Here is a 57,671-nt window from a genome sequence, read left to right on the forward strand (position 1 = left end):
GCCATCACCACCCAGGCGTCCGGCGCGGAATATCCAGTCGTCAAGGAAATCGTCAAGACGCTTTATGATAGTGGCAAGGGCAATCTGGAAGACAAAAAACGCATCGGCTCCGTCTATCACAACCTGGGTATCGTCAATGGCATCCTGAATGTCGAGGCGATCCGCATCGCGCAGGCAAAATTCGGCAAACGCACGCTGACCGGCGACGAAGTGCGCTGGGGCTTCGAACATTTGCAACTGGACCAGAAGCGCGTTGAGGAACTTGGGGCCAAAGACCTGTTTCACTCCATCAATGTCACCTGGGACAATCACGAGGGCAATGGCTATGTGACCTTCCAGCAATGGGACGGCAAGAAATGGAACGTCGTGTCCGATTGGATCGCACCGGATTGGGCATTGCTGCGGCCGATCATTGAAAAGTCCTCCGAGGCTTATGCCAAGGATAAAGGCATCAAGATCCGCACGGCTGCCGATGCGGATGGTGTTACCAATTAACACCAACAGGGACTGAAGATGTCAGTTCCTGTTCCTTTTGCAAATGTTTCAAGCGACTGACGGATTTGAGATATTTGCCTGGGAAATCAGCTCATCGACAACGAGATGGGCTGATTTCGCGGTTTAGCTTGTCAATTGAAATGACGTCGTGACGGGGCAAGTTTTTTGCCAGACCAACGAGGATTCGATCCGATGAAAGACGCCAGATTGTTGCGGGTGGACGGGCTGGAAGCCACCTACAATCATGCCATCACCGCTTTGCATGGCGTCAGTTTTTCGCTTGCGCGGGGCGAAATTCTGGCGCTTTTGGGCGCCAATGGAGCGGGCAAGACGACGGTGCTGAAGGCGGTGTCAAACCTTCTTTCGGCAGAGCGCGGACAGATCAATGCAGGGTCTATCCACTTTGACGGCGTAGATGTCACCAAAACAAGCCCGGCGGCGCTGGTCCGCGCTGGCCTGGTACAGGTATTGGAGGGGCGCCATTGCTTTCATAGCCTGTCCGTCGAGGAAAATTTGACGTGCGGCGGTTTGGGACGCAGCAGTTCGCGCGCGGAAATCGCCAATGATCTCGAGCGTATCTATGGGCTCTTTCCCCGACTGAAGGAAAAGCGCCGGACACTGTCGGGCCTTACCTCCGGTGGCGAGCAACAAATGACAGCAGTTGGCCGGGCACTGATGTCGCGCCCACGTTTGCTTGTTCTCGATGAGCCGTCCATGGGCCTTGCCCCCATCGTGGTGCAGGACATCGTTCGCACCCTGCGCCGATTGAACCGGGAAGAGGGGCTGTCCATTCTCGTCGCCGAACAAAATTCAGCGATTGCGCTCACCTATGCGCATCGCGCCACCATTCTCGAAAATGGCAAGGATGTGCTGACTGGCACCGCTCGCGAGATCCGCGAGCGAGACGATGTCAAATCCTTTTATCTCGGACAGACCAATCAGGTGGTGCATGACCATATAATATGACCGCGCCGGACGGGCATCGTAAACCGAATTCTTCTCAATCAGGATGGGGAATCGAGGCTACGCTCAGCCGGGGCTAAAGGCGCTTGCGCTGTGTCGTCGATGCCCGCTGACACGATTTCCGCGTGTTCGGCGGCGTGTCAGTGGGCATCAATACCATTCTTGTCAGGCGTGAAACGCGCTCACGAACTGTGTAGTCTGAGGACGGTGTCCGTCGAGAACAAAGCCGACCTCAGAACTCTTCCCAACTCTCGCCCTTCAGCGCCACATTGCCCTGTGTGGCATAGGTCTGGCGTGAAGGTGTGGCGGGACGAGTTGCCGGTCTGGCAGGTGCGCGTGCCGTGGGCGCGTGTCCGGCCTGACGGTTATCTCCCGTGCGGAACTGGCCGAGCAATTCGGCAAGCTTGCCGCTTTCCTGGGCCAGGCCAGCGCCGGCGGCGTTCATTTCTTCGACCATGGCCGCGTTCTGCTGTGTTGCCTGGTCCATATGGTTGACAGCGGTATTGACTTCGCCAAGCCCCACGGACTGTTCCTGCGCTGCCGTGGCAATCGCATCCATATGCCGATTGATCGATTGGACGAGGCTGGCGATTGCCGTCAACCCTTCGCCGGTATCGTTGACCAATTTGACACCTTCGCTAACTGCGACTTCCGAATTGGAGACCAGCGATTTGATTTCCTTGGCGGCGTTGGCCGAACGTTGCGCCAGTTCACGGACTTCCTGGGCGACGACGGCAAAGCCCTTGCCTGCCTCACCGGCGCGGGCGGCTTCCACCCCGGCATTCAATGCCAGCAGATTGGTCTGGAAGGCAATCTCATCAATTACGCCGATGATCTGGCCGATCTGGCGGGAGGCGTGTTCAATGCGCTCCATCGCCGTGACAGCATTATTGACGACGACGCCCGATTGCTCCGCACGGCTTTTGGTGTCACGCACCAGATCGCGGGCCTCGCCGGTTCGCTTCGAGGTTGCTCTCACATTGGCGGTGATTTCCTCCAGGGCTGCGGCGGTCTCTTCGAGCGAAGCAGCCTGCTGCTCGGTTCGCTTGGCCAGGTCGTCCGAGGCATGCGAGATTTCGCTGCTGCCACCTGATACGGCCAAGGCCGAGCCGCCGACCGCCAGAAGTGTGGTGCGCAACTGGCTGACGGAGGCGTTAAAGTCCTGGCGCAACTCCTCGAAGCGCGGCGCAAACTCCTCGGAAATCTCGCAGAGCATATCACCGGAGGCAAGTTTCTGCAGACCGCTCGCCAGCGCGCCGGTGGCGCGGGTCAGTCGCTCCTCGGCTTCCGCTTCGATACGGCGCTGCGTCTCGATGCGGTCGCGCTCGGCGATCCTGCGGTTTTCCTCGGCGTTGGCCTCCAGCTCCTTGTTGCGGATGGCTGCAATCTGGAACACTTCCACGGAGCGCGCCATTTCGCCCATTTCGTCCCGGCGTTTGGCGCCGGGCACGACGACCGACAGGTCGCCGTCGGCCAGTGCGCCCATGCAACGTGTCAGCGCGCCGATCGGGCGAATGACCTTATGCACGATGACGGCCAAGCCGATGATGCCGAGCGCCAGCACCAACAGGAAGAGCGCCAGGAACGATAGTGTCTGGGTCAGCGCGGCAGACTTGGCCGTTACGGCATTGGCGTTCAACGTATCCATGGCAAGCGATGCGATATCGGCAACCTTCCCCAGGGCAGCCGTGGTCGGCGCTCTCCATTGATCGATTGTCAGCGGTGACTTTTCGCCGGCGCTCAGTTTGGCAATCACGTCTGCGCGCATTTTGGCGTAGTCGCCGGTAAAATACGCTGTGTCAGCGACCTTGAAACCATCCTGGATGGCCTGGGGCGTATCCCTATGATCGACAAGCACCCGAACAGCTTTCCAGGCATAGGCGACATTGGCGTCCGACACGGCCAATTTGGCCTGGTTCTCAGCCGAAATCTGCTGGCCAGACGTCACCGCGTTATTGAGGATCAGGGCGCTGCCGCCACCAAGGGCACGGGTCGACCATGCATAGGCGCGTATCTGGATCATTGGCATCATCGCTGCATCGAGCGTGCGCATGCGGCCTTCCGCAGCCTCGGACGCCTTTTCAAGATCGGCCAGGAAAGTCCCGCCCAGATCCATTGACGCCTTGGTGATGCTTGCGTCACGAGCCTCGAGCGGCTTTGTCAGCTCGGCATCAATGGTTTTGCGATAGGTCGCGACTTTTTCATACGTGGCTAACACCGTTGCGATCGGCGCCGACAATTCGGTAGCCGTGATCCCTCCAGCGATCGCTTTTGCCTCATTCATACCGGCATCGACAACCGCCCGGTTTTTCTGCACCGATTGGACGGAGCCACCACCATCGGCAATGGAAATCGACAGGGCGGAGGCGCTGTCGCCGCGCTCGCTGCGAAATGCCAAAAGCGCCTTGAACAACGCCTTGTCAAAACCCGTCAGTTCCGAAATTTCGGCATTGACCTGATAGGTGCGGTACGAATTCAGCATTGAATTTCCAACCAACACATTCAGCATAAGGCTGAGCAGGGCGAAAACGCTAATGAGCACATTTCTGATGGAGAGCGTCATGGCAAGTTCCAGTGGTTGCAAACTTCAACGCATTCAAAGCCAATTTGGATAAACTGCGGTTAACGTCATTACGTTTTTTATGACATATTTCAGTATAGAATTACCAATCACGCCATTCTCCAGGGTATAGAGGCATCAAAAGGGCCAGTTCCCGGAGTTTCGCATGCACGTAAGGCGTTTAATCATTTGATCATCGGTTCGATGCGATCGTGGTGATTTCACTCATTATCATTGTGACCCTCACCATCTTCTTGCTAGAAGTTTCCTGGCGATGTCATCGCCCGCCGCTTGCGAACGCGATAATTTTTAATCTCAATTCATCCGGGTGAACCTCTAAATATGTCCCCCAGAAAACAAATCATTCTCAATGCCTTCAATATGAATTGCGTGGGGCATATCAATCACGGGCTATGGGCGCATCCCCGCGACCGTTCGCATGATTATAAATCTCTGCGCTACTGGACCGATCTGGCCCGCACTCTGGAGCGCGGCCTGTTCGATGGGCTGTTTCTCGCCGATATTGTCGGGGTCTACGATATTTACCAGAACTCGGTCGATCTGACATTGCGGGAATCGATCCAGCTACCGGTCAACGATCCGATGTTGCTGGTGTCGGGCATGGCGGCCGTGACCGACAATCTTGGCTTCGGCATTACCGTGAACACCAGTGTCGAGGCGCCCTATACCTTTGCCAGGAAAATCTCGACGCTCGATCATCTCACCTCAGGCCGGATCGGCTGGAACATCGTCACCGGTTATCTCGACAGCGCCGCCAAGGCATTGGGCAAGAGTGGCATGACAGAGCATGATACCCGCTACGACCAGGCCGATGACTATATGGACCTGCTCTATAAGCTTTGGGAGGGGAGTTGGGAGGAGGGGGCCGTACGCCTCGACAAGCAGGCGCGGATCTACGCCGATCCTGCCAGGGTTCACAAGGTTCAGCACCATGGCCCCTATTACCAGTCCGAGGGCTACCATTTGTCTGAGCCCTCTATCCAGCGCACGCCGGTACTCTATCAGGCTGGCACATCGGGTCGGGGCCGAAAATTTGCCGCGCGTCACGCCGAATGCGTGTTTATCGGCGCAACGGACAAGGCGGCAGCGCGTAAAACCTCCCAGGCTCTGCGGGAAGAGGTAGTTGCCGCAGGTCGCCACCCTGACGACATCAAGATCTTTCTCGGTGTTACTGTCGTGACCGACAAAAGCCGGGAAGCCGCCGCCGACAAGCTGGCGGACTACCGCCGCTATGCCAGCCCGGAAGCGGGCCTGGCGCATTTTTCGGCCGGAAGCGGCATCGATCTCTCCCGCTACGATCTTGATGACCCTATCCAGTACGGCCCCACCAACGCTATCCAGTCCGTCACGCAGCTTGCCAAACAGAAGAACTGGACCAAGCGGCAATTGTTGAACGAGCTTTCCATTGGCGGGCGCTATCCGCTGATTACCGGCGCGCCCGGTGAGGTGGCAGAGGAACTGATGTCCTGGATGGATGAGGGCGATATCGATGGTTTCAATCTCACCCGCACCGTGACGCCGGAAAGCTACGAGGATTTTATCGAGTTTGTGGTGCCGGAATTGCAAAGCAGGGGCGCTTACAAGACAGGCTATGGCGACGGTTCCTTGCGACACCGGCTGTTTGGTGAAGGTAACCGGCTTCCCGCCCGCCATGTCGGCAGCCACTATCGCCACTCGGAAAGGTAGCGCCATGACATCGCGGTGAAAACTTTTACGGCGGGCAATGTTTCCTGACTGAAGGCCTTGCACCTGAAAGACTTCTTCAACACTCATTACGAGACCGCCGCGTCGACACCGCGTTTTTCTCAATGGTCCTGCCTGACAGAAAAACATACCTTCATTTAGTGCATAAAAAACATAGATTAACTTCAATAACCGTCAATGTCTGCGATGCTGCCTCGGCATGTTTGCAGCAGAGGACGGCGCCGATGACCAGGACAATTCACTTCAACGCCTTCGATATGAACTGCGTCGGACACCAATCGCCGGGATTGTGGGCGCATCCGGATGACCGATCCTATACCTACAAGGATCTGGATTACTGGCAAAATCTGGCCCGCACCCTGGAGCGCGGAATTTTTGATGGTATCTTCATTGCCGACGTGATCGGCTATTACGATGTCTATAAAGGCTCCAATTTCCATGCCATCCAGCAGGCGGCGCAAATTCCGGTCAACGATCCGTTGCAACTGGCGGCTCCCATTGCATTAGCCACCGAGCATCTGGGCATTGGTATCACCGCGTCAACCTCGTTTGAGCACCCCTATACGTTTGCCCGCAGGCTTGCCACGGCGGACCACCATACGAAAGGTCGGGTGGGGTGGAACATTGTCACGTCCTATCTCGAAAGCGGTGCCAAGAATGTAGGCCAATCCGGGCTTAAACGCCATGATAACCGCTATGAAATCGCCAATGAATATCTGGAGGTGATCTACAAGCTGCTGGAAGGCAGCTGGGAAGAGGGTGCTATAGTCCGTGATCCAAAGGGGCGGGTTTTCACCGATCCGGCCAAGGTTCATGAAATCGGCCACAAGGGCAAACATTTCGATGTTCCCGGTTATGGTTTGACCGAGCCTTCGCCACAGCGCACCCCGGTGCTGTATCAGGCAGGGGCTTCTGGTCCGGGCAAGAAATTTGCGGCTGAACACGCCGAATGCGTGTTTGTGGCTGCGCCCACCAAATCGGTGCTGAAAGCCTATGTTGCGGAGATTCGCCAGCAGGCGGCTGCCGCAGGGCGCGACCCCAAAGCCTTAAAAATCTATACGCTGATCACCATCGTCACCGATGAGACTGAAGTAAAAGCCAAGGCCAAGTTCGAAGATTACCGTCAATATGTCTCTTACGATGGCTCGCTGGTGTTCATGTCCGGCTGGAGCGGCATTGATTTTGGCCAATATGCGCCAACCGATGTGATCCAGAAGGTGGAGACCAACGCCATCCATTCGTTTGTGGAGCATATCGCCGGCGGCGACAAATCCTGGACCATTGAAGAGCTGGCAAAATTCGGCGGCATTGGTGGGCTGGGTCCAGTGTTTGTCGGCGCACCTGATCAGGTGGCCGATATTTTGCAAGAATGGGTGGCGGACACCGATGTCGATGGCTTCAACATTGCCTATGCCGTCACGCCCGGTAGCTTTGAGGATGTGGTCAATTACATTGTGCCGGAACTGCAAAAGCGCGGGGCCTATCCCACCGCCTACAAGCCCGGAACCCTACGCGAAAAGCTGTTCGGCCAAGGCCCATACTTGCCGCAAAATCATCCCGCCGATCAATACCGCGATATTGAGGCGTTCAAGGGCGCAAAGACCGCTCCGCTGGCCAACGCCAGCTAATTCCCTTTCCAATTTCAAGCAACGAGGCACGATTATGGGTACCGTTACTGACACCAAGATCGATTACACCGTTCACCCGCGCGTCAATTCCAACGATCCGGTCGCACCCCGTCCGCGCCCGACCACGCCTGCGCATATTGTTCAATCCGATGCCGAGGCCATTGAGATAGCACAACGTCTTGCCGCGCGTTTCAAGCAGGGTGCCGCGTTGCGTGATCGGGAAGGACTGCTTCCGATTACCGAGCTGGATGAATATTCTCAAAGCGGGTTATGGAGCATCAATGTGCCAAAGGCCTATGGCGGGCCGGAGGTTTCCTATGCCACGCTTGCCAAGGTGATCTCCACGATTGCTGCTGCCGATCCGGCCATTGCGCAAATCACCCAGAACCATTTGGCCATTGTCGCAACCGTTGATCTGGATGGCACGGAAGAACAGAAAAAGCTGTTCTTTGGCTGGACCTTGCAGGGCCTGCGTTACGGCAATGCGTTTTCTGAATTGAAGAGCAAGACGGTCGCCGATTTCGAGACCAAAGTGGTCCATGACGGTGATGATGTTGTCGTCAACGGCGAGAAATTCTACACCACCGGTGCGCTTCTCTCCCATGTCGTGCCGATTGTCAGTGTGGATGAAACCGGCCAGGGCTATCTGGTGTTTGCAGATCGGGAAACGCCGGGCCTGACGGTGACCAACAATTGGTCCAGCTTTGGTCAACGCACCACGGCCTCTGGCTCTGTGAAGCTTGAGAATGTGAGGGTGCCGAAGGTTCGTGCCCTGAAAGTCACATCGTTTGATCATCCCACGGTGGGTGGTCCGGTGTCGCAAATCATCCAGTCCGCCATTGATGCAGGCATCGCCCGTGGGGCAATTGATGACACCATCACCTTCGTCAAAACCCTCAGCCGTCCGTGGATTGACAGCGGCAAGCAAAAGGCCAGCGAAGACCTGTTCACCATCGCCGCCATTGGTGATCTGAAAATCCGCCTGCATGCGGCGGAAGCTCTGCTGGAGATTGCTGGTCGCAGCATTGATGCCGCACGGGCCAATACGACGCTGGACACGGTGTCCGAGGCCACCATCAAGACAGGCGAATCCAAGGTGCTGACCACCGAGATTGCCATTCTCGCCACCAACAAGCTGTTTGAACTGGCTGGTACCCGCTCGACGTTGGCGGAACATGGTCTTGATCGCCACTGGCGTAATGCGCGGGTGCATACATTGCATGATCCAGTACGCTGGAAATTCTTCCACGTTGGCAATTACTACCTGAACGGCGAGCATCCGCCGCGCCATGCATGGAATTGAGTGGGGAACTGACGCAGAGCAATGAGCACCACAGATCGTACACTCCACCGTCAGGCAGCCCTCACGGCTGGCCGTCCAGCGCCCCATATTCCGCCGCGCCGGATCAAGGCGCATGTGATCAAGGATGATGCTGAGGCAATTGCTGTTGCCAAGGAATTGGCCCGTGACTTTGCCGTGGGCGCAGCAGAGCGTGATCGGCAGCGGCGTTTGCCGGTGGCCGAGATTGAGCGTTTCTCCCAAAGTGGGCTTTGGGCCATTTCAGTGCCCAAGGCTTATGGCGGCGCTGGCGTCTCGGCAGTGACGCTGGCGGAGGTAACGGCGATCATCTCAGCAGCCGACTCTTCCATTGGGCAGATTCCGCAAAACCATTTTTATATGGTCGAAGCGCTGCGGTTGTCTGGTTCTGATGAGCAGAAAGCCCATTATTTCCAACGGGTTCTGGATGGAGATCGTCTGGGCAATGCCTTTACCGAAATCGGCACCAAAACCCCGGTGGATTACAAGACCCACTTCACTGATCGCGACGGCAAGCTGCTGCTGAATGGGCAGAAATTCTATGCCACCGGATCGCTGTTTGCCCATATCATTGTGGCCGTTGCCAAGGGGCCGAACGGTCGCGTGCATCTGGTGTTTATCGATCGCGCCACACCCGGCCTTGATCTGGTGGATGACTGGACCTCCTTTGGCCAGCGCTCCACCGGCAGCGGCACGGTGACCTTTGACGATGTCGAGATCACCCCGTTTCAGGTGGTGGATCATGATGAGAATTTCGATAAGCCAACGCCGATGGGGCCGTTTGCTCAGATCATCCATTCGGCGGTGCAAGTAGGCATTGCGCGGGGCGCTTTGGCAGAAACCATTTCCTATGTCCGCGCTCATGCAAGGCCGTTTTTTGAGCTGACCATTGAGCATGGCTATGAAGACCCGCACACCATCCATGCCGTGGGTGATGTTTCAATCCGCGTGCATGCCGCCGATGCGCTTCTGGCGCGGGCGGGACGCATTCTGGATATTGCCACCGCCAATCCAACCGCGCAAACCGTGGCGGAAGCCTCGATTGCCGTGGCCGAAGTGAAGGCATTGGGCACCGAGGTGGCACAACTGGCTTCCACCAAGCTGATCGAGCTTGGCGGTGCGCGCTCCACTTTGGAAGCTTATGGGCTGGATCGCTATTGGCGCAATGCCCGCACCCATTCGCTGCACGATCCCGTGCGCTGGAAATATCACCATATCGGCAATTTCTACCTGAATGATCAGCTACCCCCACGCCACGGAGCCATCTGACGTTCAATTTTTCTATCCGCCGGGTGCACACCTCTGCGCCCGGCCTTTTCTTGACCATAGGAAACCATCGCATGACATACCTGCCCGATCCCAAGCGCTATGATAACGCCCATTTTCGCCGCACAGGCCGAAGTGGCCTGAAACTGCCTGCACTTTCCTTTGGCCTCTGGCATAATTTTGGCGATACCACGCCAGTTGAAACCCAGCGCTCCATCCTGTTCAAGGCGTTTGATCTGGGCATTACCCATTTCGATCTTGCCAACAATTACGGCCCTCCAGCGGGCAGCGCCGAAATCAACTTTGGCCGCATCCTGCGCGAAGATTTTGCAGGTCTGCGCGATGAGTTGATTATTTCCACCAAAGCAGGTTGGGATATGTGGCCCGGTCCTTATGGTCGCGGCGGCGGCTCGAAAAAGGCGCTGCTTTCCAGCCTTGATCAGAGCCTGACGCGGCTGGGTGTGGACTATGTCGATATTTTCTATTCCCACCGCTATGATGCCGAAACACCGTTGGAAGAAACCGCCGATGCGCTGGCGCAGGCCGTGCGGCAAGGCAAGGCGCTCTATGTTGGCATCTCATCCTATTCCGGCACCAAGACCCGCGAGATTGCATCCCTGTTGAAGGAGCGGCAGGTGCCGCTGCTGATCAATCAGCCCGCCTATAACCTGTTCAACCGCTGGATTGAAAAAGACCTGATTGATGCCGCCGATGAGGTTGGTGCTGGCATCATTGCCTTTACGCCACTGGCCCAAGGCCTGCTGACCAATAAATACCTCAACGGCATTCCAGAAGATGCCCGCGTCAACCGTCCCGGCGGCGATTTCCTGCGGCCTGAGCATTTGAAGGAAGAAAACATTGTTCGCGCCCGCGCCTTGAATGAGATTGCCGCACGCCGTGGCCAGTCTCTGGCCCAGTTGGCGATTGCATGGGTCTTGCGCGATCCGCGCGTGACCTCTGCGCTGATTGGTGCCAGCTCTGCCAAGCAAATTCAGGAAAATGCCGATGCTTTGAACAATCTCTCCTTCACAGCCGAAGAGCTGGCCGAGATTGACCGCTACGCCGTAGAAGGTGGTATCAACCTTTGGGAAAAGCCTTCTCACGATCAAGTGGTGTAAGGGGAGATCGGACCAATCGTCATACTCAACGTCACCCTCGGGCCTGTCCCGAGGGTCTGCTCCCTCCGATTATGTCACTGATCTTGATTGCTAAATTGAATGTGGCAGATGCTCGGCACAGGGCCGAGCATGACGTCGAGGATGGATTAGGGCGTCATCAATCCGCACATTTTGTCAGCCGCCATATTCAATAATCTCCAGCCCAGCATTGTAATCGGTGGCGTAGATCAAGCCATTGGCATCCACAAACACATCTGCGGATTGAATGACCTTGGGGCGGCCGGGTCTGCGGTCCGTCATCGTGGTTGGGGCGGCAGGCACCAGCGCGCCGGTTTCAACCGGATGATAGGGATCAGAAATATCAAAAGCGCGAATGCCCGCATTTTGCCAGGTGGCGAAAATCAGCGTCTCGGACACAAATGAGCCGGGACGGTTTTCATGCAGATTATGGGGGCCGAAATGGCCGCCTTTCTGGGTGTAATCGATCTCGTCAGGAATCGGAAAGGTGGAAATGCTGATCGGATTTTCCGGCACGCGAATATCAAACACCCATGTGTGCTTGCGGCCATCTTCCTCATTGTCCAACACCGCCTCATCGGCCACGACAAGCAGATCACGCCCCGGCAGCGGCAAAGGCGAATGGGTGCCGCCGCCATAGGGTGGGGACCAATTGTGGTGCTTGATCAGTTTTGGCGCGGCATGGTCCTTGATGTCGAGAAGTGTCAGCCCACCATCGCGCCAGCACGCATAGGCCGTGTCGCCATGCACCAGTGCGTGGTGCAGCGCATAGCGCTTGCCATCGGCCCATGTGCGGCTTTCGCCGGCTGCCGTGTTCATACCCGGCAACCACCAGCGGCCAACCAGCTCCGGCTTGGTGGGGTCGGCCATATCGATGGTCACGAAAATATAATCGGAAAAGCCATCGAGCAGGGCCGATGCGTAGGCGTAACGCCCGCCAACATACCAGAGCCGATGAAAGCCAACGCCTTCCACATCCAATTGCCCGATCTTGCGCGGGTTGGCTGGCGTGGAAATATCATAGACTGTCATGCCAGCCGTCCACGCCCGTTCGCGCTTGCTGGCAGCTACGGTTTCGCCGACCGATTGGGTGTAATAGGCCTTTTCATCGGTAAAACTTTCTACATCGGCAAAGAGATCAAGCGCATTGATCACCAACAGCAGATCACCATGGGTTTGCAGATGGATGTTCCATGTGTTGGCGGGGGCCTGCACATAGTTGACGGTTTTCGGATGTTTCGGATCCCGCACATCGATAATGGAGAAGCCCTGCGACCACGGATGCGCCACATAGGCATGGCCGTGATGCACCATCAATTGCAGCCCATCGCCACGTCCGCCAATATCACTATGGCCGATCAGTTTCATATTGCGGGCAAAGTCTGGCTTTGGCAGGTCTGTGGTGGTCATCGGGCTTCTCTCACTTTCATTCGGCTTGCGGCACTTATTTGACGGTTGATGGAATCCACGCAGCCGTGGCGGCATCGCTCTTCAAGAAGGCCGGGAATTTCTGCTGCAATTCCTCAATAGAGCCGATCTTGTTGTTGACCAGATCATCACGAGTGATCAGCGTGGGCTTAAGCAACACGGAATGGCCGGGATTTTGTCCGGCAACGGCAAGCGAAACGGCCCGCACAGAAACCTCGCCAACCACGGCGGCATTGGTGGCAGCGGTTGCCACCCAAGCGCTATCTGGCTCAACCATCAACTGAATATCGGCAGTGGAAATATCGACGCCATAGATTTTGACCTTGCTGGACAGGCCAAGCTCATCAATCGCCAATTTCGCGCCCTTGGCGAATTCATCCCATGGGGTGAAAATCACCGAAATATCGGGGTTGGCGCGCAATACAGCCTTAGTCTGGTCGGCCACTGTGGCCGGAACCGTGTCATTGACCACGCCCCAGACGGCCTTTTCCTTTAGGTTATGTTTTGCAACATAGTCTTTCCACACGGCATAGCGGCGATCCAGCGGGGCAAAGCCTGCGACATAGATAGCACCACCGACAAAGCCATCGCCCTTATCCTTGACGGCCTGATCCAGCACCAGCTTGGCCATATCGGCATCGCTCTGCTCGATTTGCGGAATATTGGGGTTGTCGAGGTTCACATCATAGGCCACCACCTTAATGCCTGCATCCAGCGCCTTTTGCGCAACGTCCTGCAACACTTCCGGGCGGCCATTGTTGATGATGATGCCATCGACCTTCAGGTTGATAGCTTGCTCGATCAGGGCGCGTTCCGCGTCATTGTCATTACGGGCTTGCGATACGGTGAGGTTAATGCCCAGCGCATCAGCCTGCCGCTTCACGCCTGCTTCAAAGGCTTGCAGCCAATCACCGCCGCCAAGATAGCTGACAACGGCGATGTTGACGGTTTTCTTGTCAAATGGTGCAGGTGCGCCTGCAAGGCCAGCGGCAGAGGCCTGGGTGGCAAAAATCGATCCGGCCAGAAGAACTGCGCCAAAGGTGCGAAGAGTCTTGATCATTTGGGTTCCATTCAGATGAGAAGGTAGATGTTTATGTCCGGGCGCGGCTGACGCCGTAGGTCAGGGCAAGGGCACCGACCAGCACGAAACCCTTGACGAAATCCTGGGTGTAATAGGGCGCGTTGAGCATGGTGAGGCCATTGAGCAAAATGCCGACAAACACAGCGCCAATGATGGTGCCCAGGACATTGGGACGCCGCAGACCGAGCACGGCAAAGCCAATGAGTGATGCAGCAACGGAATCCATCAGCAGCGACGCGCCGGAAGAGACATCTCCACGGCCAACCCGCGCCGCCACGATAATCCCGCCAAAGGCCGCAAGCGTGCCGGACAGCACATAGGCGAAGGTCTTGATCTTTGCCGTATTGGCCCCGGCCAGACGGGTTGCCACTTCATTGCCGCCGGTGGCAAACAGCAACCGACCAAGCCGGGTGCGCTCTGTCAGAACAAATAGCGTCACAGCCACAATGGCCAAAAGGATGACCGGGAAGGGGATAAGGCCAAAAAGGCTGGAGCGACCGATGGTGAGAAACAGCGGATCATATTTGCCAGTTGCTGTCGTTCCATTGGGCAGAATGAGGCCAACCGAAATGGAGCGCCCTGCGGTCGGGATCAATTGCAGACCCGAGAGCAGAAACATCATGGCCAGCGTGGCCAGAAGATCCGGCACCTTGAGCTTGACGATCAAAAAGGCATTGGCAAAGCCGATCAACGCGCCAAAAGCCAGCACCAGCGGCACGGTTTGATAGGCGTTCAAGCCCAGCACGATCATCGCATAGCTGGATGCCATCACGCTGGAGGCTGCCACCGCGCCCACCGAGAGATCAAAACCGCCAATTGCCAGCGTCACCGTAACGCCTGCCCCAATGATCGCCACCACAGCAACCGCTTGCAGAATGCTCATCAGGTTGTTGATATTGATAAAGGCAGGCTGGGCGAGGCTGAAAACAACAATAAGACCTGCCAGCAGAATGAAGACAGCATCGCGCCGGATGGTCTCCCGCACAAGGCTTGCCGCGCTTTGGCGGTCATGCGTTTGCGCAAGCGCGTCTTTGGGAATGTCATTCACCGTCGTCATCAGGCGATTTCCTTGTGATGGGCTGAGGTCGCCGTGGGCGTCAGTTCAATCAGCGTATGTTGATCAATCAGCAGAATGCGGTCGGCCACTTCCTGTGCTTCCTCAAAATCCGAGGTGGCAATCAGCGTTGCGCGATCCGCGTGGCTGCGAATGGTGGTGATAATGTCTTGTCGTGCTCCGACATCGACGCCCTGAAATGGCTCATCCAGCAACAGCAGGCGGCTTTGCTCCACTTCCCAGCGGGCAATAACTGTCTTTTGCTGATTGCCACCGGACAAAGACCAGACGGAAGCGTCTGGACTCGATGCCTTGATGCCGAGCCGTGAAATGGCAGCCTTTGCCTTCACCCTCTCTGCATCCGAAAGCAGAAAACCCGAGGGATACCAGCGCTTGAGATGGGGCAGGCTGATGGTGGCTGCGACGCTCTCTCCCGGCCAATCGGCAGGCATCAAGGCTGAGCGGTGACGATCTTCCGCCACAAGCGCCACTCCCGTAGCAATGGCCTCCGCCGGACTTTTGGGGGCATAGGGCTTGCCATCCACAACGGCTTCACCTGCCACAAATTGGCCCGCTCCAAACAATGCTGATAGCAGCCTGCTTTTGCCCGCGCCCAGCACGCCTGTTATGGCCACCACTTCACCCTCGCGCACCGTAAGATCAAAGGGTTTGCTGCTGTTCAGCAGTCGAATGCCACGCAAATCCAGCACGGTTTTGCCAAATTCTGTGCGTCGATCCGGGCGCGCGGTGTTCAATGCGCGGCCAATCATGGTCTCCAGCGCTGCATCGAAATCAATCGGACGACGGAGCGCCCCGACATTGCGCCCGCCTCGCAGAATTACCACGCGATCGGCAAGAGCAGCCAGATCGGCGGTGCGATGCGAGATATAGAGAATGGCGATGCCACGGGCTTTCAAACCCAGCAGGATGGCATAGAGGCGTTCCGCTTCCTGCGTTGAGAGGCTGGCGGTTGGCTCATCCAAAATCAACAATTCTGCCTTGTTGGCAAGCGCACGGGCAATGGCCACCATTTGCCGATCAGCCGCCCCAAGATCAGCAAAATCCCGATCCAGAGGCAGATCGAAACCCGCCTGTTGCAAAATTTTGGCTGCCTCACGCCGCACGCTTTTGCTTGAGAGAAAAAACGGCTGACGGCCGTCGACATAGTGATTGAGCAGCAGTGCATCGGCCACGCTCAGGCCGGGAATGCCCACCACATCCGTGGACTGATGAACCGTCACCACACCGAATTTGGCGGCCTCTGCCGGGCTTTGTGGTGCAAAAGGCTGACCTTTCAGCAGAATGGAGCCGGAATCAGCCGATTGCACGCCGGAAAGGATTTTCACCAGAGTGGATTTCCCGGCCCCGTTTGCGCCCATCAGGGCAACGATTTCGCCCGGCTCAATGACCAGCGATGCATCAATCAATGCCCTGGTTGAGCCGAAGGAACGGGAGACGGCATTGACATCAAGAAGGGGCATGTTGGGTTCACCGATTGTGTTGATCAGGTGATAAACCCTTGGCGACCACCAGCAAGAATGGCGGTTTCAAACATCATTTAATATATAGAATAAATTTGCATAACAGATGGACTGAACGATGCCTGTTGTGGTGTGTCGATCACTATACTGTCGCATAGCGCGATCAGAACTGGCATTTATCAACGATTGCTGGAGTGCCGTCATCGCAGTCTCCCCGGATAAAATAACCGGAGAACGCGGTGCAAAGGGCAAAGAAATCTATTCTTGGCCGAAAATTCACATATCAAAAATCTATAAATCTTGTAGATTTTATTGATAATAATCCCTGTGCGGCCCGATTGGTGGCCTTTGTTCAACATGGGGAACCCGATGACATCGATCCTGCGCCTTCTGGCACTCACCGCTCTTTCACCTGTGATTTTCACGCAATCGGCTGGCGCGGCTGGCATTGCCGGCGCACCGGCGCCGTTTGATCAGGGCGGCGTTAAGCTTGCCCTGATCAGCTATATCTCGGCTGGCGACTTCTTCCAGGCCTATCAGGCAGGTGCGCAGGCGCAGGCCAAGGCGCTGGGTGTTGATCTGCGGATTTTTCCTGGTCGCCAGGATGCTGCCGAGCAGCGCGAGCAGATTTTGCAGGCCATTAATCTCGGTGTGAAGGGCATTGTCATTGACCACGGCCTGCCGGAATCGCTTGGTGATGTGGTGCAGCAGGCGCTCGACAAGGGCGTCAAGGTCGTGGCTTTCGATGTGAACCTGAACAATCCGAAAATCCCGCAGGTCGAACAATCCGATCACAAACTGGCGGAACTGACACTGGATCAGGCCATCAAGGACAATGGCAAGAGTTTCAACGCTGGATATGCCTATGTGGCGGGCTTTGCGCCGTTGGATCGTCGCAACGAGATCTGGGACAAGGTCAAAGCAGCCAATAGTGGTATCGTAGAAAAAGCCCGTTTCGGCACGGTGAGTGATACCACAGCCACCTCCACCGCCGATCAGGCCAAAGCGGTTTTTCGTGCCAACCCGGATATTTCCGTGGTGTTTGCGCCCTATGACGAATTCGCCCGTGGCGTCAAACTCGCTGCCGCCGATCTGGGCATCAGCGCCAAGCTGAAAATCTATTCGGCGGATATTTCCACCGCGGATATTCAGGAAATTGTTGAGGATGGCAGCCCGTGGGTTGCAACCGCTGCCACCAATCCGGCAGTGGTGGGTGCCGTTTCCATCCGCGCTGCCGCCTTGCAGATTGCGGGCGAAACGGTGCCGCATCAGATTATCGTTGATCCGGTTCTGGTGACGCAAAAGCAATTGCGGGATGCCAATGTGAAGACCATCGAAGACCTGGCAAAGAAAATTCCGAGTTTCTCGACAAGCTCGGCAGCGACGGCAAGCTGGATTCCGTCTGCGGCATTTTGAGCGATTTCCTCCCAAGCAGGCTCTGCGCAGACAAAAACGGAAGCACCTCGTGGTGCTTCCGTTTTTCAATGTTTGATTAGGCCGCTTTGCTCTTCTGCGTTACTGAAGATGCAGCATCGAGACCACGTTGGATATCGGCAAGAATGTCATCGATATGCTCGATACCAATCGAAAGGCGCACATAGCCCGGCGAAACGCCACTTGCGGCCTGTTCTTCGGCTGTGAGCTGAGAATGGGTTGTGGAAGCCGGGTGAATGGCCAGACTGCGGGCATCACCAATATTGGCAACGTGATACAGCAGTTCGAGACCGTCGATGAACTGGCGGCCAGCGTCCAGCCCGTCTTTCAGCTCAAAGCCGACAAGACCACCATAACCACCCTTCAGATATGTATCGGCCCGCTCACGCCACACGCCGCTCTGCTGGGATGGGTAGATCACCTTGGCAATTTCCGGACGCTTGGCCAGATACTCCGCAACGGCTGCGGCGTTTTTAACGTGGCGCTCAATGCGGAGCGGCAGGGTTTCAATGCCTTGCAAAATCTGGAAGGCGTTGAAGGGTGAGAGTGCAGCCCCAAGGTCACGCAGCAGGGTGACGCGCGCCTTGATGATATAGGCAATCGGTCCAAGCGGCTTGGTGGCTTCCGTCCAGATGGCGCCGTGATAGCTTGGATCAGGTGTGTTCAGCGCAGGCTGGCGCTCTTTGTGGGCTTCCCAATCGAAATTGCCACCATCAATAATCAAACCGCCGATAGATGTGCCGTGGCCGCCGAGATATTTGGTGGAGGAATAGACAACCACTGCTGCGCCATGATCGAAGGGACGTGCCAGCAAGGGGGCTGCGGTATTGTCCACAATCAGTGGAATGCCAAATTCCCGGCCAATGCTTGCCACCTCGGCAATGGGGAAGACCGTCAGTTTTGGATTGGGCAGCGTCTCGGCATAATAGGCACGGGTGCGCTCATCTGTGGCGCGGCGGAAATTTTCCGGGTCGGTCGGATCAACAAAACGAACCTCAATGCCCTGATCTTTCAGCGTGTTGGCAAACAGGTTCCAAGTGCCGCCATAAAGATCGGTGGAGCTGACGATATTGTCGCCAACTTTGGCAAGGTTCTGGATCGCAAAGGCAGACGCTGCCTGACCGGAGGCAAGCGCCAAAGCCGCCACGCCGCCTTCGATGGCGGCAATGCGCTGTTCGAGCACATCCACCGTGGGGTTGCCGATGCGGCTATAGATATTGCCCAGCTCCTTCAGGGCAAACAGATTGGCCGCATGTTCCGTATCCCGGAACTGAAAGGACGTGGTCTGATAGATCGGAACGGCGACAGACCCGGTTGTCGGGTCGGCGCGCCAGCCAGCGTGAAGGGCCAGCGTTTCTGGGTGCAATGGTTTGCTGCTCATCTGTAACTCCCGTCCTGTGTTGAATTTCCGCCAGTCACTGCCCTGGATTTTTGCCATGCCTTCGGCTTCTGTGACGGATGTATGATGTTTTATTTCTATCGATTAAGTAGAGAAATATTCTTCCCTTCTTTCACTGGCGCTTAGAAATTGCGCCTGACTTGAAGGACGGATGTTCAAGCACGCGGTGTCGCCGGACGAAAACCCGTCAGGATGATCGCTGCGACATTTCTCTCCTGATTGGGTCTGTTTTTCCCGCTTGGTTTATCAAGACGCAAAATTCTTTCTGGGCCAAACAGTAATTTATCTTAATCTATAGAAAAAATAGACAAATGGAGAAGGCGCATGTCGGGCGATGAATTCAATAGTGGAATGGGACGGCGTCAGCTCATCAAGCTCTCAGCGTTTGCTGGTGTAGCTGCTGCGGGGGCAAGCCTGCTTGGTGTCAATGCTGCCCATGCAGCAGATGAAGCTCTCAGCCTGAAGGGCAAGCGCATCGGTATCAGCACGGCGGGGACTGACCATTTCTTTGATCTCCAGGCCTATAATGCCCAGATCGCTGAAGTGAAGCGCTTAGGCGGCGAACCGCTTGCCGTCGATGCGGGCCGCAGCGATGGCAAGCTGGTGGCTCAACTCCAAACCTTGATCGCACAAAAGCCGGATGCCATTGTCCAATTGCTCGGCACCTTGACGGTTATCGACCCCTGGCTGAAACGGGCGCGTGACGCAGGCATTCCGGTTTTGACCATCGATGTCGGCTCCAGCCATTCGCTGAACAATTCGACCTCCGACAATTGGGGCATCGGCAAGGATCTGGCCCTGCAACTGGTCTCTGATATTGGCGGCGAAGGCAATGTTGTGGTCTTCAACGGCTTTTATGGCGTGACGCCCTGCGCCATCCGCTATGACCAGCTTGTCAACGTCATCAAATATTTCCCGAAGGTCAAGATTATCCAGCCGGAACTGCGCGACGTCATCCCCAATACCGTGCAGGATGCGTTTGCGCAGGTCACCGCCATTCTCAACAAATATCCGGAAAAAGGCTCGATCAAAGCCATCTGGTCCGCCTGGGATATTCCGCAATTGGGGGCAACCCAGGCGCTGGCGGCAGCCGGGCGCACGGAAATCAAGACCTACGGCGTCGATGGCAGCCCTGAAGTGTTGCAACTGGTGGCGGACCCTGCCTCGCCTGCCGCCGCAGATGTTGCCCAACAGCCTGCCGAACTCGGTCGTCAGGCGATTCAGAATGTGGCGCTGTTGCTGTCCGGCAAGACCTTGCCGCGCGAGAGCTACGTGCCAGCCCTGTTGGCCAACAAGCAGACTGTCAACGATGTCACCAGGAAGCTCGGGATCGGCTGATCGCCAAGACACGGCGATGGAACGCCACAACTTAAGCCAGGGCGCCAAGTGGCTTTGCGAAGGACATTTTCATGCGTGACAAACAGCCTGCGAAGGGCGATGCAATCCGCTTCCATGGCATTTCCAAATGGTTTGGCGGAGCAAGAGCGCTGACCGAGGTGTCCTTTGGCGTCCGGGCCGGGACGATCCATGGGCTGGTCGGCCAGAATGGTGCGGGAAAATCAACCCTGATCAAAATTCTCGCCGGTCTTCATCGGCAGGATGACGGAACAATTGAGATCGACGGGGTCGCAATACCGGATCTAACGCCGCCGCTGGTCGAAAAGCTGGGCATCCATTTCATTCATCAGGATCGTCTTCTGGTTCCGTCCTTCACGGTTGGTGAGGCCTTGTTTCTGGGGCGCGAACCGAAGATTGCCGGGACGCCATTTCTGGATCGGCGGGCCATGAAACGTCAGGCACAGGCGATTTTGCAGGATTATTTCGGCCTCAGCCTGCCGACCGGTGCATTGATCGGCGAGCTGACCACCGCGCAAAAGCAGATCGTGCAGATCACACGCGCGCTGTTGGCCAAGCCCAAGGTGCTGGTGTTCGATGAGCCGACGGCGGCGCTGGTGCGGCGCGAGGCGGATATGCTGTTTTCCCTGATCCGGCGGCTGCGGGATGAGGGGGTGACGATCGTTTATATCTCGCATTACCTGGCCGAAATCGAAGCGCTTTGCGACGACGTAACCGTGCTGCGCAATGGTGAGGTGGTTGCCAGCCGCGCGCTTGCCGGTCTTTCGGCAAAACAGATCGCAACCCTGATGGTGGAGCGCGACATTGCCGAGATGTTTCCAAAACCGGTCGTTGCCAAGGGTGAGCGCCTGCTGGACGTTCGCGGTTTGACCGCCGAAGGCCGGTATGAGGACGTGTCCTTTAGCCTGTACCGGGGCGAAGTGCTCGGCATTACCGGTCTTTTAGGCTCCGGTGCCAAGGAACTGTTGCAGACACTGTTTGGTCTGGAAACGGCAAATGCTGGTGAGTTTCAAACGAGCGAGACGGTGGTGTCATTTGCAAATCCACGCCAAGCCGTGTCGCGCAATCTGGCGCTTGTTCCGGAAGACCGGCGCGGCAACGGCGTGGCCTTGGACCTCACGGTGGCGGAAAATACCACGCTTGCCAGTCTCGACCGGTTTTCGAGGGTGGGTTTTCTGAAGACCGGTCTTGAGAAGAGTGCGGTGGACCGACTGATCGCGCAATTGCAGATCAAGACGGCAGGCCGCGATGCACCGGTCCGAACCCTGTCCGGTGGCAATCAACAGAAGGTGGCGATTGCAAAATGGCTGAGCCGCCAATCGGAACTCTATCTTCTGGATGAGCCGACTGTTGGCGTTGATATCGGCGCGAAAGTCGAAATTTACCAGCTGATCGGCGAACTGGTCGAAAAGGGGGCCGGCGTCATCATCCTGTCGTCCGACTTGCCGGAACTGGTCGGTATAACCGACCGGATTCTGGTGTTTTTCCGGGGTCGGATCACGGCGGAACTCACGTCCAGCCAGACGACGGCGGATGCAGTCTTTGCCGCCACAACAGGCTCGGATGCCGCAATGAGGTCGAAGGAAGGATTGCGCCATGTCGGCTGAGGTCAATTCCGTTTCGATTGGCGTGAGGTCGCCAAAAGCCACCGGAATGCGTCATCACGGCTCGTCCCAGGGAGGTGAGCTTGCCCAGCCCCGCAAAGGTGATGTATGGCGCGCGGCCTGGCTGCTGCGGACCGGGTCCATACTCGGAATCCTCGGCGTCTTCCTGTTCTTTTCGCTGACGGCGCCCTTCTTCTTCAGCCTCGGCAATCTGGGCAATGTACTGGCGCAGTCGGCCATTCTCGGGGTGCTGGCCTTTGGGCTGACGGTGGTGATTATCGCGGGCGGTTCGAATGTCGTGACGGGTGGGATCGATCTGTCGCTGGCCGCCAATATGGGCCTCAGCGCTGCGGTCTATTCCAGCCTTGTGCAGTTGGGATGGAGCGATGGCATTGCTGTTTTGGGGGCGCTGGCCACCGGACTGGTCATCGGTTTCGTCAACGCATTGGCTGTGGTCATTGTCGGTATCGTACCGCTTCTGGCAACGCTTGCGGTGATGAATGTGGTGGCCGGTCTCGAACTGGTGTTGACCCAGAACACCGTCATTCCGGCTTCAACCGACTTTCTCTCACTGCTTTCGGCCACGGGGCCATTCGGTTTGCCGGTGCTGGCCTATATCCTGCTTGGGGCAGCCTTGCTGGTCGGAGCCGTCGTTCAATATACCCCGCTTGGATTGAGGCTTTACGCGGTCGGCGAATTTCCGGAAGCCGCAAGGGCGGCGGGTCTCAGGGTCAAATCCCTGACGGCAGGCGCTTTCATCGCGGCGGGTCTGCTGGGCGGTATCGCCGGTATCCTCAATACGTCCTATCTCAGCGGCAGTTCCACCGGCGCTGGCGATATCTTGCTGCCCGTCGTGGTGACCACCCTGCTGGGCTCGGTGTTTTCACGGCGGCTGGTGCCGACCATTCCCGGTACGCTGGTTTCGGCGATCTTTGTCGGTGTGCTGATCAATGGGTTTCAACTGCTCAATCTGTCGAGCACACTGGTTGCCGGCGTCCAGGGCGCGCTGATCCTTCTGGTCGTCTCGGCCACCACTTTGCTGCGTAGGAGATAGGATCATCATGTCGACAGTTGATGCGAAGACATGGACGGCCGGGGCCTTGGCGACTGGCCGCCGTCGCGGTGTGTATCTGGCGCGTTATGCGCTGATCCTCGCCATCTTCGCGGTGATCGTGATATTTTCAACGGTGGCGCCAAGTTTCCTGACGGGCGCCAACCTGATGAGCGTATTGGTCAATAATGTCGCCTTGCTCGCCATCGTGTCGATTGCGATGACCTTTGCCGTCGCCTCGGGCGGCATCGATCTTTCGGTCGCGACAGCGGTGGATTTTGCCAGTTTCACCTTCGTCTCGCTGGTGCTGGGTGGTGTGCCCGTCGGCCTTGCCGTGCTTGCGGCAATCTTCGCCGGCGGACTGGTCGGTGCCTTGAATGGTCTGTTGATTTCGGCAATCGGCATCTCGCCGTTTCTGGCGACGCTTGGAACGTTGTTCATTGGCCGCAGCGTGCAGCAATTGCTGACCAATGGCGGCAATCCGGTCTATCTGTCCCAAGCCGCCATTCCGCCAGGCTTTTCCTTCATCGGCCATGGAAACTTGTTCGGTGTACCTGTGCCGCTGGTCGTCACGCTCCTGCTGATTGTTGTGACTGCCGTGATATTGGCAATGACCCGTTTCGGGCGGGTTCTAACGGCAATCGGGACGCAGGCCAGCGTGGCGCGCTATTCCGGCCTGTCTGTCGCCTCAATTGTTGCGAGCGCCTATATTCTGGCCGGGGTGATTGCCGCGATAGCCGGCATCCTTTTGACAGCAACGGTCAATGTCTACATTCCGTCATCCGGCAATGCCTTCCTGCTGAATGCCATTGGCGCAACCTTTATCGGCACGACGCTCCATCCGTTGCGCCGACCCAATGTGACTGGCACCGTGCTTGGCGTTCTGCTGCTTGGCCTCGTCTCGAACGGGTTGCTGCTGTCCGGTTTGAACTTCTACTGGCAGCAGGTTGCAACGGGCCTGTTGATTTTTTCGGTGCTGGCCTTGAGCTCCAAGACGGAGCGCCCTTCGTGATCGCAAACACCATGATCGTAAACACAATCCCCAGCCGATGGGCGCGCCTTGTCGAACCGCATATTCCAAAAAACCGGATGGATGCATGACCAGCAAGACTGAATTTCTCTGGTATATCCCCAATGACGTCAAGGCAGGTCATCGCGGTGATATCGCTGGTGAGGACCATAACAGCCTTGATAGCTTGACTGCGCATGCCAAGGCTTTGGAGGATCATGGCTGGGCAGGCGCTTTGATTGGCACCGGTTGGGGACGGCCGGATACGTTTACGGTGGCAACGGCACTGGCCGCGCGCACGACCCGGTTCGAACCGTTGATCGCCATTCGGCCCGGTTATTGGAAACCGGCCAATTTCGCCTCCGCAGCCGCCACGCTCGATCACTTGAGCAATGGTCGTGTCCGCATCAATGTGGTTTCGGGCAAGGACGATCTTGCCGCCTATGGCGATAGCGAAGGCGATTCCGCTCATCGTTATGCCCGCACCGCAGAATTCATGCGGCTGGTGCGCCGGCTATGGACCGAAGAGAATGTCAGTTTCGAAGGCGCGCATTTTCATGTTTCGAATTCCACCGTGGAACCACGGATCAGGCCACGGGAAGGGCGCCCGCATCCGAAGCTCTATTTCGGCGGTGCATCGCAAGCGGCTGAACATGTCGCCGCCACCCAAGCGGATGTGCAGCTTTTCTGGGGAGAGCCGCTTGACGGGGTCCGGGAACGGATCGACCGATTGAAGGCGCTCAGCCAGACATTGGACCGCGATCTTCCGCCGCTGGAATTCGGTCTCAGGATTACCACCCTGGTCCGTGACACAACGGAGCAAGCCTGGGCTGATGCTGAGGCCAAAGTGGCGGAAATGGCGAAAACCAGCGGCGCTGGCTGGCATGACCACAAGCGGGAGGTGGCGATCGGACAAAAGCGGCTTTTCGATCTTCACTCACGAGGCGAGGTGCTGGACGAAAACCTTTATACAGCACCCGGAAAATTCGGCGGTGGTGGGGCTGGAACGACCTGGCTCGTCGGCTCCGCGCAGGATGTCGCCCGCGCGCTCAGTCACTATCGTGATCTCGGGATCAGCCATTTCATTCTGTCCGATACCCCTTATCTTGCGGAAATCGAACGTCAGGGAAAGCAATTGCTGCCCCTGTTGCTGTCGCCTCAAGATTGACAGGATTGGGCTCGTGCCAAGGGGGCGAAACCGGCGAGACATAAAGGAAATTCTACTTTAGTCTTAATCTCCGGTAGACCGATCCTTGATGGCGCTATATGGAAGAACGCCATTGCTCGTGATTGGTGCTGCTCTTCAATACGGTGTCGCCAAAATAAGGAGCCTCGCCATGCTTGCCGCCACCATGACCAAGACAATCTTCGGTTTTGTTCTCTCGATATCCGCCCTCGTCGCAACCCAGGCCTGCGCGGATGCCACGCTTGACCGCATCAAGGGACGTGGCAAGCTGACTGTCGGCGTTATCCTGTCTGGCGCACCTTTTGGCTATATCGACCCGAAAACCCAGGAGCAGAAAGGGTTTAACGTCGACATCGCCAAAGCGCTGGCCGACGATCTCGGCGTCAAGCTGGAAACGGTGACGGTCACGCCACCCAACCGCGTGCAGTTTCTTCAGCAGGGCAAGGTCGATATCCTGATCGCCAATATGCAGTATACCGAGGACCGCGCCAAGGTGCTGGATTTCGTACCGACACCCTATGATCGCAGCGGCGGCGCTGCCGTGGTGCGCAAGGATAGCGGCCTGAAGGATTGGGCCGACCTGAAAGGCAAGCCGGTCTGCGTCTCGCAAGGGTCCAACTATACCCAGCCGCTGATCGAGGAATATGGTGCCATCGTCAAAGCGCTGCCGAGCCAGCCGGAATCGCTGCTGGCGTTGCAGGGCGGCAATTGTGTGGCCGCCGTGCATGTTGGCGCAACCGTTGGGCTGTTGTTGCAGGATCGCCCGGAGGAATGGAAGGATTATGCCATTCCGTTCCCGACCGAACTGGTCCCCTCGGACTCAGTCATCTGGCTGCGCAAGGGTGAGAAGGATACCCAGGCCGCCCTCGACAATGCCGTCAAGAAACTGCATGTTTCGGGCCAGTTGCTCGATTTCGCCAAGTCCAGCCGCCTGCTGAATACCGACTATCTCGAGCAGGAACACAAGGCGCTCGCTGCGACCAAGTAAGTCGAAGGCATCGAATGCTCAGGCATCCTCGCCTTCAATAGATTTCGAATATCTCCAATCATCAAAGGCTTGGGGTGTTTGAAAACGAAATACGGCGCGCCATTTTTTGAAGACTCGTGGCATCAGCGGCGCAATGGTAGAAACACATGCAGGATATCAATCTCACCGATCTGTTCGTCCGTCTGACGGGCAGTATCGGTCTCAATTTTGAGTTCCTGGCAACGGGATATGAGGCGCAGATCTGGCGGGATGGTTTTCTGACCACGCTTTATCTGGTGGCTTTGCTTATTCCCGTCAGTTTGCTGTTTGGTCTGCTGTTTGCGGCCTGCCTGACATCGGGCAGGTCATGGCTTTCCACACCCGTGCGTGCGTTCGTGGAAGTGACCCGCAATACGCCGACGCTGGTGCAGTTGATGTTCAGCTTTCTGGTGTTGAACACGGTGGTGTCCAATCTTGTGGGCGGCGCGCAGAACAATCCGCTGACACCATTTTTCTGGGTGGTTGCGGTGGTGGGCCTGCATGTGGCGGCCTTGCATTCCGAAGCCATCCGCGCCGGGATCGAAGCCGTACCGGCCTCGACCATCGAGGCGGCGCGCGGCATCGGCTTCAGCCAGTTCCAGATCCTGCGTTACGTCGAGGTGCCGCTGGCCTTTCGGGCGTCGCTGCCTGCTATCGTCAACAACCTGATCAATCTCGTCAAACTGACGACGGTCGGGAATGCGATTGCCGTCAGCGAAATCACCTATGCGTCGATCATGGTCTGGACGCAGCGTGACAATGTCATAGAGTTGATGATCGTAATCCTGGCTTTCTTCAGCCTCATCAATCTGGTCGTCGCCCGCGTCGGCCGTTGGGTAGAGCGCAAGCTCGCCATTCCGGGATATGGGCTATGATGTCGCCAATGCTTCAGAACCATGTGGGCCGCAGCCCCGCCCTGCGCAATATCGCCCTCGTCGCCTTGCCGCTGGCACTCCTCGTCTGGGCGCTGGCCGATCTGTCGCTTGGCCGTGAACTCCTTCAATGGCTTCCTTATCTCGGCTCCGGTTTTGCGATGAACATCGTTATCAGCCTGTCGGCGATGACCTTGGGAACCGTGCTGGGGGTCCTGCTTGGCATGCTGCAAATGGTGCCGTTTCGGTTGGTCCGCTACCCGGCGGCGGTCTATGTGCAGGTGTTTCGCAATGCGCCGCATCTGGTGCTGATCTTTGCGACCACCTATATCTTTCCCTTCGAGATCGTCATCTTCGGCAATTATCTGTCCTTTCCCGATTGGGTAAAAGCCATGGTCGGTCTGGCCATACCGGCAAGCGCCTATATCGCCGAAATCACTCGCGGTGCCATCCTGTCCATTCCGACCGCGCAATGGGAGGCGGCACAAGGCCTGGGCTTTTCGCGCTGGCAGGCGCTGCGCTGGATCATCCTGCCGCAATGCCTGCGCCGATCACTGCCGCCATGGATGAATGTGCTTGCCTCAATCACCATGGGGACTTCGCTGGCCTCGTTGGTCGGCGTCCATGAACTTCTCCATGCCGCCACCGATGCCAGCACATCTGTGCGCCGGCTTGATTTTACCGTCATTGCCTATGTCGTGGTAATGGCGGCCTTCTTTGCGCTTTGTTACCCGATCGCCCGCCTGACCCACCGCCTGGAGCGCCGTTTCAAGGCGGCCTGAGGATTTGAGAGAATGACTGCAAATACCGACAATGCCATCGTCCGTTTGGAAGACGTACACCTGTCCTTCGGCCAGACGCAGGTGCTGAAGGGCATCGACCTGACGGTCAACAAGGGCGATGCTGTGTCGATCATCGGTCCGTCCGGCTCGGGCAAATCCACCATCCTGCGCTGCATCAACGCGCTGGTAACGGCCCAAAGCGGCCGGATCACGGTGGCGGGTACCCGCGTTGATCAATTGACCAAGGAAAGCGAACGCATTGCGCTGCGCAAGCGGGTCGGCATCGTCTTCCAGCAATATAATCTCTTTCCGCACCTGACGGTGCTCGACAATATCATGCTTGCCCCGACCCGTATTCTGGGGACGGCAAGACGCGAAGCGGAAAAGGTCGCGCGTGAATTGCTGGACAAGGTGCGGCTTGGCGAAAAGGCCGATGCCTATCCCGGCCAGCTCTCGGGCGGTCAGCAGCAGCGCGTGGCGATTGCCCGGGCGCTGGCGATGAAGCCCGACCTCGTGCTGTTCGACGAGGTCACTTCGGCGCTCGATCCTGAAACCGTCGGCGAGGTCTTGTGGGTGATCCGTGACCTGATCCGCGAGGGTATGACCAGCATTCTCGTCACCCATGAGATGCGCTTTGCCGAAGAGATCAGCGACACCGTGGTGTTTACCGAGAATGGCCGCATCGTTGGCCAAGGCTCGCCGGAGCAGATCTTCCATCAGAGCGACAATCCACGCATTCGCCAGTTCGTCGGCGGGTTGTCTGGCCGTGGAACGGTGCGCGAAGGCGAAGGCATATAGGAGCCGCCATGACGACGACCACAGCCGCGCCGCTGACCGGCGCTTTCGCACGGGCAATTGTGCAGTCTGAGCCTGACCGCGACAATGCGGCGATGGCGGCGGCCCGCACGGCAATCATCGATTTTCTGGCCTGCGCGATTGCTGGTGCAGGAGAGCGGACAACAGGTATCGTCGCAACCGCACTCGGCGGGAGTATTGGCGGCGACGCCATCCTGATCGGCAGCGCGCGCCGCACCGATCCGCTGGTTGCGGCTGTCGTCAACGCCTATGCGGGCCATGTGCTTGACTATGATGATGTCCATTCCAGCGTGCGCGGCCATCCGACGACCGTGATTATTCCGGCATTGCTTGCGCTGGCGGCGGAGCGCGATTTTACCGCCGACGCGATGATTGCATCCTATGTTGTCGGGCTGGAGGCCATGGCCCGGCTGGGCCTGTCGCTCGGTTCCCGGCATTACGAAAACGGCTTTCATGCCACGGCGACCCTTGGCACGGTGGGTGCTGCGGCGGCGATCTGCCATGTGACGAAAGCGCCATTGGAAGAAACAGCCGTGGCGCTTGGCCTTGCGGCCACGCAATCCTCCGGCCTCAGATTGCAGTTTGGTTTCGATGCCAAGCCCTATCATGCCGGCATGGCGGCGCGCTCCGGCCTGCTGGCGGCGCGACTGGCCTCGGCAGGTTTCGGAGGCGCGCCTGATTTCCTGGATAGTCCGGTTGGTTTTCATTCCGCCTATGCCTTCGGGGCAGGGCATCCTGAATCAATCGTTGAGAACTGGGGCGCGCCCTGGCAAATCGTTTCGCCCGGCCTGACGCTGAAAGCCTATCCCTGCTGCACGGCCAGCCATCCGGTTGCCTCCCTCGGCATAGACCTGCATCGCGAGGGTCTTGCCGCTGACGCCATCGATACGATCACCTTCACTTATCCGCCCGGTGCCGATGCTGCACTGGTTGTCACCAAGCCGACGAATGGGATTGAGGCACGCTTCAGCCCGGAATATGTCTTTGCCGCCAGCCTGATCGACGGAGCCCTGCGGCTCGACCATTTCGATGAGCGACCAGTGGAACCGCGGCTGATGGCACTCGCTGCCCGCGCCAGTCGGCGGCATCAGGAGACTGCGCCCCGGATGTCGAGCGATCCGAAGACGCGGTTTGTCATCCTCGATATCGTGCTGAAAGACGGCGGTACCATCCAGCGCCGGTTCGACGGCCTGCCTGGGCTTGCCGATCCAGCCGACAAATTCCGCGAGGCGACTGCGGCGGATACCTCCTTTGCCGAGATCCCTTCGCTCGTCCGGCATATGAGCAGCAGTGCCGATCTGCGCCGCCTGCTTGTCCTCCTCAACCAGGACGCCTTCAATGCCCGTAAATGAAACTAGAGTTTGTCAGGGAAAAGTGGAAACCGGTTTTCCGGAAAAGACAAACGAAAACAAAAGAAACGAGAGTCTGCCTGGTTCAATCGGAACCTGACAGACTCTAGACCCACACGTGACGAAAGACTGTGCCATGACCCGCAAGAGAGAAATCCACCTCGGCCTGTTCCTGCAAGGGGCTGGCCACCATGTCTCCGGCTGGCGGCATCCGAATGCTGAAGCCGGTAGCGAAAATTTCGACCTGCTGCGCCGCGTCTCGCAGCTCGCCGAACAGGCAAAATTCGACATGGTGTTCCTGGCCGATGGCCTGACAAGCGGCGTCGATGCGCATCCCTCGACCATTGCCAGGTTCGAACCGCTGACCCTCTTGGCGGCACTTGCCATGGTGACCGAAAAGATCGGCCTTGCCGCAACGGCCTCGACCACCTATGGCGAACCCTACCATGTTGCCCGTGCCTTCTCCTCCATCGATCACCTGAGCCAGGGGCGCGCCGCCTGGAATATCGTCACCACATCCTATGCCCGGACCGCCAATAATTTTTCCAAATCGCATCCGGGCCATGATGAACGCTACGCCGTCGCCGAAGAATTCGTCGATGTGGTGCGCGGCCTTTGGGATAGCTGGGATGACGATGCCTTCATCAAGGACAAGCAGAGCGGGATCTATGCCGATCCGAACAAGGTGCATCTCCTCGACCATACGGGCAAATATTTCTCGGTCAAAGGTCCGCTGAATATTCCCCGGTCTCCGCAGGGCCATCCGATCCTGATTCAGGCAGGCTCATCCGGGCCGGGGCAGGATCTCGCTGCCCGGACCGCCGATGTGGTGTTCACGGCTCAGCAAAGCCTCGATGAGGCACAGGCTTTCTACAAAAGCCTTAAGGATCGTGTCGCCGGTTTTGGCAGGCATCCAGACGATGTCGCTGTCATGCCCGGCTTCCTGCCGGTCATTGGCCGCACGGCACGGGAGGCTGCTGACAAGCTGGCCGAACTCGACCAATGGACGGAGTTGAAAAGCGCCATGCCGCTGCTTGAAGAGCGGATCGGCCATAGCCTTGCCAATTACGATCCGGACGGTCCGCTGCCGGACCTGCCGATTTCCGACCAGCTGCGCAGCCGCGCCGAATTGCTGACCGCGTTGGCCAGGCGCGAAAATCTCACCATAAGGCAACTGGCCCTGCGGGTTGCCGCCGGTCGGGGACATCACATCGTGCTCGGCACACCTGAAGATATCGCCGACCGTATGCAGCAATGGTTTGAAACACGCGCCGCCGACGGTTTCAACATCATGCCGCCGTTCTTCCCGGAGGGCCTGGAGGATTTCACCCGTCTGGTGGTTCCAATCCTACAAGAACGTGGCCTGTTTCGGACAGATTATAGCGGCGTGACATTGCGCGATCATCTCGGGGTCGCTCGGCCATAACTGAAATTCACGCATGGGGTGGAAGAGGAACAGGCGGTTTTCCGATCACATCTTCAATCGGAAGTGAACCGGGTTTGTTTCCATCCCGTGCGAGTTTGGCGGCGGCTTGCTGGAAAGCCGTATTGATCGGCGCATCGATACCATGAAACCGGGCGAGGCGAGTGATTTCACCGTTCAGATAATCCACTTCGCTCGAACTGCCTCGCATGAAGCTTTGCCAGGTCGATTGCTGACCCGGTTCAATGCCAGCGTCTTCGGCAACATGCCAGCCGGATATATCGATGTTTCTTTCAGAGCGGGACGCAGGATCGTAGCCAGCGGCCCGCAACACCAGGCTTGCTTCGGCAGCGAGCGCTTGCGCTGCGTTTGACCGTGCTTCCGGCGTTCCTGCAAAGAGTTCTACAACGTTGGTGACATTATGCTCGAGCTTTGCTGCTTTCCAGCGCCGGACATCGGCCCACGTTTCGACCAGATAACCAGCGCTCGACAGGTCGGCAGCGATGGCAAGTGCCTTGTCGTCCAGCCCTTGCGGATAGCGTCCGAGCGTGACCACGCCCACCTGAGGTTCGCCTCCCACGACAACCTCTCCGGTCACTGTAAAACGGGCTGGAATGAGAATGCTTGCCGCATAAACTTTGGAAAAGCGCCGCAATGCGATGTCTTCGGCGGCAAGACCATTTTGAAACGTCACCAAGGGCAGTTCTGACGCCAGACCTGTGTTTCCCACGGGCTGAGACGCCCAAAACTGGGTTGCGGCCTCAACATCCTGTGCCTTCACCGTCAGGAGAAGAACATCGTCCGGGTGAAGAGCGGGTGGATGTGTGGTGTCGAGCACGTTGAGGCGGATGACACGACTTTCTTTCGGACGGTGGTAGGTCAGGCCATGGGCCGCGATATGCGCGATCTGCGTTCCGCGCCCGACGAGAAGATAGGGTATGGTCTTGCTGTGAAATTCCGCTGCAAGGCTTGCGCCGACCGCGCCTGCGCCAATGATAATGTATCGTGTCATCAGGCGGTTTTCAGAACGGAGTGTTTTGCGACAGGATTTAGCTGTGCCGTTTCCTGGCGCTGCCAGCGATCAAATGCTGCACGGCCAAGGATCGACAGGGAGGTATCTTCCTGGGGAGCATGAACAAGCACAGCCTGAATGTCACGGAAGTGGCGCTCGAGCCCGATATCGGCGTTGAGGCCGGGATTGCCTATGCCGCGTACGGCGATTTCCACGGCGCTTCGCAGCTGGCGGCCAGCGATAAGCCTTGCACGCATCAAGCGTTCCGCATCGTCTTGACCGTGCAGAAGCGCGTCAAAGATAATCTGGCGGGCGCCGCCGACCAGCAGGTCGATTTCGCCTGATAGCGTTATGAACCGCTCGGTGCGGGCGATGGGATGACCCAGATTGGTCGGAACACGCTCATGGGCGAAATGGTTGAAGGCGGCTTGCGCAGCTTCTGCAACACCAAGATAAATCGCCGTCAGTGCAAGCGTGATTGCCGCGTGGCCGCGATTGTCCTGCTGGGCGATCTCTGTGCCCGTCAGCTCCAGAACATTTTCGAGAGGGATTTCGACATCTGTATAGTCGACATCATGCGAGCCTGTCGCCCGCATGCCGAGGCTGTTCCAGTTTTCGATGATGCGGATGCCCGGCAATCCGTTCGGGACAATAAAGGTCCCGACCCGGGTTGGTGTTTCGTCCGTATGGGCCCAGACCAGAAAATGCGTGAGGCCATGCGCACCGGTTACGAAACGCTTGCGACCGGTGATCGACCAGCCCTTTGACGTGCGGCGGGCAAGTGTTGCCGGCAGGCCGCCGCGGGCTGGCGATCCAAGCTCCGGCTCGACCCGGGCAGCGTTGAGCAGCAAGGGGCGCTGCTTTGCCTCGGCCAGAAGCCGTTGATATAGGTCTTCAGGCCAGTGGTTCCGAGAGGCTTGCCCCAGATGATTGAAGATCGTCATGGCGCTGATCAGGGCAACCGATGGGTCGCCACGGCCAAGAGCCGCCAGAATATGAGCGGCATCGTAGAGCGTTCCACCCTGGCCGCCATATCGCGTCGCAACGGTACTTTCGAGAAGTCCGCTTTGGTGAACGGCACGAATGCCCGCCCAGGGAAACTGGCCGGTGCGATCGGCATCCGGCGCGGCCTCTGCAACGATCCGCACGGTTGCGTCGAGCAGGGTTTGATCATGGGCCATGGTTTTGAAGCCTTTTATATGTCTGTCCATAACGCGCCGGGTGATGCTAGAGCATCGTGCAGAAATCTGAGCCAACACGATGCTCCAAGTTTTGTTGCGCATCGGATTTATCCGAAAACCGGTTTCCACTTTTCGGTCCGATGCTTTAATCAGGCGGCGGCCTTGTTCTTTGCTTCTTCGCGGTCACGGATGCCTTCGCGAACCAGCGGCAGGACATAGCGACCATAGTCCACGGCATCATTGTAATTGTCATAACCACGGATCGAGATCAGATCGGCGCCGAGGTCGATATAATCCAATATGGAATCGGCGATGGTGCGAGCCGAACCGACCAAGGCGGTGGTCGCGCCGCTGGCGTTTGTTGCCGTCACTGTCGGATACCAGAGGGCCCGGTCGTGAACATCGCCACGTTTGGCAATATCCAGAAGACGCTGCGAGCCGACATTGGCTGGAGGCGGTGCGGACAAGGGTGTCCTGCTGAGGCCTTTCTCACGATTTTCGTTCAGCGTGTCGAGAATGCGATGCGCTTTCTGCCAGGCCAGTTCGTCCGTCTCGGCAATGATCGGACGGAATGTGACCCAGATGCGCGGGCGATCCTTACGTCCGGCCTTGGCCGCCTCTGCATAGATGCGGTCGATCTGTTGTTTGGTTTCTGCCAACGGCTCGCCCCAAAGGCCAAAAATATCGCATAAGGAGCCGCCAATCCGATAGGCAGCATCCGACGAGCCACCGAGCGAGATCGGGATCAGGCCGTTGGTCGGGCGTACGGCACTGCGGAACTGCTTGAACTGGTAGTATTTTCCGTTGAAGTCGAAGGGTTCGGTCGAGGTCCAGGCCAGACGCAGAATGCGGATATATTCTTCCTGGCGCTCGTAGCGTTGCTCCTTGTTCAGAAAATCGCCCTCGCGGGCCTGCTCCTCATCACTGCCGCCAGCGATGAAGTGGACGACAACGCGGCCGCCGCTCAACTGATCGAGCGTTGCCAGCGATTTCGCCGCAACGGTCGGGTAGACGGTGTTCGGACGCAGGGCGACAATGATCTTGATCTTCTTCGTATGGGCCAGAATGGTCGCGCCCAGCGTGAAAGGATCAAAGGAAGCGGAAGAATAGGGGATCAAAGTGTAGTTGAAACCGTAATCGTCCAGCGCACGCGCATAGCGTTGCAGAAAATCGGGGTCCACCGGCGCATCGGGGATGGGGCGAAGATCATTCGATCCGTTGGCGAAACTGGCGCTAATGAATTCAGTGGCCATTCTGGGACTTCTCCATTTTGGTTCTGAGCCTTTGATGCAACCTATGATGATGCCTCTGCGAGAGGAAGAAAATCTATTCTTTTTCTATATATTTTATAGAATATTTTGATGCATCTGAAGACGTATCGGGTTCCGCCGTATCTACGGTCCAACCGCAATGAGGGGCAGATCATGGCGCGGGTTGCCATCCAAAGTGCGGGGCTACCGTCTGGGCTAGATCTTCCAAGAGCTTGATATTTTCAGCAAGACCAAAGGCAGGCGGCAGAAACAGGATGAGTTCGTCGGCACTGGCAAGGCCCGGATCGGTGAAGACCGCCTCGGTGACTTGCTCGGGCGTTCCCTGGAAGACAGGTGAGATCTGGCTTCCCGATGGCTGACGGAAAGCCGGTTGTAGTGCGCCCTTGGGCCTTGAGGCTGCGATGCCCTGGGTTCGGCGCTCCAGATCGTAGGCTGCGTATTTCTCTCTCAGTTCGGATGTGGTTCCAACCAGAATGGAGGCTGCGGCTGCGACCGGTGGCGGCTCGGTAGACCAGATCTTGCGCCATGTCGTGCGATAAGCCTCGATAATGCGGGCCTGGTATGCCCCGAAACTTTCGCCCTCAGCCTGGTCATGCTGCACGGTGCCGGTGATCAGTCCGATGCCGAGCTCTGCAGCCTGCACGGCAGAGGCAAGGCTTGCCGCACCCTGTCTGATCCGTGAGCGCAGAGTAGGGCTATGCGGCGTCACCCGAAGTTCGGTACCCTCTGGGGCGCCTTGTCCGGGGCCGTCTACCGTATGCAGGACGTTACCGGCAATTGCTGCCAGAAAGCGGCCTGTCGTCGTTTTGCCTCAGTACGGGCATCGGTGTCACTTGTCCCGAAGACGGCGTCGAATGTGGCATTCGCACCCGTTGAAATGGCCAGTTCCAGCCGTCCACCGACCAGCAGGTCGGTTGTTCCAGCGGCTTCTGCCAGCAGGATAGGGTCCTGGTAGCGCATCGGGATAACTGCCGACCCCAATGTGATGCGTTTGGTGTGTTGACCGGCAGCTGCAAAGAACGGCAGCGGGGAAGACAGGTAATGATCGAAATGCCGCTGGTAGGCCCAGCCCGATTGATAGCCGAGTTGCTCGGCACTCTGATAGAGTTCAATTCCCTCGCGCAATCCGTGCGCGGGTCCGTCGATATCGTTGAAAGACACGCGGGTATTAAAGCCGAGCCGATGCTTTGTGCGGAAGGGCTGCGCAGAGGTCTTGCTTTGCGCGATTGCGGTCATGCGATCTTTTCCTTTTTGAAGGCGGGCTTTTTGAAGGTGGGCTGTTTGAAAACGGGCTCTTTGAAGTCGAGACCGGAATTCAACTGCGTCGGGCGGGCGCCACCCGAAGGGATCGAGGCTAGCAGTGACCGGGTATAGGATTGGCGCGGGTTATCGAAGATGGTTTTGACGGCGCCCTGTTCGACGATGCGCCCGCGATGCATGACCGAGACGGTATGGGCAAGCTGACGGACCAGGGCGAGATCGTGGGAAACGAACACATAGGTCAAACCCAGATTGGCCTGTAGCGTCAACAGCACGTCAACGATATCGGCCTGGACACTGACGTCGAGCGCTGAAGTGGGCTCATCCAACACGATAACATCCGGCTTCAGAACCAGCGATCGGGCAATGGCAACGCGCTGACGCTGGCCACCGGACAGTGCGCCCGGTTTGCGGCCAAGCAAATGCTCGCCCAGTCCGACATTGGACAAAGCCTCCCGCACCCGCTCGCTTCGCTCCCGCGCAGTGCCGATCTTGAACCGGTCCAGCGGCTCACGCACCAGATGTTCGATTTTCCAGGTGGGATCGAGTGAGGTGAAAGGATTCTGGTAGACGAGTTGAAGATGGCGCCAAACGGCCCGTCTGGACTGGGGCTTACTGCTTGAAAACTCCTCACCGGCGACCGAGATCTGGCCTATATCTGGGTTTTCGAGACCGAGCAGCAGCCGGATCGTCGTTGTCTTGCCGGAGCCGGATTCGCCAACCAGCGCGTGTGTGGTGCCTGATGGTACGGAGAACGTCACATTATCGACAGCTGTCAGGGATTTGCCATCGACCGTGAAGGTCTTCGTCACACCTTTGACCTCGATCTTGGCGTCAATCTCAGCAGCATTGTTGAGGTTACGAAACCCGCCATCGCGCAGCTTGGCATAGCGGTCAGGATTGAGGGCGGGAACATCGGCATGCAGCTTTCTGGCATAGGCCGAAGCCGGTGCGGCAAAGACAGCCTGGGTATTTCCTGCCTCCTGCACGACGCCATCCTTTAGCACGACCAGCTTATCTGCCCGCTCGGATGCGATTGCCAGATCGTGGGTAATTAGCAGGAGGCTGATATTCAGATCGTGCTGGAGCCGCGTCAGCAGGTCGAGAATGCGCTTCTGGATCGTTACATCCAGCGCGGAGGTCGGTTCGTCCGCCACCAGAAGGGTCGGGCGCGGCAGCACGGCAAGGCCGATCAGCACCCGCTGAAGCATGCCACCTGACAATTGATGCGGATAAGAATCGTAGATGCGATCTGGCTTGTCGAGGCCGACCTCAGCAAATGTTTCCAGGATGCGCGCTTTGCGGATGGCTTTGTTCTGTTCGCCGAGAAGGGCAGCCGCTTCCATGGCTTGAGCGCCGATGGTGCGCACCGGATTGAGCGCGTTGCCGGGATCCTGCGGAACAAAGCCGATGGCGCGCCCACGCAGAGGCCTGAACTGACGCTCGGTAAAGGTCAATATATTCTGGTCTTTGAACTCGATTTTCCCCGTCGCATGTCCGCCTTGGGGCAATAGCCTCAGGATGGCCCGCGCGATGGTTGATTTGCCTGAGCCGGATTCTCCAATCAAGGCAAGGCTCTTGCCGCGACCCAGTTCAAACCCGACATTCGTCACGACCTGGCTAGCCCCGTAGGATACCGACAGGCCTTCCACGCTCAGCAGCGGAGCTGAAGGTTGGAGCACTGGAGCAGCGGTTGCGGGCCAGGTGAGGGGGGTGTTCAGTCTGTCTTGCGGAGCCATCGGCTAATCCTGTTGACGGAGAGGACGGTTGCGATCGCGGCGAACGCAGGTGCGTAAACCAGCCACGGCCATTTGAGGTAATCCTTGCCGATTGAAATCAGCAGGCCCCAGTCTGAGGCGGGTGGCGGATCGCCATAGCCAAGGAAGGCAAGACCGGCGATCACCAGAATGGACAGGCCAAATTGCAAGACGGCAAGCGTCAGAAGGGACCGTGAAGCATTTGGAAGCACATGGCGCAGAAGGATATACCAGCGGGACCCTCCCAGCAGAAACGATGCCTCGACGAAGGTCGCCTGCCGGGTTTTGATCACCTCGGCTCGCATTACACGGGCAAAGACCGCCACGGCGGAGACCCCGGTCGCGATTGCGGCATTGGTGGTGGAAAAACCAAGCGCTGTGACGACGATGATCGCCAGCAGGAAACTGGGGATCGCCAGCAGCATATCGACCAGGCGCGCCAACACGATATCGACCCAGCCACCGAGGAAGCCCGCCAGAAGGCCGATGAAGCCACCGATGACAACGCCAATGACAACCGCAATCAGCGCACTGGTTACCGAAGAGGCCGTGCCATAGACGACGCGGGCGTAAAGGTCGCGTCCGAGCTGGTCGGTACCGAACCAATGCTGGGCGCTGGGTGCCAGCAGTTTTTGAGCGGGAACACCGATGACGGGGCTGTGGCTTGTGAACAGGCCGGGGGCGAGTGCCCAGGCGATCACCAGTGCAATGATGGCAAAGGAGATGAACACCGTTGGCGGCATGCGGAAAACCGGCCATTTTTTGGCTGCCGGCACACCTCTATCCGAAGAGAAAAAAGCGATCGTCATATTGTCACCGCACGGGAGGTTTCGGTAGAGCTTGTGTCTTCAGCGGACGTGCGGGGCCGTTGGACGCCGAGGAGTTTCACACGCGGGTCCAGCAAGGGATAGACGAGGTCTGCAATCAGGTTGACGAGAACGAAGGCAACAGCTGCCAGCGATACGACCGCCTGGAGAACAGGCAGATCCTGTGTTGTGACCGAGCGCTGCACCAGACTGCCGATGCCTGTTCGCCCGAAGACCGTTTCGGTTATCAGCGAACCACCCAGCAGCTCGCCAACGGTCAGGGCGATCACGGTAACCACCGGCAATGATGAGGGCTTCAGCAGGTGCTTGAAAAACAGCTGCGCCTGGGAAAGACCCCGACCCCTGGCCACGGCGGCGTATTCCTGGCTCGATTCATGGTCGAGGTTGGCAATCAGCACTTCCGCTATCTGAGCCGAGACGGGAATGCCGAGTGCAATCGCCGCAAACAGGGTTGCCCAGACGCTATCGGGTTCAATGACGCGGAAAATGCCCAGCTGGAAGCCGAAGATATGAATCAGTGCCAGCCCGATCACGAAATTGGGGACCGACAGGAACAGGGAAGGAAACCCTCGCAGCAGGCCTTGCCCGAACCGTTTCGGCAGGAACTGCGTGCCGTAAGCAATCACCAGCGCCAGGATAAGCGCGAAGGCAAGGGCCGTCGATGCAAGGATCAGCGTGGAGGGCAGGACTTCGGCAATCAGCGCGGTTACCGGACGGCTGGAGCGCATCGACAGGCCGAAGTCGCCGGTTACAAAATGAGTGAGCGATGTCCACAATTGGACGGAGATCGGCTTGTCCAATCCCTGGGCGGCAATGATCTCGGCAATCTCCGTCTCAGTGAAGCCGTTTTGCGGGTCGCGGAGGACGGAGGTGACCGGGTCGCCCGGCAGAATGCTGACCACCACGAACGTAAAGATATAGGCCAGCAGGATGACCACAAAGGCCTGGGCCAGTCGTTTTGCAGCGTATGTCAAATAGGCATTGCGCATGCCGGGCACCTCCTCACAATGCTGGTTATTGGCTGAGTTTTGCCGTGTAGTAGCTGGCATAGGCGATGCCGTTATAGACCTCGCCCGAAAGCTTCGGAGACTGGACATAAATGCGCTGCACGATCTGCGTGCGAGGGATGAAATAGCCCTGCTCGATGACGTATTTCTGTAGCGCGTTCAGCAGCGGATCACGAACCTCTATGGACGGGGCGCCGGCAATTTTATCGCGCAGCTCATTGATCTCTTGGTCGCTCTGATCCAGCGCGAACCAGTTCTCGCCATTGTTGGCATCGGTCAGAATGCTGGCCACGGTGCCGGCATCGATAAAGCTGCGGGTGACTTCATAGGCTGGCACGGCCGGGCCTGCGAATTTGACCTTTTCGGTGAAGGTGACGACGTCATAGGCGCGGATATTGACCTTCCAGCCGATCTTGCCGAGCTGTTGGGCGATCAGTTCATCCACCGCCTTTGACGTCGCAAGATAGGGGTTGGAGTAAAGCGTCAGCAAAAGTGGCTTTCCATCCTTGGCGCGGATACCGTCGGCACCTTTCGTCCAGCCTGCGTCATCCAGCAGCTTTTCCGCCCTGGCAGGGTCGTAGGCCAGAAGCGCGCTCTGGTCGGTTGCGCCCGGCACATTGCTCTGGATGAACGAGGTCGCCAGCTTCCAGTCAGATGTATAGACGGTATCGATGATTTCCTGGCGATCGATGCCAGCTTGGAGGGCTTGGCGCACCCTGACATCATTATAGGGCTCGAGCTTGGTATTCACCGCCCAGCCATTGACGAAACCGAGATAGCGCGGCGTGGCAACGGTGAAGCCCTCATCCTTGAGCGACTTCAACTCCTGGGGCGAGGCATTATAGGCAATATCGGCCTGGCCGGATTGAACCGCCGCAACCCGAAGCGATGGTTCGGAGACCAGGTTATAGGTGATGCTATCCAGAAACGCCGGTCCGGTATGGCCCACAGCTGCTGGTCCCCAATTGTAATCCTTGCGTTTCACCAGTTTGACGAAGTCGCCTTCCTTCCAGGATTCAACCACGTAAGGGCCGCTGCCAGAGGTCTTGCTGAGGTCTGCCTGCTGTGTCGCGGGTTGGCCGATGGTTTTGGGGGAAATAAGGATCGAGCCGTGATAGCCGAGGGTTGGAATGAAGCCGAGTGTCGGCTTTTTGAAGACGACTTTCACCGTGGAAGGATTAATCGCCTCTGCGTGATCGTAGGTCTTGGGAAACAGGCCGATCGGGTTGATGCCTTCGCTCTTGCGTCCTGCATACCAGATGTCGAGATTTGAAACGACAGCGGCCGCGTCGAGTGGCGTGCCATCGGAAAAGGTCACGCCCGCCTTGAGGTGAAGGGTAAACTCGGTTGCGGCTTCATTCTGTTCCCAGCCTTCGGCAATCCACGGGCTCACTTTGCCAACGGCATCGACATAGACGAGCTTGTCGGCCACGTGGCCCCAGACATGCCCCTGGAAACTGGAGATCGCGCTGTTGTTGGGGATCCAGGTATTGCCTAGCGAGTCGATCAGAAACGTAATTTCGCCACCGTCTTGCGGCTTGCCCGCGCTATGAGCACGCTTCAGGCCAGTCGATGCCACGAGAGCGACAGAGAGAATTGCAGAACCGGCAAGCAGCAACCTGCGTCGGGAAACAGCCAGAGAATCGGAATGTTTGATCATGAAATAAGTCCTGGTCGGGTGGCGTCTTATGTCGAGACTGACGGACGGCCTCGTTTGCGAAGGTTATGTTGAGTGCGAGCGCAAACAGGTGGCGCGCTTTGTCGCTGCGATGATCACGGTGCGGTCCTGCCTTGATTGGTGAGAAGCTGTAACAACAAGCTAGACGAGCATAGAAATCAGGGAAAGATTTATCATTCTTAATCTATCGATTTTATAGATTTAATTATTCAATTGATGCGCCTGTGGCCTGGGTTTTTTCCTCTCTCAATGTGGTGAAGAGAAATGAGGGCGCTCAATAAAGCTCATCAGGCACCTGCGATGACCAATTTATCAATGCGTGGCCCAAGGCGTGTCGTGGTCTTTCAGGTTCGCTTTAAGGTCTAAAACCGACCCGTTCCCACCGGCTCCGAACCTCAAGAATACGGCTCCGATACAGGCGCAAACGTGGAAAGGGTGATCGTTCTGCGAAGTTCGATGTCGCGTATAGCACATCTGCACTAATGGCCTCTGTCCCGTTTCTGTGCTGAATGCGACATAGACATGTCGACAAATAATATGGGCAATATTGTTATTGTGGAAAACAATGTTGCTTGCAAATGTTCACTGGAATACGGGGCGACACGATGATCAAAGAATTCAGTAAGAATTACAGTAATGCTATTCTAGTACAGAGAAAAACATTAGCCAGTGTCGTTCCAAGACTTTCGAAGCCTCTTGCCTTATCATCTCTCACGCTAACCGTTGTCGTGTCGTGTTCAGGCGTGAGCCTGGCACAACAGGTCAACTATATACTGGACAATGGCAGCGTCGAATGGACGACCAACCAGGTTATCACCGGCGATATGATCATCGGATTGAACAATAAGGGTGTCAGCGCGACAATTACCAATGGCGCAAAGGTATCGGTCGGTTCGGACGCGATGATCGGCAGTTCCGACACCTCTGAGGGAACCGTTACTGTATCCGGCGCAGGCTCCGAACTGACGGTGGTGCGCACAAATTCGGTGCTTGGTAACACGCTGACAATCGGAGGAAACTGCCTCTCGATTAACTGCCCGTTCGGAGGGGTTGGGACGCTGAACGTCTTGAACGGCGCTAAGGTTGATGCCAAGGAAATTACATTGGCTTCAGGGGTGAACTCGCGCGGCTATCTGACTGTGTCCGGTGCTGGCTCAATCCTTTCCGCCGATAGCTTTTCAGCAAATTCTAGCCTGGACGCAGACGCCACTTTAGCATCGAGGCCTTCCTCTTTCTTTACCGTGGAGAATGGCGCTACCGTTTCGACGAATTCAGCCGGTTTTAACATCTCAGATACCGACGGTATCGCGAATATGAATATTCGCGGCGCTGGCACGAGCTGGATCAATAGTGGCAATGCCTATGCCAATGGTGCGCTCACGGTTAGCGACGGTGCGACGTTCCAAACGAAATACCTTGATATAGGCACCTCAGGCGAAGTGCTGAGTTCTGGCGCCAACACGACAATGAGGGTGACGGACAAGATCGACCTGGATGGCAGGCTCGTCGTTGCGGACGGGAGCAAGCTGAACGTTGCCAACACCATCAAGATGACGAAGGATGCGTTTCTGATCTTTGGCGGACGCGTCGACAATACAAAGCTTGGGGCAGATCCCGTTGCTATCGACACCCGGGCAGCCGGGAGCATCAACTCTGAAGCCGTTATCGATTTCGGAAAGACGGAAACAGCGCGTATCGTCTTCAATCACACCGATAGTGGCTATCTACTCTCCAACAAACTCACCGGGAATGGGTCGATTGCCAGCCTCGCAGGCAATACCACTGTCAGCGGCGATCTCACCGAATTCAGCGCTCGTGATAATGTTTCCGGCGGCGTGATCGTGGATGGCGGCAGCAAGCTCACGATCAAGGGCGATCTTGGCACCAAGGTCGCACCCGATAGTACTACACTTCCATCGAGCAATCAGTTCTGGGTTAAAAATGGCACGCTCGTCATCGGCGGCGAAACGGGCAGTCTCGTCACCAACTATATGGGGACAGAATTCTACACGAGTTCAGTTCAAGTTTGGGGAGACTATATCCGTGATAATCGAGGGCTTTCCAAAGGTGTCTATGGAACTCTGGCGGGTAATGGCACTGTAGGAACCACTTTTATTGATACGGGTGCAACGCTTTCGCCTGGGGACAGCGGCAATCCAATTGGAAGCATGGTCGTGCGCGGTCAACTTGCTTTCAATGATGGTGCGAATTATGCGGTCGACGTCGCTGGCAACGGTCAAAGCGATAGGGTGTCCGTGGAGACACTCAAGGCAGCCAATGGAAACATTGTTGACGGCGTTTGGCAGACCTCGGATTCTGGTGGCAAAACGCTTATTGGCCAAAACGTGTCCGTGCAGGTCACGGCTCTCGACGCCGCGACCAGCTATCAGGATGGCCAGACCTATACGATCCTGTCATCGGCTGGCGGTATCCAGGGGCAGTTTGCCCAGGCGGTTTCCAAATCCGCATTTCTGGATGTTGCCTTAACTCAAAAAACCAATGAAGTTGACCTGACCATCGCGGTCAAAAACACCACAACACCGACACCCACGCCGGAACCGACACCGACCCCGGAGCCGACACCGACCCCGACGCCAGAGCCAACCCCAGAGCCGACGCCCACACCGGAGCCGACGCCTACTCCAACGCCCGAGCCGACGCCGACCCCGACGCCAAATCCTTCGCCTGGCCTGTTCGATTCCGTTGCCATAACCGGCAACCAGCGTAATGTGGCCCGGGCTTTGAACACGTTGCAGCAAAACGGGCAGTCGCTTGCGCTCTATAACAGCCTGTTGCCGTTAAGCGCAGAAGAAGCGCGGCATGCCTTTGAAGCACTATCAGGCGAAGTCCATGCGTCTGCCCTGGGAACCTTGGTCACCAGCAGCACGCTGCTGCGCAATTCGATCAATGACCGGATGCGGGCATCGTTCAATACCGTAGGGACTCGTTCGGCGCCGGTCATGGCCTATGCGGACGGTGATACCAAATTCGACACGGCTTACAAGGACATGCCGCTCTTTACGGCCTGGGGCCAGGGCTTCGGCACATGGAACAGCATCGACGGCAATGGCAATGCCGCAGACCTGAGTTCGTCCACCGGCGGTTTCGTGGCTGGTCTCGACATTCCGGTCTCCGCCGATTGGAGATTGGGTGCAGTCGGCGGCTATAGCCGGTCCAGCTTCGATGCGAATGACCGCTCATCCTTTGGCCATAGCGACAACTATCATCTCGGCATGTATGCCGGAGCGCAATACGGTGAATTGTCCTTCCGCTCAGGCCTTACCTATACCTGGCATCAGGTGTCGACCAATCGGTCCGTGGCATTCTCCGGTTTCAACGACCATTTGAAGGCTGATTACGACGCTGGCAGCTTCCAGGCCTTTGGCGAACTCGGTTATCGCATCGATGTCAGCAATGTCGCTTTCGAGCCCTTTGCCAACCTCACCCATGTCAATGTTCAGAGAGACGGCTTCAATGAGCGCGGTGGCATTTCGGCCTTGTCGAGCCCGAGCGACAGCCTGGACACGACACTGACGACCCTTGGCCTGCGCGCTTCTTCCGATTTCATGCTGGGCGGCTATATCGCCAAGGCCAGAGGCATGCTTGGCTGGCAGCACGCCTTCGGTGACACCGACCCCACTTCACGCCTGGCATTTGTCGGCAGCCAGAGTTATGTCGTCTCCGGCACGCCGTTGACCAAGGATGCGGCTGTTGTCGAACTCGGCATCGATGTCGGGCTCAGCGATACCGCCACGATCGGCATTGGCTATTCCGGTGAATTCGGTAGCAATGAAACCTCAAACAGCATCAATGCAAAGTTGGATGTCCGTTTCTGATGAAGATCGCCAAACTTGTTGCGATCATGGTGGCCGCGAATCTTGCGTCCACCGTCGCTTTTTCACAAGACGGCAATGGTCGCCCCAATGCTCCGTCTTCGCTTTCCGAAACCTATGAGGATTGGACGGTTGCCTGCGCAAAGCGCAACGAAAGCCGCGTCTGCTCGACGTTTCAACGACAGGTGCAGCAAAATGGACAGCAGGTTCTTGGCATCGAACTCACGCCTGCTGCCGACAAGAGCATAAAGGGTTCGCTTGTTCTGCCTTTTGGGCTGGACCTGGATAAGGGGGTCGCATTTGCGATAGACGATACACCGCCTGGAAAGTCCTCGCGGTTTTCGACATGCCTTCCCTCCGGCTGCCTTGTATCCCTGACCTTTACGGATAAGGGTGCTAACGCATTGAAAAGTGGCAAATCGTTAAAACTCATTGCTTACGCTTATGGTGCAGGTACAGAGGTTCCGTTCACGATTTCCTTGAAAGGTCTGGCAAGTGGGCTCGACAGGATCGCCGTCCTGTCGAAATGAAGGTGTCGCATATGACACAAAGGACACGCCGGCTGTTTTCATCCGACAGGAGTGGACATTCAGCGATACGCGTTGTGTAATGCGAAGAGTCATTGAAAAAGGACACTTCGTATTCCCTTTGCAAACATCTCAAGTGCCTGATGCATTTGAGATATTTGCAATGCCTTCCAGGCGAGGATGCGTAAGCATCTTCAAGCCTTGGTATAAATGGAGATGAAGCGGATCATAAATTTATATGACTGACGAATTCATTATTATCGCTGATGATCACCCGATATTCCGGGAGGGCATTTTCGCTTTGGTTCGGCAGCTTCTGCCGAATTCAAAAATTGCGTCCACCGACACGCTCGACGCCGCTCTTGAAATTGCAAGAGCCAATCCTTTCCCGCCCAGCATGTTCATCCTGGACCTGTTTTTTGAGGGAAACAGTATCGTATCGAATTTGCGCGCGCTTCGCGAAGAGTTTCGCCTGGCGTCGATCGTCGTGGTCACCATGGCCAGCGACAAAGCTTTGGTCGATACCGTCATGAATGCCGGGATCAATGGGTTCATCAATAAAGCAGCCCTGCCGGATGAGATTAAGGAAATCCTGCGGGCGGTTCGTGAAGGTGACGTCGTTGTTCAGGTGCCGGTATCGACGAACGCCATTGCCAGTTATGCCAGCCCGACGCTAAGCCAACGCCAGCTCGATGTTTTGCACCTCCTTGCCGAGGGTCGGACCAATAAGGAGATCGCCATCATTCTTGGTATTTCCCCTTTCACGGTTCGCATCCATGTCTCGGCTATTTTCCGCGCACTTGGCGTGGCGACCCGCGCCGGCGCCGTGACCAAGGGGATTGCCATGGGATTGGTGCCGACCTCTCCTGGCTCATCGGAGCGGAACTCCGATTCCAGGTAGCAGGATTGCCGATCGAAGCTCGGCGGGGCGAACCGGCTTCGAGAGGATCGGTATGTCACTGTCGGCAATATCCTCGATCACTCTCGAGGGAGCGTGTCCCGTCATCACCACTGCCGGGACTTTCCAACCGGCAAGCTGGCGGACCTTGGCGATACATTCCGTGCCGGTCATGCGGCCGCCGAGGTCAAAATCCGTTATCAGCAGATCGCAATGGTGCAGCACGGAGGGTATCGCTGTTTCGGCCTGAACCGTACAGCCCCATTTGCGCAGCAGGCTGGCTGTGGCAAGCAGCACTGCCTCATCGTCTTCAACAAGCAGCACGCGCAGGCCATGAGCCGGATTGGCAGCGGATGGCGCTATTTGCTCCGCGCTCAAAACCTTCATGGGGACGGCAATCTTCAATCCCGATACGGAGATCGCCGTTCCCGCTCCGACGACAGACTTTAATGAGACCTGCAAACCCATGAGGGTGCCGAGGCGCTTGACGATTGCCAACCCCAGACCAACCCCGTCGACATCCTTGTCGCCCCGCTCACGGACCTGATAAAACTCCTCGAATATGTGAAGGTGATGCTCTGGCGCAATGCCGGGGCCCTGGTCATAGACCTGAATGGTCAGGCTGCCACCCCTACGGCGGCAGCCGATCAGGATTTTACGGCCTCCGGCATATTTAATCGCATTGCTCAGGATATTTTGCAGAATTGTATTCAGCAAAGACCGATCAATCGCAACAAAATGGGTGCAATTGACGAGCCGTAACTGTGATCCGGCTTTTTGTGCGGCCTCCATATTCTGATCGACAACCTCGTTGAGGATATCGGCAATCGCTACCGTTTCCATCTGCGGGATCAGTTTGCCGCTGTCCAGGGTGGAAATATCGAGCAAGGATTTGAAGAGCCGTGACACGCTTTGCAGCGATCGATCGATATTGTCGACCATTGCCAGTTCGTCCGGTTTCAGCCCCGCGTCGCGCAAGCAAGCCGTAAACAGGCTGATGGCGTGGATAGGCTGGCGAAGGTCATGGCTCGCATGGGCAAGAAACCGCGATTTCGACAGGTTTGCTTCCTGCTCGGCGGCATAGGCACTTTGCAGCCGAAGCAAGAATGCCAGCGTGTAAGATGGGGCGAGAATTGCCATCATTATGAATGTCAGCACGACATAAGGGTTCTGCTGCCAATAGACATTGAAATAAGTGGCAATTGCGAAAGAACTCAACGCCAATGCTGTGGCCGGAAGCAAATGCTTGGGGCCGAAACGTAAGCCGCTGACAACCGTATGCCAGACGACAAGTGCTGCAATCGGAAAAAGTGGCGCACCGCCGACAGACATTGCAAATGTCGTGAATGCGTAGTCGAGCAGCGTAACGACGGTTCGCCGCAGCATGTTGACGCCTGGCCGCAGAACGATCCACAGGAGCAGCAAGAATGAATAGGGGATGTAGATCGCAAACAGCCAATAGAAACTGTGGGCTTCGGGAGGCGTCGCGCCATTTGCAACCAGAGGCATGACATAGGCGACGACTATGAAAATAACGGCGATGCGCATGATCGCCTGCGCCCGCTCGGTGTCGAACGAGGCATCGTTGCGCATGCCGAAAAGCCGAATAAAACCGTTGGATCTCAAATCATTTTTCCGTCTGATTGACTCTACAATATCCGCTCTGGTGGCATCCCTTGCCCAATAGACATCCCTTTAAGCGATGAATGGCGCAATCCGTTGCAGCACTGTCCAGAAATTCTGAGCGTGCTTAGTCCAAGGCGGTGCTGTTTCCTTGACGCCGCAGTTCCTGTTTAACCCTTTGTGCAATCAGGATTCAATGGCGGCGTAACGTGCCGTGTTATTGTACCGGAGGAGTATAGCTATCGGGGAGGGGCGCATGGCATTGCTCAAGGCGTCTTCGGCATCGAGCGGTGCGCTTGGCTTTGAATGTGGTGCGGGTATGCAAAGGGGAGGGATGCGCTAAGGCGCTGCATTTCGCAAAGGCGGCATTGCCGCGAGGTCTGGCAGGGGGGCAGAAATCTGACGGGACGCGGCAGATGCCGCGTCCCGTTCAATGTCATCGATCAGACCAGATCGAAACGATCGGCGTTCATCACTTTCGTCCAGGCAGCAACGAAGTCTTTGACGAACTTTTCCTTGATGTCCGACTGCGCATAGACTTCCGCCAATGCGCGAAGCTGCGAGTGCGATCCGAAGATCAGATCGACGCGCGTCCCGGTCCAAAGCAGTTCGCCGCTCTTGCGATCTCGACCTTCATAGACGCCTTCCTTGCCTGCAACCGGCGCCCACTGCGTGCGCATGTCGAGCAGGTTGACGAAGAAATCATTCGTCAGCGCCTCGGGATTGCGGGTGAGGACACCATGTTCCGGCTGGCCGGCCTTCAACACGCGCAGACCACCGATGAGAACGGTCATTTCAGGTGCTGTCAGGGTCAGAAGCCGTGCACGGTCGACAAGCGCTTCTTCGGGCTTCATGAATTGATGCCCGCTCAGATAGTTGCGGAAAGCATCGGCGCGTGGCTTCAAGGCATTGAAGGAGGCGACATCGGTCTGCTCCTGCGACGCATCTGTCCGGCCTGGGGTAAACGGAACGGTCACATCGTGACCGCCAGCCTTGGCTGCTTTCTCGACGCCTGCTGCACCGGCAAGCACGATCAGATCGGCCAGGGAAATCTTTTTACCTCCAGATTGGGCGGTATTGAATTCCTGCTGGATTCCTTCGAGAACGCTAAGGACCTTGGCAAGCTGCGCCGGGTGGTTGACGTCCCAGTCCTTCTGCGGAGCAAGACGGATGCGGGCGCCATTGGCACCGCCGCGCTTGTCAGAGCCCCGGAAAGTCGAAGCCGATGACCATGCTGTCGAAACCAGTTCCTGCACCGAAAGGCCAGACGCCAGAACCTTGGCCTTCAGATCGGCCACATCCCTATCGTCGACAAGCGGATGATCGACGGGAGGAATGACATCCTGCCAGATGAGATCTTCTGACGGCACTTCCGGACCGACATAACGAACCTTTGGCCCCATGTCGCGGTGGGTCAACTTGAACCAGGCGCGGGCGAAAGCGTCAGCGAACTGATCGGGGTTTTCCAGGAAGCGGCGCGAGATCTTCTCGTAAGCCGGATCGAAACGCAGCGACAGGTCTGTCGTCAGCATGCTTGGAAGATGCTTCTTGGACGGATCATGGGCATCCGGGATGGAGGCCTCGGCGTTCTTTGCCTTCCACTGATGGGCGCCAGCCGGGCTTTTTGTCAGTTCCCATTCGAAGTTGAACAGGTTTTCGAAGAAGAAATTGCTCCAACGGGTCGGGGTCTGCGTCCAGGTGACTTCCGGTCCGCCGGTGATCGTGTCTGCGCCGAAACCCGTGCCGAACTTGCTTTTCCAGCCCAGGCCCTGGTCTTCAAGCGCGCCGCCTTCCGGCTCGGCGCCGATCAAAGACGGGTCGCCCGCGCCATGCGTTTTTCCGAACGTGTGGCCGCCAGCGATCAACGCGACGGTTTCCTCGTCGTTCATTGCCATACGGCTGAACGTTTCGCGGATGTCACGGGCCGCAGCGATCGGATCGGGATTGCCATTGGGGCCTTCCGGGTTGACGTAGATAAGACCCATCTGCACGGCGCCGAGCGGCTCGGACAGCTGGCGTTCGCCACTGTAGCGTTCATCACCCAGCCAGGTGCCTTCCGGACCCCAGAACAACTCTTCCGGTTCCCATGTGTCGGCGCGGCCGCCAGCGAAACCAAAGGTCTTGAAGCCCATGGATTCCAGGGCGACATTGCCGGTCAGAACGAAGAGATCGGCCCAGGAAATCTTGTTGCCGTATTTCTGCTTGATCGGCCAGAGCAGGCGACGTGCCTTGTCCAGATTGGCATTGTCCGGCCAGCTGTTGAGCGGCGCGAAACGCTGCTGCCCGGCGCCTGCACCACCGCGGCCATCGGTGATGCGATAGGTGCCGGCGCTGTGCCATGCCATGCGGACGAAGAGACCGCCGTAATGGCCGAAGTCGGCTGGCCACCAATCCTGAGAATCCGTCATCAGCGCATGCAGATCGCTCTTCAGAGCTTCATAGTCGAGCTTCCTGAATTCTTCCGCATAATCGAAGTCAGGACCCATCGGATCGGCGATCTTGTTCTTTTGGTGAAGGATCTGCACATCGAGCTGTTCAGGCCACCAATCGCGGTTGCCCCGACCTTTCGCGCCGGGTGCCCCGTGTGCAACCGGACATTTTCCACCAGTTTCAACCTTGGTATCCATAGGATTCTCCCTTGATATCCTAATGCTTCATCTACTCCGGGGCATCTTCCGTCGACCATTCAATTTCGTAGTGTCGGCAATGTGCTCTCGTATGACGGCTCGCCCGATTTTGACCGGGAAATGGCATAAAGGGCCTGACGGAAATTATCCCTGGCCTCTTCATAGAGGAGGTCGACGTTAAATTTAAGTTGGATTTATTGATGGGCACGATAAGCTAAACCTATCAGGGGTGTCACGTTAAAATAGCTCCGGTTTTTGCAACCAGCATGATCGGAATTGGTTGCCGCTAGAGGTTGCCCTAGGAAAAGTGGAACCCGGTTTTCCCGAAAACACAAACTCAAACAAAAGAACCTAGAGTCTGTGTGGTTCAATCTGAACCTGGCAGACAGTGGCGAAATGCGTTCGGCTGAAATTTCCATTTGCCGCTTTCCACCCTCCGAGTTATTGAACAGGATAGGGGTTATAGGGGGAATTCAACACTTTTGGTCAGATAGCTTCCGCAGGTCGTCCTTCGGCAGACTGCGGACAGCATGCGCCAGAAAGCTGGTTTGTGCACCGAATAGAAAGCAAATCGGTGCCAGAAATGAAGAAAGATGATAAAAATGCTGTCACTCCCCGCCATTCTCGGTATCTCACTCGGCGCTGCCGGCTTTGCAGCTTTCAGCCGAAAGAACAAACCGTGGAGCGCTCTTAAAAGGATCGGCTATTTTATTGTGGTGTCGATCGGAATTTTGCTGGTCATGCTGGCTTTGAATTTCGGACTCTACTACTCCAATCGCGTTTCCTGATCCGGCAAGTCACTGGGCTGCCATTTGGTCCAGATAGGAATGTGTGAGCGCATCTGTCGTATCGTGTCGAGATGCGCTCCAGCCCTTGATCCTTGCGCGGCGGAGCCCAGGGATAAATTCCTTGATCTTGCGTTCATTGACTTTGGTGGAGTGCTGGCCGATCCTGTCCGCCCGTATGCGAACCCCGACGCAGATGTGAGGTGCTGAGTTTTCTATTCGCTTTGGTGAATTTGGAATCTTGCCAGCGGATTTCTTCTGCAACTCTCCTGAAACTTTATCGAATAGCGTCTGGCCCTCAACGCATTCCTGATTGCTTTTCCACACGCTCCTTTTCCCTTGCAATTTTCCACCATCACGGGAAAAAATGAAAAACCATTTCTTATAAAACATTAAATCTACCTATTTAATGGATAAATAAGAATTGGAGCTGCCGACCTGCCATGACCTATGCCCTTAGCCTGCTTGACAAAAGCCCGGTCGAACCGGGTGCTGTTGCCGCCGATGCCCTGAAAGCCACGGTCGCTCTTGCTCTGCGCGCCGAAGACCTTGGCTATCGGCGCTTCTGGCTTGCGGAACATCACAACCTGCCGGCGCTTGCCAGTTCGGCGCCAGAGGCGCTGATCGCCTATCTCCTGGCCAGGACGTCGCGGCTCAAGATCGGTTCTGGCGGCGTCATGCTTCAGCATTACAGCGCCTATAAGGTTGCAGAAACCTTCAACCTCCTGGCTGCTCTGGCGCCGGGCCGGGTCGATCTGGGGGTCGGCAAGGCACCCGGTGGATTTCCGCATGCTACTCGTGCCCTGCAAGCTGGCCGGAAAGCGGCTGCGCCTGCTGATTTCGAGGAGCAGCTTGAGGATTTGAACCGCTATCTGCTGGCGGATGCCGCTGCTGCCAATGCCTTGCTGGCAACGCCGGTGCCGTCCGTTCCGGCAGAGCGCTTCCTGCTTGGCGCCAGTGTTGCCAGTGCAAAATTGGCTGCGTCAAAAGGCTGGACTCTGGTTTTCGCCGGTCATCTGAATGGCGACCAGCACAATCTGCAGGAGACTTTCGATGTTTACCGTCGTGAGACCGGCGGCAAGGTTCCCGTTCTGGCTTTGGCTGCATTGGCTGCCGACGCGCAAGAGACAGCGCGAAGCCTGGTGGCTGACATCAAGATTTTCAAGGTGATTTTGGCCAATGGTCAAAGCGTCAATGTCGGTAATCCCGAACAGGCCGCCGAGTTTGCGCGTCAGTCCGGCGTGTCGGATTACCGGGTTGAAGAAAAGACCCCGCATGTTCTGGCAGGCACGGGCGAGCAGGTCCGCAACGAGCTGGATGCTCTACATTCCAAGCTCGGAGTGAGCGAATTTATCATCGACATCCCCGTTCCGCAGGCGGCTTTCCGGCTCAAGACGATTGAGCTGATTGCCGGTTCGCGCCTGTCTCTCGCAGCCTGATTTTTAGAGAAAGATGTTCCCATGAGCAAGAAATCCATCAATTTTGGCGTGATGTTGCACGGCCCGGGCGGTCACATGAATGCCTGGAAACACCCAGGCGTGCCAGCTGACGCCAGCGTCAACTTTCCCTTCTATGTGGAGACGGCCCGCAAGGCGGAAGCCGCTGGCCTCGCCTTCGCCTTCGTCGCCGACGGACTGTATATCAACGAGCATTCCATTCCGCATTTTCTCAACCGGTTCGAGCCGATTGCCATTCTCTCCGCGCTCGCCGCATCCACCTCAAAAATCGGGCTGGTCGGGACGATTTCCACCTCCTATTCGGACCCGTTTACCGTCGCCCGGCAATTTGCCTCTATCGATCATATCAGCGGCGGACGGGCCGGTTGGAATGCGGTGACCACGCCGCTGGAAGGTTCCGGTCGCAATTACAGTCGTGAACATCCCGAGCATTCGCTGCGCTACCAGATTGCCGAGGAATATCTGGATGTCGTCAAGGGCCTTTGGGACAGCTGGGACGATGACGCCTTCGTGCGCAACCGCGATACGGGGGCGTTCTTTGATCGGGAAAAGCTGCATCGGCTGGACCATAAGGGCCGCTTCTTCCGCGTCGAGGGTCCGCTCAATATTGGCCGCTCCCGGCAGGGTCAACCGGTGGTGTTTCAGGCTGGCTCCTCGGATTCCGGCATTCATCTGGCGGGCAAACATGCCGATGCGGTCTTTACCAATGGCGCAAGTTTCGAAGAAGGGCAGGTCTTTGCCAAGCAGGTCAAACAGAGCGCCATTGCCCAAGGCCGTAGCGCCAGCGATGTGCTGATTTTCCCCGGTATCGGGCCGATTGTTGGCGCAACGCAGGAAGAAGCGGATGAAAAATATCGGGCAATCAGCGCTTTGGTGACGATTGAAGAAGCATTGCTGTTTTTGGGCCGGTTCTTCGATCATCATGATTTCCGCCAGTATCCGCTGGATGAGCCTTTCCCGGAGCTTGGCGATCTCGGCAAAAACAGTTTCCGCTCCACCACCGACAAGATCAAGAAAGGCGCCAGGGAAAAGGGCCAGACCTTGCGCGAAGTGGCGCTGGAAGCCGCAACGCCCCGCAGCACCTTTGTCGGCACACCGGGCCGGATCGCTGATGAGATCATTCGCTGGGTCGATGGCGGTGCCGCCGATGGGTTCATCCTGGGCTTTCCGGTCATCACGGAAGGGTTGGATGACTTTGTCGCCCATGTGCTGCCACGCCTTGAAGCGCGGGGCTATTTTGATCGCAATTTCCAGGGTGACACGTTGCGAGATCATCTCGGTCTGCCCTTCCGTGAAAGCCGCTATGCCTCGAAATCAGACGATCAGACAACAAGGGCAGCCAGCTAGAGCATTCCCGCGTTTCCTGGAAACGCATGAATACTCTACCTCTTTTTTAACGCATTTCCGGACGCAAAACCGCACTGCACTTTTGCTGGGAATGCTCTAAACGCATCGGCTGAAAGCAACCATGAACATCGCCATTGACAGCCCCCTGGTGCAAGACCGGGGGCTAAGGAAAATCCGTGCCTATCTGGATGATATCATCGCCTTCCGGCGGGAACTCCATCAAAATCCGGAATTGGCTTTTCAAGAAAAGCGCACCAGCAATCTGGTCGTCTCCTATCTGGCCTCCTTTGGCTATCAGGTGGAGCATGGGATTGCCGGAACGGGTATTGTCGCCAGCCTGAAAAAGGGGAGTGGCGGCCGTGTCATCGGTCTTCGCGCCGATATGGACGCCTTGCCCATTCACGAAGCGACAGGGCTTGCCTATGCCAGCCGCGCCAAAGGCGTCATGCATGCCTGCGGCCATGACGGGCATACCGCCATCCTGGTTGCGGCGGCCCGCTATCTGGCCGAGACGAGTGAATTCGATGGCACGGTGCGGCTGATTTTTCAGCCCGCCGAAGAGATCGGCGCGGGCGCGAAGAAATTGCTGGCCGAGGGCCTGTTCGAGCGCTTTCCCGTCGATGCGGTGTTTGGTCTGCACAATTGGCCGGATGTTCCCGCCGGTCATTTCGGCTTCGTGCCGGGTCCGGCCATGGCCTCCGTCGATCAGGTCCATATTACCGTAATCGGCAAGGGCGGCCATGGGGCGGAACCGCATCGCGGCGTCGATCCGGTGCTGGCGTCGGCCTCGCTGATCACTGCCCTGCAAAGCATCGTATCGCGCAATGTCGATCCGCGCGAAATGGCGGTGATTACCGTCGGCTCGATCCATGGCGGTTCGGCGTCCAATGTCATTCCTGAAAGCGTCGAGCTGAAGCTGACGGTGCGCACGTTCAGCGAAGCCATCCGGCAGCAGCTCAGCGAACGCATTCCGGTACTGGCGCGTGCCCAGGCCGAAAGCTTCGGGGCGCGGGCGGAGGTCGATTATCGCTTCGGTTTTCCGCCCGTTCTCAATCATGCCGATGAAACCGCCTTTGCCCGCCAGGTGGCGCTGCAAACTTTCGGTGACGACAAGGTGATTGCCGATTTCAAGCCGCGCACCGCAAGCGAGGACTTTGCTTTTCTGCTGCAAGCGCGGCCCGGCAGCTATCTGTTCGTCGGCAATGGCGATAGCGCCCCACTGCACAGTGCTTCCTACGACTTCAACGACGAGATCATTCTGCCCGCCGCTCACTACTGGGTGCGGCTGGTGGAGAGCTACCTGTCGTCCCCGGCCTCGACCACGATTATCTAGAGGATGTGTACCGCCATGACCGATACCTTCGTTTACACCTCTCCGCTCGATCCCTTGGCCAAGCCGCTGATCGACGATCTGATCCGTGAATATGACGGCCGCTACGGAACGTTTTTCAGCGCGGAAGGCGCGGTAGCGGAAATCAACCGTTATCCTGCGGAAGCCTTTCAGCCACCGTTCGGCAATTTCCTGCTGCTGCTGCGCGATGGCCAGCCGATCAGCGGCGGTGCTTTCAAGTTCTATGACGAGACCACTGCCGAGTTCAAACGCATCTGGACCCATCCCGATTATCGGCGTCAGGGCCTCGCACGCATCGTGCTGGCAGAACTGGAAATCCAGGCGGCCCGGCAGGGCTATGGACGGATCTATCTCACCACCGGTTTTCGCCAGCCGGAGGCGGTTGGGCTCTACCTGACGAATGGCTATAGCGCCCTGTTCGATCCGGCGGTCGATCCCGAAATCCATCGGACACTGCCCTTCGAGAAGGATATCCGCCGTCTCGCCTTGGGCAATGAAAAGCCGCAGCTTCGCCCGGAGCGCCGCGCGGTCTCGGCATAGTCCTTCTCGACCTTTCAGCTCAACCGCTCCAGCCCAATTCCTCCAGACCCAATTCCTTTAGAAAGGACGGCGCCATGGCTCTCACTTCGGACTTTCCAGGCATCCGGCATGTGGATGTCGCCAGCGATCAACCCCATGACCTTTCGCGGTTGAAGGTCGTTCCTGCCCGCTATCCCGCCCGCGTCTTCGGCACGGTATTTGCGGCGGTCGTCATCATTGCCGCGCTTTATTCAATCTTCACCAATCCGCGCTGGGGCTGGAGTGTGTTTGCGCAATGGTTCTTCGCGGAGCCGGTTCTGGCCGGGCTTGGCCGGACCCTGTTGCTGACCGTGCTGGCCACCATTAGCGGCTCGGTTTTGGGAACGGCGCTGGCACTGGCGCGGGTATCGCGCTCGCCGCTGCTGTCTGGCCTGTCCTGGGGCTATATCTGGCTGCTGCGCTCCATCCCGATGATCGTGCTGCTGCTGGTGCTGAACAATCTCGGTTATCTCTACGAAACCATTCACATTGCCGTACCTTTTACCGGGCAAGTGCTGGTGGATTATCCGACCGTCAAATTGCTGACACCGTTTGCCGCTGCCTTTATCGGGTTGACGCTCAACCAGTCGGCTTTCTTTGCCGAGATTGTTCGTGGCGGCATTCTCTCGGTCGATCAGGGCCAGTTGGAGGCGGCGGCTGCCCTTGGCCTGCCGCGCCGTCGTCAGGCCTTCAGAATCGTCCTGCCGCAAGCGATGCGTAGCATCCTGCCGACCGGTTTCAATGAGATTATCGGCCTGGCCAAAGCCACGTCCATTGTCTATGTGCTGGCGCTGCCGGAATTGTTCTATACCGTGCAGGTCATCTATCGCCGCAATCTGGAAGTCATTCCGCTGCTGATGGTCGCTACGGCCTGGTATCTGGTGATCATGACGGTGCTTTTCGTCGCCCAGCACTATATCGAGCGGCATTTTTCCAAGGGCGCCCTGCGCAATCCGAAGCCCCTGCCATTCCGTGGGTTTTTCGGGCGTAGAGGAACGACGGTGCCAGCGGTGGCGGCCAAACGCCGATCTGCCCTGAAGGATTTGACAGCGCTTCGCCAGGGCGGCCTGGTGCGCATCCAGAATGTGTCGAAGAGCTTCGGTCATCTCAAGGTTCTGGATGGTGTCGATCTTACCTTGAAAGCCGGAAGCGTCACGGCGATTCTTGGCCCTTCGGGCTCCGGCAAATCGACGCTTTTGCGCAGCATCAACCATCTCGAGCGTGTCGATCACGGCTTCATCTCGGTCGAT

At 57.3% G+C, this 57,671-nt stretch carries 44 protein-coding genes and 1 pseudogene (2 of these 45 only partly in view); 28 read left to right on the forward strand and 17 right to left on the reverse strand.

All coding sequences use genetic code 11. The features are described from left to right. Both V6582_RS23525 and V6582_RS23530 read left to right on the forward strand, forming a co-directional pair. Positions 1 to 495: the end of an ABC transporter substrate-binding protein gene (locus tag V6582_RS23525; protein WP_156633170.1), read on the forward strand. The gene continues 840 nt to the left of window position 1, outside the view; only the last 495 of its 1,335 coding nucleotides appear in the window; its start codon lies off the left edge, out of view; it ends in the stop codon at positions 493 to 495. Positions 496 to 687: 192 nt separating this feature from the next. Next, entirely contained in the window at positions 688 to 1,461 is a 774-nt protein-coding gene (locus V6582_RS23530) for an ABC transporter ATP-binding protein (RefSeq protein ID WP_156633168.1), read from the forward strand. A gap of 229 nt (positions 1,462 to 1,690) precedes the next feature. Here the strand turns inward: V6582_RS23530 and V6582_RS23535 are convergent, their stop codons facing one another. Continuing rightward, positions 1,691 to 4,021, reverse strand: coding sequence for a methyl-accepting chemotaxis protein (locus V6582_RS23535; protein WP_156633166.1), 2,331 nt, complete (start codon positions 4,019 to 4,021; stop codon positions 1,691 to 1,693). A gap of 339 nt (positions 4,022 to 4,360) precedes the next feature. Here V6582_RS23535 and V6582_RS23540 point away from each other — a divergent pair, with 339 nt between their 5' ends. From V6582_RS23540 to mgrA, 5 genes are all read left to right on the forward strand, one after another. Beyond that, on the forward strand, positions 4,361 to 5,725 hold the full coding sequence (locus V6582_RS23540) for an LLM class flavin-dependent oxidoreductase (protein WP_156633164.1): 1,365 nt from the start codon (positions 4,361 to 4,363) through the stop codon (positions 5,723 to 5,725). A gap of 242 nt (positions 5,726 to 5,967) precedes the next feature. Beyond that, complete coding sequence (locus V6582_RS23545; RefSeq protein ID WP_156633162.1) at positions 5,968 to 7,371, forward strand: LLM class flavin-dependent oxidoreductase; 1,404 nt, start codon at positions 5,968 to 5,970, stop codon at positions 7,369 to 7,371. Positions 7,372 to 7,405: 34 nt separating this feature from the next. Next, positions 7,406 to 8,674: an SfnB family sulfur acquisition oxidoreductase gene (locus tag V6582_RS23550; protein ID WP_156633161.1), complete on the forward strand. Its 1,269-nt coding sequence runs from the start codon at positions 7,406 to 7,408 to the stop codon at positions 8,672 to 8,674. Positions 8,675 to 8,695: 21 nt separating this feature from the next. Beyond that, complete coding sequence (locus tag V6582_RS23555) at positions 8,696 to 9,958, forward strand: SfnB family sulfur acquisition oxidoreductase (protein WP_156633159.1); 1,263 nt, start codon at positions 8,696 to 8,698, stop codon at positions 9,956 to 9,958. Between the two features lie 71 nt (positions 9,959 to 10,029). Further along, on the forward strand, positions 10,030 to 11,073 hold the full coding sequence (gene mgrA, locus V6582_RS23560; RefSeq protein ID WP_156633157.1) for an L-glyceraldehyde 3-phosphate reductase: 1,044 nt from the start codon (positions 10,030 to 10,032) through the stop codon (positions 11,071 to 11,073). Positions 11,074 to 11,247: 174 nt separating this feature from the next. Here the strand turns inward: mgrA and V6582_RS23565 are convergent, their stop codons facing one another. From V6582_RS23565 to V6582_RS23580, 4 genes are read right to left on the reverse strand one after another with little or no spacing between them, the layout of a single operon-like run. After that, positions 11,248 to 12,501 carry an LVIVD repeat-containing protein gene (locus V6582_RS23565; protein ID WP_156633155.1) on the reverse strand — a complete coding sequence of 418 codons (1,254 nt, stop codon included), beginning with the start codon at positions 12,499 to 12,501 and terminating at the stop codon, positions 11,248 to 11,250. 34 nt (positions 12,502 to 12,535) lie between these two features. Further along, on the reverse strand, positions 12,536 to 13,579 hold the full coding sequence (locus V6582_RS23570; RefSeq protein WP_156633153.1) for a substrate-binding domain-containing protein: 1,044 nt from the start codon (positions 13,577 to 13,579) through the stop codon (positions 12,536 to 12,538). 31 nt (positions 13,580 to 13,610) lie between these two features. Beyond that, positions 13,611 to 14,657, reverse strand: a complete 1,047-nt coding sequence (locus V6582_RS23575; protein ID WP_156633151.1) for an ABC transporter permease — start codon at positions 14,655 to 14,657, stop codon at positions 13,611 to 13,613. Continuing rightward, on the reverse strand, positions 14,657 to 16,135 hold the full coding sequence (locus V6582_RS23580) for a sugar ABC transporter ATP-binding protein (protein WP_156633148.1): 1,479 nt from the start codon (positions 16,133 to 16,135) through the stop codon (positions 14,657 to 14,659). The genes V6582_RS23575 and V6582_RS23580 overlap by 1 nt, the downstream gene beginning before the upstream one ends. A gap of 369 nt (positions 16,136 to 16,504) precedes the next feature. Between V6582_RS23580 and V6582_RS23585 the strand changes: the two genes are divergently transcribed. Beyond that, on the forward strand, positions 16,505 to 17,551 hold the full coding sequence (locus V6582_RS23585; protein WP_156633146.1) for a substrate-binding domain-containing protein: 1,047 nt from the start codon (positions 16,505 to 16,507) through the stop codon (positions 17,549 to 17,551). A 76-nt stretch (positions 17,552 to 17,627) separates the two neighbouring features. Here V6582_RS23585 and V6582_RS23590 read toward each other — a convergent pair whose 3' ends face one another. Next, the gene (locus tag V6582_RS23590; RefSeq protein WP_156633144.1) at positions 17,628 to 18,950 is read right to left on the reverse strand and encodes an O-acetylhomoserine aminocarboxypropyltransferase/cysteine synthase family protein; all 1,323 of its coding nucleotides are present in this window, start codon (positions 18,948 to 18,950) and stop codon (positions 17,628 to 17,630) included. Between the two features lie 342 nt (positions 18,951 to 19,292). Between V6582_RS23590 and V6582_RS23595 the strand changes: the two genes are divergently transcribed. From V6582_RS23595 to V6582_RS23645, 11 genes are all read left to right on the forward strand, one after another. Next, entirely contained in the window at positions 19,293 to 20,306 is a 1,014-nt protein-coding gene (locus tag V6582_RS23595; RefSeq protein WP_156633142.1) for a sugar ABC transporter substrate-binding protein, read from the forward strand. A 71-nt stretch (positions 20,307 to 20,377) separates the two neighbouring features. Continuing rightward, positions 20,378 to 21,931, forward strand: a complete 1,554-nt coding sequence (locus V6582_RS23600) for a sugar ABC transporter ATP-binding protein (protein ID WP_156633141.1) — start codon at positions 20,378 to 20,380, stop codon at positions 21,929 to 21,931. Beyond that, a complete protein-coding gene (locus V6582_RS23605; protein WP_420360214.1) occupies positions 21,921 to 22,982 on the forward strand; it encodes an ABC transporter permease in 1,062 nt (353 codons plus the stop codon). The genes V6582_RS23600 and V6582_RS23605 overlap by 11 nt, the downstream gene beginning before the upstream one ends. Before the next feature lie 7 nt (positions 22,983 to 22,989). Further along, on the forward strand, positions 22,990 to 23,991 hold the full coding sequence (locus tag V6582_RS23610; RefSeq protein ID WP_234889777.1) for an ABC transporter permease: 1,002 nt from the start codon (positions 22,990 to 22,992) through the stop codon (positions 23,989 to 23,991). Between the two features lie 85 nt (positions 23,992 to 24,076). Further along, positions 24,077 to 25,156 carry an LLM class flavin-dependent oxidoreductase gene (locus V6582_RS23615; protein ID WP_156633139.1) on the forward strand — a complete coding sequence of 360 codons (1,080 nt, stop codon included), beginning with the start codon at positions 24,077 to 24,079 and terminating at the stop codon, positions 25,154 to 25,156. 169 nt (positions 25,157 to 25,325) lie between these two features. Beyond that, positions 25,326 to 26,162 carry a transporter substrate-binding domain-containing protein gene (locus V6582_RS23620; RefSeq protein WP_156633137.1) on the forward strand — a complete coding sequence of 279 codons (837 nt, stop codon included), beginning with the start codon at positions 25,326 to 25,328 and terminating at the stop codon, positions 26,160 to 26,162. Between the two features lie 146 nt (positions 26,163 to 26,308). Next, positions 26,309 to 27,055, forward strand: coding sequence for an amino acid ABC transporter permease (locus tag V6582_RS23625; RefSeq protein ID WP_156633135.1), 747 nt, complete (start codon positions 26,309 to 26,311; stop codon positions 27,053 to 27,055). Next, positions 27,052 to 27,834, forward strand: coding sequence for an amino acid ABC transporter permease (locus V6582_RS23630; protein WP_156633133.1), 783 nt, complete (start codon positions 27,052 to 27,054; stop codon positions 27,832 to 27,834). Before V6582_RS23625 ends, V6582_RS23630 begins: the two co-directional genes overlap by 4 nt. A 12-nt stretch (positions 27,835 to 27,846) precedes the next feature. Then, complete coding sequence (locus V6582_RS23635) at positions 27,847 to 28,632, forward strand: amino acid ABC transporter ATP-binding protein (RefSeq protein WP_156633131.1); 786 nt, start codon at positions 27,847 to 27,849, stop codon at positions 28,630 to 28,632. Positions 28,633 to 28,640: 8 nt separating this feature from the next. Continuing rightward, positions 28,641 to 30,002: an MmgE/PrpD family protein gene (locus tag V6582_RS23640; protein WP_156633129.1), complete on the forward strand. Its 1,362-nt coding sequence runs from the start codon at positions 28,641 to 28,643 to the stop codon at positions 30,000 to 30,002. 133 nt (positions 30,003 to 30,135) lie between these two features. Continuing rightward, entirely contained in the window at positions 30,136 to 31,425 is a 1,290-nt protein-coding gene (locus V6582_RS23645; protein WP_156633127.1) for an LLM class flavin-dependent oxidoreductase, read from the forward strand. A gap of 7 nt (positions 31,426 to 31,432) precedes the next feature. Here the strand turns inward: V6582_RS23645 and V6582_RS23650 are convergent, their stop codons facing one another. The 8 genes and pseudogenes from V6582_RS23650 to V6582_RS23685 form a co-directional block, all read right to left on the reverse strand. Next, positions 31,433 to 32,434 (reverse strand): ketopantoate reductase family protein, encoded by a 1,002-nt coding sequence (locus V6582_RS23650; protein ID WP_156633125.1) that lies wholly within the window; start codon positions 32,432 to 32,434, stop codon positions 31,433 to 31,435. Further along, a complete protein-coding gene (locus V6582_RS23655) occupies positions 32,434 to 33,615 on the reverse strand; it encodes an acyl-CoA dehydrogenase family protein (RefSeq protein ID WP_156633124.1) in 1,182 nt (393 codons plus the stop codon). The genes V6582_RS23650 and V6582_RS23655 overlap by 1 nt, the downstream gene beginning before the upstream one ends. A gap of 149 nt (positions 33,616 to 33,764) precedes the next feature. Continuing rightward, positions 33,765 to 34,868: an LLM class flavin-dependent oxidoreductase gene (locus tag V6582_RS23660; RefSeq protein ID WP_156633122.1), complete on the reverse strand. Its 1,104-nt coding sequence runs from the start codon at positions 34,866 to 34,868 to the stop codon at positions 33,765 to 33,767. Between the two features lie 169 nt (positions 34,869 to 35,037). Further along, positions 35,038 to 36,122, reverse strand: a pseudogene (locus tag V6582_RS23665) (LLM class flavin-dependent oxidoreductase). Then, on the reverse strand, positions 36,119 to 37,885 hold the full coding sequence (locus V6582_RS23670) for a dipeptide ABC transporter ATP-binding protein (protein ID WP_156633120.1): 1,767 nt from the start codon (positions 37,883 to 37,885) through the stop codon (positions 36,119 to 36,121). Before V6582_RS23670 ends, V6582_RS23665 begins: the two are co-directional and overlap by 4 nt. Continuing rightward, positions 37,864 to 38,712: an ABC transporter permease gene (locus V6582_RS23675; RefSeq protein WP_156633118.1), complete on the reverse strand. Its 849-nt coding sequence runs from the start codon at positions 38,710 to 38,712 to the stop codon at positions 37,864 to 37,866. The genes V6582_RS23670 and V6582_RS23675 overlap by 22 nt, the downstream gene beginning before the upstream one ends. Continuing rightward, complete coding sequence (locus V6582_RS23680) at positions 38,709 to 39,719, reverse strand: ABC transporter permease (protein WP_156633116.1); 1,011 nt, start codon at positions 39,717 to 39,719, stop codon at positions 38,709 to 38,711. The genes V6582_RS23675 and V6582_RS23680 overlap by 4 nt, the downstream gene beginning before the upstream one ends. Before the next feature lie 25 nt (positions 39,720 to 39,744). Then, a complete protein-coding gene (locus tag V6582_RS23685; RefSeq protein ID WP_156633115.1) occupies positions 39,745 to 41,397 on the reverse strand; it encodes an ABC transporter substrate-binding protein in 1,653 nt (550 codons plus the stop codon). 761 nt (positions 41,398 to 42,158) lie between these two features. Here V6582_RS23685 and V6582_RS23690 point away from each other — a divergent pair. The 3 genes from V6582_RS23690 to V6582_RS23700 all read left to right on the forward strand — a co-directional run bounded on the left by V6582_RS23690 (position 42,159) and on the right by V6582_RS23700 (position 46,676). Then, positions 42,159 to 45,251 carry an autotransporter domain-containing protein gene (locus tag V6582_RS23690; RefSeq protein ID WP_197434442.1) on the forward strand — a complete coding sequence of 1,031 codons (3,093 nt, stop codon included), beginning with the start codon at positions 42,159 to 42,161 and terminating at the stop codon, positions 45,249 to 45,251. After that, on the forward strand, positions 45,251 to 45,778 hold the full coding sequence (locus tag V6582_RS23695; protein ID WP_156633111.1) for an invasion associated locus B family protein: 528 nt from the start codon (positions 45,251 to 45,253) through the stop codon (positions 45,776 to 45,778). The genes V6582_RS23690 and V6582_RS23695 overlap by 1 nt, the downstream gene beginning before the upstream one ends. Before the next feature lie 235 nt (positions 45,779 to 46,013). After that, positions 46,014 to 46,676: a LuxR C-terminal-related transcriptional regulator gene (locus tag V6582_RS23700; protein ID WP_156633109.1), complete on the forward strand. Its 663-nt coding sequence runs from the start codon at positions 46,014 to 46,016 to the stop codon at positions 46,674 to 46,676. On the opposite strand, the gene V6582_RS23705 is transcribed toward V6582_RS23700, so the two are convergent. Further along, the gene (locus V6582_RS23705) at positions 46,647 to 48,266 is read right to left on the reverse strand and encodes an ATP-binding response regulator (protein ID WP_156633107.1); all 1,620 of its coding nucleotides are present in this window, start codon (positions 48,264 to 48,266) and stop codon (positions 46,647 to 46,649) included. The two genes, V6582_RS23700 and V6582_RS23705, sit on opposite strands and share 30 nt — an antisense overlap. A 473-nt stretch (positions 48,267 to 48,739) precedes the next feature. Beyond that, positions 48,740 to 50,923 carry a catalase/peroxidase HPI gene (katG, locus tag V6582_RS23710; RefSeq protein WP_156633105.1) on the reverse strand — a complete coding sequence of 728 codons (2,184 nt, stop codon included), beginning with the start codon at positions 50,921 to 50,923 and terminating at the stop codon, positions 48,740 to 48,742. 593 nt (positions 50,924 to 51,516) lie between these two features. On the opposite strand from katG, the gene V6582_RS23715 reads away from it, so the two are divergent. Next, positions 51,517 to 51,711, forward strand: coding sequence for a hypothetical protein (locus tag V6582_RS23715; RefSeq protein WP_060719517.1), 195 nt, complete (start codon positions 51,517 to 51,519; stop codon positions 51,709 to 51,711). A gap of 9 nt (positions 51,712 to 51,720) precedes the next feature. On the opposite strand, the gene V6582_RS23720 is transcribed toward V6582_RS23715, so the two are convergent. Then, positions 51,721 to 52,101, reverse strand: a complete 381-nt coding sequence (locus tag V6582_RS23720) for a hypothetical protein (protein WP_156633103.1) — start codon at positions 52,099 to 52,101, stop codon at positions 51,721 to 51,723. Between the two features lie 50 nt (positions 52,102 to 52,151). Between V6582_RS23720 and V6582_RS23725 the strand changes: the two genes are divergently transcribed. The 5 genes from V6582_RS23725 to V6582_RS23745 form a co-directional block, all read left to right on the forward strand. Next, positions 52,152 to 53,147: an MsnO8 family LLM class oxidoreductase gene (locus V6582_RS23725; protein WP_156633101.1), complete on the forward strand. Its 996-nt coding sequence runs from the start codon at positions 52,152 to 52,154 to the stop codon at positions 53,145 to 53,147. Between the two features lie 21 nt (positions 53,148 to 53,168). Continuing rightward, positions 53,169 to 54,512 (forward strand): LLM class flavin-dependent oxidoreductase, encoded by a 1,344-nt coding sequence (locus V6582_RS23730; RefSeq protein WP_156633100.1) that lies wholly within the window; start codon positions 53,169 to 53,171, stop codon positions 54,510 to 54,512. 121 nt (positions 54,513 to 54,633) lie between these two features. Beyond that, complete coding sequence (locus tag V6582_RS23735; RefSeq protein ID WP_156633098.1) at positions 54,634 to 55,845, forward strand: M20 aminoacylase family protein; 1,212 nt, start codon at positions 54,634 to 54,636, stop codon at positions 55,843 to 55,845. Between the two features lie 3 nt (positions 55,846 to 55,848). Beyond that, on the forward strand, positions 55,849 to 56,403 hold the full coding sequence (locus tag V6582_RS23740; RefSeq protein ID WP_156633097.1) for a GNAT family N-acetyltransferase: 555 nt from the start codon (positions 55,849 to 55,851) through the stop codon (positions 56,401 to 56,403). A 74-nt stretch (positions 56,404 to 56,477) separates the two neighbouring features. Beyond that, positions 56,478 to 57,671, forward strand: partial view of an amino acid ABC transporter permease/ATP-binding protein gene (locus V6582_RS23745; protein WP_156633095.1) — the 5' portion only. The gene runs 570 nt beyond the window's last position; 1,194 of the gene's 1,764 nt are visible here — the first part of the coding sequence; its start codon is at positions 56,478 to 56,480; the stop codon falls past the right edge of the window.

It is taken from the genome of Agrobacterium vitis (genome assembly GCF_037039395.1).
Classification (GTDB): Bacteria; Pseudomonadota; Alphaproteobacteria; order Rhizobiales; family Rhizobiaceae; genus Allorhizobium; species Allorhizobium vitis_E.

Bases quoted from the DNA above. Each gene is read 5' to 3' on its own strand.
- V6582_RS23530 (WP_156633168.1), top strand. From the start codon at position 688: ATGAAAGACGCCAGATTGTTGCGGGTGGACGGGCTGGAAGCCACCTAC.
- V6582_RS23535 (WP_156633166.1), bottom strand. From the start codon at position 4,021: ATGACGCTCTCCATCAGAAATGTGCTCATTAGCGTTTTCGCCCTGCTC.
- V6582_RS23540 (WP_156633164.1), top strand. From the start codon at position 4,361: ATGTCCCCCAGAAAACAAATCATTCTCAATGCCTTCAATATGAATTGC.
- V6582_RS23545 (WP_156633162.1), top strand. From the start codon at position 5,968: ATGACCAGGACAATTCACTTCAACGCCTTCGATATGAACTGCGTCGGA.
- V6582_RS23550 (WP_156633161.1), top strand. From the start codon at position 7,406: ATGGGTACCGTTACTGACACCAAGATCGATTACACCGTTCACCCGCGC.
- V6582_RS23555 (WP_156633159.1), top strand. From the start codon at position 8,696: ATGAGCACCACAGATCGTACACTCCACCGTCAGGCAGCCCTCACGGCT.
- mgrA (WP_156633157.1), top strand. From the start codon at position 10,030: ATGACATACCTGCCCGATCCCAAGCGCTATGATAACGCCCATTTTCGC.
- V6582_RS23565 (WP_156633155.1), bottom strand. From the start codon at position 12,501: ATGACCACCACAGACCTGCCAAAGCCAGACTTTGCCCGCAATATGAAA.
- V6582_RS23570 (WP_156633153.1), bottom strand. From the start codon at position 13,579: ATGATCAAGACTCTTCGCACCTTTGGCGCAGTTCTTCTGGCCGGATCG.
- V6582_RS23575 (WP_156633151.1), bottom strand. From the start codon at position 14,657: ATGACGACGGTGAATGACATTCCCAAAGACGCGCTTGCGCAAACGCAT.
- V6582_RS23580 (WP_156633148.1), bottom strand. From the start codon at position 16,135: ATGCCCCTTCTTGATGTCAATGCCGTCTCCCGTTCCTTCGGCTCAACC.
- V6582_RS23585 (WP_156633146.1), top strand. From the start codon at position 16,505: ATGACATCGATCCTGCGCCTTCTGGCACTCACCGCTCTTTCACCTGTG.
- V6582_RS23590 (WP_156633144.1), bottom strand. From the start codon at position 18,950: ATGAGCAGCAAACCATTGCACCCAGAAACGCTGGCCCTTCACGCTGGC.
- V6582_RS23595 (WP_156633142.1), top strand. From the start codon at position 19,293: ATGTCGGGCGATGAATTCAATAGTGGAATGGGACGGCGTCAGCTCATC.
- V6582_RS23600 (WP_156633141.1), top strand. From the start codon at position 20,378: ATGCGTGACAAACAGCCTGCGAAGGGCGATGCAATCCGCTTCCATGGC.
- V6582_RS23605 (WP_420360214.1), top strand. From the start codon at position 21,921: ATGTCGGCTGAGGTCAATTCCGTTTCGATTGGCGTGAGGTCGCCAAAA.
- V6582_RS23610 (WP_234889777.1), top strand. From the start codon at position 22,990: ATGTCGACAGTTGATGCGAAGACATGGACGGCCGGGGCCTTGGCGACT.
- V6582_RS23615 (WP_156633139.1), top strand. From the start codon at position 24,077: ATGACCAGCAAGACTGAATTTCTCTGGTATATCCCCAATGACGTCAAG.
- V6582_RS23620 (WP_156633137.1), top strand. From the start codon at position 25,326: ATGCTTGCCGCCACCATGACCAAGACAATCTTCGGTTTTGTTCTCTCG.
- V6582_RS23625 (WP_156633135.1), top strand. From the start codon at position 26,309: ATGCAGGATATCAATCTCACCGATCTGTTCGTCCGTCTGACGGGCAGT.
- V6582_RS23630 (WP_156633133.1), top strand. From the start codon at position 27,052: ATGATGTCGCCAATGCTTCAGAACCATGTGGGCCGCAGCCCCGCCCTG.
- V6582_RS23635 (WP_156633131.1), top strand. From the start codon at position 27,847: ATGACTGCAAATACCGACAATGCCATCGTCCGTTTGGAAGACGTACAC.
- V6582_RS23640 (WP_156633129.1), top strand. From the start codon at position 28,641: ATGACGACGACCACAGCCGCGCCGCTGACCGGCGCTTTCGCACGGGCA.
- V6582_RS23645 (WP_156633127.1), top strand. From the start codon at position 30,136: ATGACCCGCAAGAGAGAAATCCACCTCGGCCTGTTCCTGCAAGGGGCT.
- V6582_RS23650 (WP_156633125.1), bottom strand. From the start codon at position 32,434: ATGACACGATACATTATCATTGGCGCAGGCGCGGTCGGCGCAAGCCTT.
- V6582_RS23655 (WP_156633124.1), bottom strand. From the start codon at position 33,615: ATGGCCCATGATCAAACCCTGCTCGACGCAACCGTGCGGATCGTTGCA.
- V6582_RS23660 (WP_156633122.1), bottom strand. From the start codon at position 34,868: ATGGCCACTGAATTCATTAGCGCCAGTTTCGCCAACGGATCGAATGAT.
- V6582_RS23670 (WP_156633120.1), bottom strand. From the start codon at position 37,885: ATGGCTCCGCAAGACAGACTGAACACCCCCCTCACCTGGCCCGCAACC.
- V6582_RS23675 (WP_156633118.1), bottom strand. From the start codon at position 38,712: ATGACGATCGCTTTTTTCTCTTCGGATAGAGGTGTGCCGGCAGCCAAA.
- V6582_RS23680 (WP_156633116.1), bottom strand. From the start codon at position 39,719: ATGCGCAATGCCTATTTGACATACGCTGCAAAACGACTGGCCCAGGCC.
- V6582_RS23685 (WP_156633115.1), bottom strand. From the start codon at position 41,397: ATGATCAAACATTCCGATTCTCTGGCTGTTTCCCGACGCAGGTTGCTG.
- V6582_RS23695 (WP_156633111.1), top strand. From the start codon at position 45,251: ATGAAGATCGCCAAACTTGTTGCGATCATGGTGGCCGCGAATCTTGCG.
- V6582_RS23700 (WP_156633109.1), top strand. From the start codon at position 46,014: ATGACTGACGAATTCATTATTATCGCTGATGATCACCCGATATTCCGG.
- V6582_RS23705 (WP_156633107.1), bottom strand. From the start codon at position 48,266: ATGCGCAACGATGCCTCGTTCGACACCGAGCGGGCGCAGGCGATCATG.
- katG (WP_156633105.1), bottom strand. From the start codon at position 50,923: ATGGATACCAAGGTTGAAACTGGTGGAAAATGTCCGGTTGCACACGGG.
- V6582_RS23715 (WP_060719517.1), top strand. From the start codon at position 51,517: ATGATAAAAATGCTGTCACTCCCCGCCATTCTCGGTATCTCACTCGGC.
- V6582_RS23720 (WP_156633103.1), bottom strand. From the start codon at position 52,101: ATGTTTTATAAGAAATGGTTTTTCATTTTTTCCCGTGATGGTGGAAAA.
- V6582_RS23725 (WP_156633101.1), top strand. From the start codon at position 52,152: ATGACCTATGCCCTTAGCCTGCTTGACAAAAGCCCGGTCGAACCGGGT.
- V6582_RS23730 (WP_156633100.1), top strand. From the start codon at position 53,169: ATGAGCAAGAAATCCATCAATTTTGGCGTGATGTTGCACGGCCCGGGC.
- V6582_RS23735 (WP_156633098.1), top strand. From the start codon at position 54,634: ATGAACATCGCCATTGACAGCCCCCTGGTGCAAGACCGGGGGCTAAGG.
- V6582_RS23740 (WP_156633097.1), top strand. From the start codon at position 55,849: ATGTGTACCGCCATGACCGATACCTTCGTTTACACCTCTCCGCTCGAT.